65 protein-coding genes and 1 other annotated feature (2 of these 66 only partly in view) are annotated in these 55,612 nt (G+C 50.6%); of the genes, 43 read left to right on the top strand and 22 right to left on the bottom strand.

Annotated elements, in window-relative coordinates; genetic code table 11:
• The 3 genes in view from M0651_RS07115 to M0651_RS07105 are tightly spaced (at most 56 nt apart) and all read left to right on the top strand, a layout consistent with a single transcriptional unit that may run on beyond the window.
• Positions 1–751, top strand: the 3' portion of a protein-coding gene (locus M0651_RS07115) for a carbohydrate ABC transporter permease (protein WP_248551148.1). Its footprint begins 128 nt before the window's first position; only the last 751 of its 879 coding nucleotides appear in the window; its start codon lies off the left edge, out of view; its stop codon occupies positions 749–751.
• A gap of 12 nt (positions 752–763) precedes the next feature.
• Entirely contained in the window at positions 764–1,915 is a 1,152-nt protein-coding gene (locus tag M0651_RS07110; protein WP_248551147.1) for an efflux RND transporter periplasmic adaptor subunit, read from the top strand.
• A gap of 56 nt (positions 1,916–1,971) precedes the next feature.
• Positions 1,972–2,694 carry an N-acetylmuramoyl-L-alanine amidase family protein gene (locus M0651_RS07105; protein ID WP_248551146.1) on the top strand — a complete coding sequence of 241 codons (723 nt, stop codon included), beginning with the start codon at positions 1,972–1,974 and terminating at the stop codon, positions 2,692–2,694.
• Between the two features lie 20 nt (positions 2,695–2,714).
• Here M0651_RS07105 and M0651_RS07100 read toward each other — a convergent pair whose 3' ends face one another.
• Both M0651_RS07100 and M0651_RS07095 read right to left on the bottom strand, forming a co-directional pair.
• A complete protein-coding gene (locus M0651_RS07100) occupies positions 2,715–3,146 on the bottom strand; it encodes a VOC family protein (RefSeq protein WP_248551145.1) in 432 nt (143 codons plus the stop codon).
• A 132-nt stretch (positions 3,147–3,278) separates the two neighbouring features.
• A complete protein-coding gene (locus M0651_RS07095) occupies positions 3,279–4,388 on the bottom strand; it encodes a DNA alkylation repair protein (RefSeq protein WP_248551144.1) in 1,110 nt (369 codons plus the stop codon).
• A 150-nt stretch (positions 4,389–4,538) separates the two neighbouring features.
• Between M0651_RS07095 and M0651_RS07090 the strand changes: the two genes are divergently transcribed.
• The gene (locus M0651_RS07090; RefSeq protein WP_248551143.1) at positions 4,539–5,849 is read left to right on the top strand and encodes an MFS transporter; all 1,311 of its coding nucleotides are present in this window, start codon (positions 4,539–4,541) and stop codon (positions 5,847–5,849) included.
• Between the two features lie 3 nt (positions 5,850–5,852).
• Here M0651_RS07090 and M0651_RS07085 read toward each other — a convergent pair whose 3' ends face one another.
• Positions 5,853–6,521, bottom strand: coding sequence for a LysE family transporter (locus tag M0651_RS07085; protein ID WP_248551142.1), 669 nt, complete (start codon positions 6,519–6,521; stop codon positions 5,853–5,855).
• Positions 6,518–6,958 (bottom strand): Lrp/AsnC family transcriptional regulator, encoded by a 441-nt coding sequence (locus tag M0651_RS07080; protein ID WP_248551141.1) that lies wholly within the window; start codon positions 6,956–6,958, stop codon positions 6,518–6,520. Before M0651_RS07080 ends, M0651_RS07085 begins: the two co-directional genes overlap by 4 nt.
• Positions 6,959–7,207: 249 nt before the next feature.
• Here M0651_RS07080 and ybaK point away from each other — a divergent pair, with 249 nt between their 5' ends.
• Together ybaK and M0651_RS07070 are read left to right on the top strand one after the other, a co-directional pair.
• A complete protein-coding gene (gene ybaK, locus M0651_RS07075) occupies positions 7,208–7,729 on the top strand; it encodes a Cys-tRNA(Pro) deacylase (RefSeq protein ID WP_248551140.1) in 522 nt (173 codons plus the stop codon).
• 62 nt (positions 7,730–7,791) lie between these two features.
• Positions 7,792–8,433, top strand: coding sequence for a YfbR-like 5'-deoxynucleotidase (locus M0651_RS07070; RefSeq protein WP_248551139.1), 642 nt, complete (start codon positions 7,792–7,794; stop codon positions 8,431–8,433).
• Positions 8,434–8,504: 71 nt separating this feature from the next.
• On the opposite strand, the gene M0651_RS07065 is transcribed toward M0651_RS07070, so the two are convergent.
• Both M0651_RS07065 and M0651_RS07060 read right to left on the bottom strand, forming a co-directional pair.
• Positions 8,505–9,488 (bottom strand): zinc-binding dehydrogenase, encoded by a 984-nt coding sequence (locus M0651_RS07065; RefSeq protein WP_248551138.1) that lies wholly within the window; start codon positions 9,486–9,488, stop codon positions 8,505–8,507.
• A 33-nt stretch (positions 9,489–9,521) separates the two neighbouring features.
• Positions 9,522–10,412, bottom strand: a complete 891-nt coding sequence (locus M0651_RS07060) for a LysR family transcriptional regulator (RefSeq protein WP_248551137.1) — start codon at positions 10,410–10,412, stop codon at positions 9,522–9,524.
• 157 nt (positions 10,413–10,569) lie between these two features.
• Between M0651_RS07060 and M0651_RS07055 the strand changes: the two genes are divergently transcribed.
• On the top strand, positions 10,570–11,364 hold the full coding sequence (locus M0651_RS07055; RefSeq protein ID WP_248551136.1) for an SDR family oxidoreductase: 795 nt from the start codon (positions 10,570–10,572) through the stop codon (positions 11,362–11,364).
• 55 nt (positions 11,365–11,419) lie between these two features.
• Here M0651_RS07055 and M0651_RS07050 read toward each other — a convergent pair whose 3' ends face one another.
• Positions 11,420–12,343: a serine hydrolase domain-containing protein gene (locus tag M0651_RS07050; protein ID WP_248551135.1), complete on the bottom strand. Its 924-nt coding sequence runs from the start codon at positions 12,341–12,343 to the stop codon at positions 11,420–11,422.
• Between the two features lie 16 nt (positions 12,344–12,359).
• Entirely contained in the window at positions 12,360–12,686 is a 327-nt protein-coding gene (locus M0651_RS07045) for a YnfA family protein (protein ID WP_248551134.1), read from the bottom strand.
• Between the two features lie 168 nt (positions 12,687–12,854).
• Between M0651_RS07045 and M0651_RS07040 the strand changes: the two genes are divergently transcribed.
• The 3 genes from M0651_RS07040 (at position 12,855) to M0651_RS07030 (ending at position 14,800) form a co-directional block, all read left to right on the top strand.
• Entirely contained in the window at positions 12,855–13,172 is a 318-nt protein-coding gene (locus M0651_RS07040) for a thioredoxin family protein (protein WP_248551133.1), read from the top strand.
• 44 nt (positions 13,173–13,216) lie between these two features.
• On the top strand, positions 13,217–13,888 hold the full coding sequence (locus M0651_RS07035) for a VOC family protein (RefSeq protein WP_248551132.1): 672 nt from the start codon (positions 13,217–13,219) through the stop codon (positions 13,886–13,888).
• Between the two features lie 120 nt (positions 13,889–14,008).
• Entirely contained in the window at positions 14,009–14,800 is a 792-nt protein-coding gene (locus M0651_RS07030) for a TetR/AcrR family transcriptional regulator (RefSeq protein ID WP_248551131.1), read from the top strand.
• A gap of 75 nt (positions 14,801–14,875) precedes the next feature.
• Here M0651_RS07030 and M0651_RS07025 read toward each other — a convergent pair whose 3' ends face one another.
• Both M0651_RS07025 and M0651_RS07020 read right to left on the bottom strand, forming a co-directional pair.
• Positions 14,876–15,661 (bottom strand): ABC transporter permease, encoded by a 786-nt coding sequence (locus M0651_RS07025; RefSeq protein WP_248551130.1) that lies wholly within the window; start codon positions 15,659–15,661, stop codon positions 14,876–14,878.
• A complete protein-coding gene (locus M0651_RS07020; RefSeq protein ID WP_248551129.1) occupies positions 15,661–16,542 on the bottom strand; it encodes an ATP-binding cassette domain-containing protein in 882 nt (293 codons plus the stop codon). Before M0651_RS07020 ends, M0651_RS07025 begins: the two co-directional genes overlap by 1 nt.
• A gap of 341 nt (positions 16,543–16,883) precedes the next feature.
• Between M0651_RS07020 and M0651_RS07015 the strand changes: the two genes are divergently transcribed.
• From M0651_RS07015 to M0651_RS06990, 6 genes are all read left to right on the top strand, one after another.
• On the top strand, positions 16,884–17,264 hold the full coding sequence (locus M0651_RS07015; protein WP_248551128.1) for a TetR/AcrR family transcriptional regulator: 381 nt from the start codon (positions 16,884–16,886) through the stop codon (positions 17,262–17,264).
• Between the two features lie 65 nt (positions 17,265–17,329).
• Positions 17,330–18,106: an SDR family NAD(P)-dependent oxidoreductase gene (locus tag M0651_RS07010; protein WP_248551127.1), complete on the top strand. Its 777-nt coding sequence runs from the start codon at positions 17,330–17,332 to the stop codon at positions 18,104–18,106.
• 209 nt (positions 18,107–18,315) lie between these two features.
• On the top strand, positions 18,316–18,858 hold the full coding sequence (locus tag M0651_RS07005; RefSeq protein ID WP_248551126.1) for a polymer-forming cytoskeletal protein: 543 nt from the start codon (positions 18,316–18,318) through the stop codon (positions 18,856–18,858).
• A 198-nt stretch (positions 18,859–19,056) separates the two neighbouring features.
• Positions 19,057–19,482 (top strand): helix-turn-helix transcriptional regulator, encoded by a 426-nt coding sequence (locus M0651_RS07000; protein ID WP_248551125.1) that lies wholly within the window; start codon positions 19,057–19,059, stop codon positions 19,480–19,482.
• 90 nt (positions 19,483–19,572) lie between these two features.
• Positions 19,573–20,673 (top strand): MFS transporter, encoded by a 1,101-nt coding sequence (locus M0651_RS06995; protein WP_248551124.1) that lies wholly within the window; start codon positions 19,573–19,575, stop codon positions 20,671–20,673.
• Between the two features lie 22 nt (positions 20,674–20,695).
• Positions 20,696–21,298, top strand: coding sequence for an isochorismatase family protein (locus M0651_RS06990; protein WP_248551123.1), 603 nt, complete (start codon positions 20,696–20,698; stop codon positions 21,296–21,298).
• Between the two features lie 191 nt (positions 21,299–21,489).
• Here M0651_RS06990 and M0651_RS06985 read toward each other — a convergent pair whose 3' ends face one another.
• Positions 21,490–23,448: an alpha-amylase family protein gene (locus tag M0651_RS06985; RefSeq protein WP_248551122.1), complete on the bottom strand. Its 1,959-nt coding sequence runs from the start codon at positions 23,446–23,448 to the stop codon at positions 21,490–21,492.
• Between the two features lie 128 nt (positions 23,449–23,576).
• Between M0651_RS06985 and M0651_RS06980 the strand changes: the two genes are divergently transcribed.
• The 3 genes from M0651_RS06980 to M0651_RS06970 all read left to right on the top strand — a co-directional run bounded on the left by M0651_RS06980 (position 23,577) and on the right by M0651_RS06970 (position 26,454).
• Entirely contained in the window at positions 23,577–24,455 is an 879-nt protein-coding gene (locus tag M0651_RS06980; RefSeq protein WP_248551121.1) for an AraC family transcriptional regulator, read from the top strand.
• Positions 24,456–24,530: 75 nt separating this feature from the next.
• Positions 24,531–24,796, top strand: a binding site (T-box leader).
• Positions 24,797–24,877: 81 nt separating this feature from the next.
• On the top strand, positions 24,878–25,963 hold the full coding sequence (gene asd / locus M0651_RS06975; protein WP_248551120.1) for an aspartate-semialdehyde dehydrogenase: 1,086 nt from the start codon (positions 24,878–24,880) through the stop codon (positions 25,961–25,963).
• A 32-nt stretch (positions 25,964–25,995) separates the two neighbouring features.
• Positions 25,996–26,454: a GNAT family N-acetyltransferase gene (locus tag M0651_RS06970; protein ID WP_248551119.1), complete on the top strand. Its 459-nt coding sequence runs from the start codon at positions 25,996–25,998 to the stop codon at positions 26,452–26,454.
• An 84-nt stretch (positions 26,455–26,538) separates the two neighbouring features.
• Here the strand turns inward: M0651_RS06970 and M0651_RS06965 are convergent, their stop codons facing one another.
• Complete coding sequence (locus tag M0651_RS06965) at positions 26,539–26,850, bottom strand: YbjQ family protein (RefSeq protein WP_248551118.1); 312 nt, start codon at positions 26,848–26,850, stop codon at positions 26,539–26,541.
• A gap of 101 nt (positions 26,851–26,951) precedes the next feature.
• Here M0651_RS06965 and M0651_RS06960 point away from each other — a divergent pair, with 101 nt between their 5' ends.
• Both M0651_RS06960 and sstT read left to right on the top strand, forming a co-directional pair.
• On the top strand, positions 26,952–28,079 hold the full coding sequence (locus M0651_RS06960) for an NAD(P)/FAD-dependent oxidoreductase (protein ID WP_248551117.1): 1,128 nt from the start codon (positions 26,952–26,954) through the stop codon (positions 28,077–28,079).
• A gap of 114 nt (positions 28,080–28,193) precedes the next feature.
• Complete coding sequence (gene sstT / locus M0651_RS06955; RefSeq protein WP_248551116.1) at positions 28,194–29,435, top strand: serine/threonine transporter SstT; 1,242 nt, start codon at positions 28,194–28,196, stop codon at positions 29,433–29,435.
• A 17-nt stretch (positions 29,436–29,452) separates the two neighbouring features.
• On the opposite strand, the gene M0651_RS06950 is transcribed toward sstT, so the two are convergent.
• Positions 29,453–30,385, bottom strand: coding sequence for a ketopantoate reductase family protein (locus tag M0651_RS06950; RefSeq protein ID WP_248551115.1), 933 nt, complete (start codon positions 30,383–30,385; stop codon positions 29,453–29,455).
• 182 nt (positions 30,386–30,567) lie between these two features.
• Between M0651_RS06950 and M0651_RS06945 the strand changes: the two genes are divergently transcribed.
• A complete protein-coding gene (locus M0651_RS06945; RefSeq protein WP_248551114.1) occupies positions 30,568–31,134 on the top strand; it encodes a TetR/AcrR family transcriptional regulator in 567 nt (188 codons plus the stop codon).
• Positions 31,135–31,150: 16 nt separating this feature from the next.
• Here M0651_RS06945 and M0651_RS06940 read toward each other — a convergent pair whose 3' ends face one another.
• The 3 genes from M0651_RS06940 to M0651_RS06930 all read right to left on the bottom strand — a co-directional run bounded on the left by M0651_RS06940 (position 31,151) and on the right by M0651_RS06930 (position 32,990).
• On the bottom strand, positions 31,151–31,528 hold the full coding sequence (locus M0651_RS06940; RefSeq protein WP_248551113.1) for a hypothetical protein: 378 nt from the start codon (positions 31,526–31,528) through the stop codon (positions 31,151–31,153).
• 119 nt (positions 31,529–31,647) lie between these two features.
• Positions 31,648–32,376: a type II toxin-antitoxin system prevent-host-death family antitoxin gene (locus M0651_RS06935; RefSeq protein ID WP_248551112.1), complete on the bottom strand. Its 729-nt coding sequence runs from the start codon at positions 32,374–32,376 to the stop codon at positions 31,648–31,650.
• A gap of 119 nt (positions 32,377–32,495) precedes the next feature.
• Entirely contained in the window at positions 32,496–32,990 is a 495-nt protein-coding gene (locus tag M0651_RS06930) for a GNAT family N-acetyltransferase (protein WP_248551111.1), read from the bottom strand.
• A gap of 144 nt (positions 32,991–33,134) precedes the next feature.
• Here M0651_RS06930 and M0651_RS06925 point away from each other — a divergent pair, with 144 nt between their 5' ends.
• The 4 genes from M0651_RS06925 to comI all read left to right on the top strand — a co-directional run bounded on the left by M0651_RS06925 (position 33,135) and on the right by comI (position 36,992).
• Positions 33,135–33,872, top strand: coding sequence for a hypothetical protein (locus tag M0651_RS06925; RefSeq protein ID WP_248551110.1), 738 nt, complete (start codon positions 33,135–33,137; stop codon positions 33,870–33,872).
• 120 nt (positions 33,873–33,992) lie between these two features.
• Positions 33,993–35,648, top strand: coding sequence for a hypothetical protein (locus tag M0651_RS06920; protein ID WP_248551109.1), 1,656 nt, complete (start codon positions 33,993–33,995; stop codon positions 35,646–35,648).
• Positions 35,649–36,034: 386 nt separating this feature from the next.
• The gene (locus M0651_RS06915) at positions 36,035–36,790 is read left to right on the top strand and encodes a sugar phosphate isomerase/epimerase family protein (protein ID WP_248551108.1); all 756 of its coding nucleotides are present in this window, start codon (positions 36,035–36,037) and stop codon (positions 36,788–36,790) included.
• A 106-nt stretch (positions 36,791–36,896) separates the two neighbouring features.
• On the top strand, positions 36,897–36,992 hold the full coding sequence (comI, locus tag M0651_RS06910; RefSeq protein ID WP_248551107.1) for a competence inhibitor ComI: 96 nt from the start codon (positions 36,897–36,899) through the stop codon (positions 36,990–36,992).
• A gap of 176 nt (positions 36,993–37,168) precedes the next feature.
• Here comI and M0651_RS06905 read toward each other — a convergent pair whose 3' ends face one another.
• Entirely contained in the window at positions 37,169–37,498 is a 330-nt protein-coding gene (locus tag M0651_RS06905) for a hypothetical protein (RefSeq protein WP_248551106.1), read from the bottom strand.
• Between the two features lie 46 nt (positions 37,499–37,544).
• Here M0651_RS06905 and M0651_RS06900 point away from each other — a divergent pair, with 46 nt between their 5' ends.
• From M0651_RS06900 to M0651_RS06860, 9 genes are all read left to right on the top strand, one after another.
• A complete protein-coding gene (locus M0651_RS06900) occupies positions 37,545–38,024 on the top strand; it encodes a VOC family protein (protein ID WP_248551105.1) in 480 nt (159 codons plus the stop codon).
• Between the two features lie 34 nt (positions 38,025–38,058).
• Positions 38,059–38,535, top strand: a complete 477-nt coding sequence (locus tag M0651_RS06895; RefSeq protein WP_248551104.1) for a GyrI-like domain-containing protein — start codon at positions 38,059–38,061, stop codon at positions 38,533–38,535.
• Positions 38,536–38,986: 451 nt separating this feature from the next.
• Positions 38,987–39,853: an AraC family transcriptional regulator gene (locus tag M0651_RS06890; protein WP_248551103.1), complete on the top strand. Its 867-nt coding sequence runs from the start codon at positions 38,987–38,989 to the stop codon at positions 39,851–39,853.
• Positions 39,854–40,012: 159 nt separating this feature from the next.
• A complete protein-coding gene (locus M0651_RS06885) occupies positions 40,013–41,086 on the top strand; it encodes a Gfo/Idh/MocA family protein (RefSeq protein WP_248551102.1) in 1,074 nt (357 codons plus the stop codon).
• 18 nt (positions 41,087–41,104) lie between these two features.
• Positions 41,105–41,815: a ThuA domain-containing protein gene (locus M0651_RS06880; protein ID WP_248551101.1), complete on the top strand. Its 711-nt coding sequence runs from the start codon at positions 41,105–41,107 to the stop codon at positions 41,813–41,815.
• Positions 41,816–41,828: 13 nt separating this feature from the next.
• Positions 41,829–42,797: a sugar phosphate isomerase/epimerase family protein gene (locus tag M0651_RS06875; protein WP_248551100.1), complete on the top strand. Its 969-nt coding sequence runs from the start codon at positions 41,829–41,831 to the stop codon at positions 42,795–42,797.
• A 13-nt stretch (positions 42,798–42,810) separates the two neighbouring features.
• Positions 42,811–43,848: a Gfo/Idh/MocA family protein gene (locus M0651_RS06870; protein ID WP_248551099.1), complete on the top strand. Its 1,038-nt coding sequence runs from the start codon at positions 42,811–42,813 to the stop codon at positions 43,846–43,848.
• Positions 43,817–44,611, top strand: coding sequence for an alpha/beta fold hydrolase (locus M0651_RS06865; RefSeq protein WP_248551098.1), 795 nt, complete (start codon positions 43,817–43,819; stop codon positions 44,609–44,611). The genes M0651_RS06870 and M0651_RS06865 overlap by 32 nt, the downstream gene beginning before the upstream one ends.
• Positions 44,612–44,703: 92 nt before the next feature.
• Positions 44,704–45,174, top strand: a complete 471-nt coding sequence (locus tag M0651_RS06860; RefSeq protein ID WP_248551097.1) for a MarR family winged helix-turn-helix transcriptional regulator — start codon at positions 44,704–44,706, stop codon at positions 45,172–45,174.
• A 110-nt stretch (positions 45,175–45,284) separates the two neighbouring features.
• Here M0651_RS06860 and M0651_RS06855 read toward each other — a convergent pair whose 3' ends face one another.
• Positions 45,285–45,578: an alpha/beta fold hydrolase gene (locus M0651_RS06855; protein ID WP_248551096.1), complete on the bottom strand. Its 294-nt coding sequence runs from the start codon at positions 45,576–45,578 to the stop codon at positions 45,285–45,287.
• A gap of 173 nt (positions 45,579–45,751) precedes the next feature.
• Here M0651_RS06855 and M0651_RS06850 point away from each other — a divergent pair, with 173 nt between their 5' ends.
• Together M0651_RS06850 and M0651_RS24075 are read left to right on the top strand one after the other, a co-directional pair.
• The gene (locus M0651_RS06850) at positions 45,752–46,267 is read left to right on the top strand and encodes a helix-turn-helix domain-containing protein (protein WP_248551095.1); all 516 of its coding nucleotides are present in this window, start codon (positions 45,752–45,754) and stop codon (positions 46,265–46,267) included.
• Between the two features lie 30 nt (positions 46,268–46,297).
• On the top strand, positions 46,298–46,423 hold the full coding sequence (locus tag M0651_RS24075) for a hypothetical protein (protein ID WP_282577800.1): 126 nt from the start codon (positions 46,298–46,300) through the stop codon (positions 46,421–46,423).
• Positions 46,424–46,446: 23 nt separating this feature from the next.
• Here the strand turns inward: M0651_RS24075 and M0651_RS06845 are convergent, their stop codons facing one another.
• From M0651_RS06845 to M0651_RS06830, 4 genes are all read right to left on the bottom strand, one after another.
• A complete protein-coding gene (locus M0651_RS06845) occupies positions 46,447–47,016 on the bottom strand; it encodes a YdeI/OmpD-associated family protein (RefSeq protein WP_248551094.1) in 570 nt (189 codons plus the stop codon).
• 4 nt (positions 47,017–47,020) lie between these two features.
• Positions 47,021–47,539 carry a DinB family protein gene (locus M0651_RS06840; RefSeq protein WP_248551093.1) on the bottom strand — a complete coding sequence of 173 codons (519 nt, stop codon included), beginning with the start codon at positions 47,537–47,539 and terminating at the stop codon, positions 47,021–47,023.
• 64 nt (positions 47,540–47,603) lie between these two features.
• Positions 47,604–48,521 (bottom strand): helix-turn-helix transcriptional regulator, encoded by a 918-nt coding sequence (locus M0651_RS06835; protein WP_248551092.1) that lies wholly within the window; start codon positions 48,519–48,521, stop codon positions 47,604–47,606.
• On the bottom strand, positions 48,518–48,850 hold the full coding sequence (locus tag M0651_RS06830) for a winged helix-turn-helix transcriptional regulator (protein ID WP_248551091.1): 333 nt from the start codon (positions 48,848–48,850) through the stop codon (positions 48,518–48,520). Before M0651_RS06830 ends, M0651_RS06835 begins: the two co-directional genes overlap by 4 nt.
• Before the next feature lie 105 nt (positions 48,851–48,955).
• Between M0651_RS06830 and M0651_RS06825 the strand changes: the two genes are divergently transcribed.
• The 6 genes from M0651_RS06825 to M0651_RS06800 all read left to right on the top strand — a co-directional run.
• Positions 48,956–49,339: a RidA family protein gene (locus M0651_RS06825; RefSeq protein ID WP_248551090.1), complete on the top strand. Its 384-nt coding sequence runs from the start codon at positions 48,956–48,958 to the stop codon at positions 49,337–49,339.
• Positions 49,340–49,545: 206 nt separating this feature from the next.
• A complete protein-coding gene (locus M0651_RS06820) occupies positions 49,546–51,198 on the top strand; it encodes an extracellular solute-binding protein (RefSeq protein ID WP_248551089.1) in 1,653 nt (550 codons plus the stop codon).
• A 60-nt stretch (positions 51,199–51,258) separates the two neighbouring features.
• The gene (locus M0651_RS06815; RefSeq protein ID WP_248551088.1) at positions 51,259–52,182 is read left to right on the top strand and encodes an ABC transporter permease; all 924 of its coding nucleotides are present in this window, start codon (positions 51,259–51,261) and stop codon (positions 52,180–52,182) included.
• Between the two features lie 10 nt (positions 52,183–52,192).
• Complete coding sequence (locus tag M0651_RS06810; RefSeq protein WP_248551087.1) at positions 52,193–53,074, top strand: carbohydrate ABC transporter permease; 882 nt, start codon at positions 52,193–52,195, stop codon at positions 53,072–53,074.
• 52 nt (positions 53,075–53,126) lie between these two features.
• The gene (locus tag M0651_RS06805) at positions 53,127–54,257 is read left to right on the top strand and encodes a glycoside hydrolase family 88 protein (protein WP_248551086.1); all 1,131 of its coding nucleotides are present in this window, start codon (positions 53,127–53,129) and stop codon (positions 54,255–54,257) included.
• Positions 54,258–54,458: 201 nt separating this feature from the next.
• A protein-coding gene (locus tag M0651_RS06800) for a helix-turn-helix domain-containing protein (RefSeq protein WP_248551085.1) crosses the window boundary here: on the top strand, positions 54,459–55,612 show its start. Its footprint extends 1,219 nt past the window's final position; the window shows 1,154 of its 2,373 coding nt (coding positions 1–1,154); the start codon lies at positions 54,459–54,461; its stop codon lies off the right edge, out of view.

Raw genomic sequence — 55,612 nt, 5'->3', positions numbered from 1 at the left:
GAATTACGGGCTTATCGGACAGATGACGGATGTTGCGGCGGGAGGCAATACCCGCTTCGTCAATCTGAAGTTGCTTCCGGATTGGCTGAGTTTCGGGCAATATCGGGAGGTCTTGATCCTGAATTCCAAGTTCTTGCGGATGTTCTGGAATTCGGTCGGGATGGTGGTGCCAATTATCGCCGGCCAGACGTTGGTTGCTTCTCTGGCCGCCTATGCTTTCGCGAAGCTGCGTTTTCGCGGAAGGGACAAGCTGTTTCTGGTCTATCTCTTAACCATGCTGATGCCGTTTCAAGTAACGCTGGTGCCGAATTATTTGGTGGCTAGTACGTTGGGGTTGATGAACAAGGAGGCGGCTATTATTTTGCCTGGGGTATTTGGCGCATTTGGGGTGTTTATGCTGCGTCAATTTATGGCGCATATCCCTGGCGCTTACGCGGAAGCAGCCAAAATGGATGGAGCTGGAGAGTGGACGGTGTTCCGGCATATCGCCATCCCGTTAGCCAAGCCTGGATTGGCGGCGCTGGCGGTGCTGCTGTTCGTGGATTATTGGAATATGATCGAACAGCCGCTCCTCTTCCTAGAGGATTCATTTAAGCAGCCATTATCGCTTTATCTGGCACGCATCGCCTCGGAGGAGCGAGGAGTCGGTTTTGCAGCCTCCGTTTTGTACATGACGCCGATGCTGCTGCTGTTCTTCTACGCAGAGTCGTATTTCATCCAAGGGGTGCAAATGTCGGGAATTAAAGGTTAGCAGGACGGAGGAATGGCATTGGAAGCGCAAAGGAATGAGGAGTCGCGGCTGCGAGTTAGGCAGCGGAAAATCAGATGGCTTGCCGGAGGGTTTATCGGCTTACTGCTGGTTTGTACGCTTCTTGGCAACACGCTGCAGAACCTGATGCTGCCTAAAGTGCGGGTAGCCGCTGCGAGTCCCGGCGAGCTGGAACATTCTTATGAAGGTTCAGCGCTATTAAAATACGGAGCCACTCAGGCTTTCATGAACCCGGCCGGCTGGAAAGTTAGTCAGGTGCATGTGAAAGAAGGGGATGTGGTTCACAAGGGGGATCTTCTGATCGAGTATGACGACAGTGAAGCAACTCAAGAGGTGGCCGATATGAAGGCAAACCTTGAGAAGCTCAAGTTGTTACTTGCCGATGGGGAAGAAGCGTACAAGCAGGCGGCACAGGTGGGAGATGAGGCGGCACTTCAAAGCGCCCGTGGTGCCATCCAAAATGCGAAGATCGATATCGCCACGCAGGGTCGGCATCTGGCGACTTTACACACCAAAATAGAGAACAACCGCCAACTGGTCGCCCCGTTCGACGGCACGATCATCGAGATTTCAGCGGTTGAAGGACAAGCTTCCGTCGGAGGGCCGGATATCCGCTTATCCGACAGTTCCAAAGGGTTTCGCCTTGAACTGCCGATCCCAAACGATGTCGCAGAGCTTGTGCGGATCGGTGATGAGCTGGACGTTCTGCTACCGGATCAGGACAATTCGATCGTTCAGGGGCAGGTCTCAAGCTTGGAAGCAAATGTAGGAAGCGATTTGACCGGCAGCGGAACCGATAAGACGGACCTAGCACCAACACCAAGTCAACTCTTGACGATTTCGCTCCAAGGAGATCATTTGCGAAGTGGAATCAAGGCTCGAGTCGTTATGACGAAAACCGGAAGCGCGGGGACGCTTCTAGTGCCTAAAGCGGCGATTCATGAGGATGATGCCGGTACGTTCGTCTACACCGTCGAGCCCAGAGAAGGCCCGCTTGGCAATGCTTACTATGTTGCTCGTGCTAATGTCGAAGTTGCTGGAAGCAATGGTTACAACAGCGCTGTTACCGGAGGGGTGTTTGAGGGGCAGCAGGTGATTGTGGAGAGCACGGATCCCATTTTGGAGGGCAGTCGCGTTCGTTTTTGAGTGGAGATAGACGGGGATGGAGAGGGAGAAGAGGAGAAAATCGGGAGGAGAGCAACATGGGGAGAAGTGGGAAAGTTGCGTATTTCATTACCTTCTTAGGTATCGTTATCGTTTTGTTATCCTTTGGTGGGTTGATCACCTTCGGTGGTGAGGATACCTTAGGTTCCGGTCATCGGTTCTTGTCGTCCGCACCGGCGACTGGGGAGGAAGTGCCCGTACCCAGCAGATCCGATGGGAAATACCGGATCATCATCGACCCCGGTCACGGGGGGAAAGACCCGGGGGCCAGCAGTGTGAGCGGCAGGGAAGAGAAAGAGTTTACGCTTGCCCTCGCCCAGAAAGTGGTTGATCTACTTCGGCAGGATTCGAGGTTCGAACCGTATTTAACTCGAACAAGTGACGAGTTTATCGAATTGGAGGATCGTTCCAAGGTCGCCAGCGATCTGCATGCCGATGCATTAGTATCCCTTCACGGCAACACCTATGAAGGGCCGGAGAACGTGTCCGGTACGGAAACGTATTATTACGCCGAGGGAGACGGCAGTCGTGAACTGGCAGAAGATATTCATCAGCATTTAATCGAAGCCTTGGATTTCCGTGATCGAGGGGTTCGTCAAGAGGACTGGAAGGTGCTGCGAACAAGCGAAGTGCCGGCAGTCCTGGCGGAAATTGGGTTTCTGACGAATGCAGAGAATGAGTCTTTTCTTTATAGCGAAGCAGGGCAGGACAAGGCTGCGCAGGCGATTGTGGAGGCTTTGGAGGAATACTTCAGGAAATAAGGACGGAAGAAACGGCATGCTTACATGCCGTTTCTTCCGTCGTCATAACTAAGCTGCCATTCGATGCCGTACTTGTCCTTCAAATTACCGTAACAAGGACTCCAGAAGGTCGCCTGCAATTCCATTTGAACCGAACCGCCTTCCTTAAGCCGTTCAAATGCGGAGGTGATCTCCTCCCGGTTTGGACTGACCAGTGCCAAACTGATATGGGTTCCAACGGTATAGGGGGAACCAGGGAACACATCGGAGAACATCAGGTTACTGCCACTCACCTTAAGGTTAGCGTGCATGACCCGATCCTTCGCTTCTTCGGGAAGCGTATAATCCGGCTCGGCGGAATGCGCTTCACCGTAGGTGAGGATTTGCGGCCGCTCTACGCCAAACGCCTGGGCATAAAATTCAACCGCCTCGCGGCAGTTTCCGTTGAAATACAAATAAGCGTCAATAGGCATGATCTCTACCTCCTAGTCATATCTTGTCCTACATGGGTGACTCCTTCACCAGCTTAACCAGAATGGGTCGTACCCAATCCAATTCCGAGGAAAAAAAGACCTACCTGGCCAACCCTGTTCAGGTCTTGCTTGTTATTCGCTGACTTGCAGCGTTAATGCGGTTTCAGCCACTTCTGCGCCGTTGACCAGCAACACGATACGGTGTTCGCCGGGGTAATGGCGACGAGTTGTCAGGTCGGCCCAGCTGTGCCGCCGTTTGCCGCTGAGTCGTGAACCGCCGGGGACGGTTTTGTCCGAGAGCAGGAACAGCTTGCGCGAGGTACGGCCGCCGGCTTTGACGAAATCGATACCGTATTCGATGCGTACTTTAGCCGGTTCGCCTTCTCGGACCGTCAGCTCGTAGCGGAGCTCGCTGCTGTCGCCGATCCGAAGTGCGGCCGGCACGATTGCCAGCGTCGCCGTGGTCGTGAGCGGTTCGCCATCCTCACCGGAGGCGTATCCGAACAGCTCCAGCGCCTCGGGACCGCCGCGCCGGATCAAGGTGCGGCAGCCGTGGCGCACAATCCAATCGGTGTGGGCGTGGGTGCCCTTCCAGCGCCGAGCGATGTCCAGAACAAGGTCCGGGTGATCCTTGGCGATATCATTCAGGTTATTGGCCACACTCTTGCGGACGTACAAGCTGGGATCGGCCTTCAACCGCTCAAGAATCGGAAGGATGGGAGAAGGGTCTCGTTTGAACATCGGCAGCGCTTGACCCCAGGGGAGGCGCGGCCTGCAGCCTTCGCTCGCCAAGCGGCGAACATGCTCGTTGTCGTGATCCGCCCAAATCGCCATCTGACGCATCATCCGTTCTGGATCGCGTTCGATGAATGAACGGACGGCAAACTCGGCGGATGACTTCGGCGTAAAGCGCTCGAACGCCTGCATGGCAAGCGCCCAGTCCGCTTCGGCACAGCCAAACACCTCAACGAAGTCGGGGAAGAACAGGTAAGGGAATCCAATACAAGATTCGTCTATTGCGAACAGGACGTCCAGCGCCTCTGCAAAGCTTGGCGGAAGCCATGCACCCAGTTTCAATGTGATTTGCCGCATCCGAGCTTTGAGCTCCAGCTTGTCCCAGGTTTCATCCATCACTGCGGCGACAAATGCATCAGGCTCAAACGCCGGGTAGGCGTCCTTCACTTTGCTGCCGAAGCTGCGTAAGAATGCCTCGTTATACATCGATTTTAACGTATCGGCCATGTCCATTCTCCGTTCTATACCCAACTGTGATCGAGAGATTTTGGGTTCTATTTTACTATGACGGTTTTATTCAGCGCAAACACCAGAGAAACACGGCGTTAATCCTATTCTACTATAATCTAAACATTCATAGGGAAGGGGAACAAAAGAATGAACAAGTCGAAGATACGTGCGTGGATCCTGTATGATTGGGCGAATTCGGCTTACTCCACCACGGTGTTGGCGGCGGTACTTCCTATCTTCTACGCCGGCGTGGCCGCGCAAGGTTTAAGCGAAAACACAGCGGCATCCTATTTAGCTTATACGCATGCTATTGGTATGGCGCTGGTGGCTGTCATCTCGCCCTTGTTGGGATCCATCGCGGACTTATCAGGGCGTAAAACGACGTTCCTAACCTGGTTTGCTCTGCTAGGCATCGCCGGGACTACCGGATTTGCGCTCGTCGGACCGGGAGATTGGTTGTTCGCCTCGGCGCTGCTTGTCATCACGACGGTTGGATTCTCCGGAAGCCTGACGTTTTATGACTCGATGCTCCCTGATCTGGTACCTTCCCAGGATCGGGATAACGTTTCCGCCAAAGGATATGCAGCCGGGTATGTCGGCGGCGGAATTCTGTTGGCCATCAATCTCATGATGATTCAGCAGCCGCAGTGGTTTGGCCTTAGCGATGAGCTGGCGGGAACTCGGCTTTCTTTTCTCAGCGTAGGCTTATGGTGGCTTGTCTTCTCGCTGCCGATCATGCGGAAGGTGCCGAATCTACCCAAGCAAGTGTCCGGGTTAAAAATGGGGGGATATGTACGGGCTGCCGGTCAGCGAATCGGCGGTACGTTTCGGGACATCCGGCGTTATCCGCAGCTATTTCGAATGATCGCGGCATTCTGGTTCTACAACGACGGGATCAACACCATCATCTTGATGGCGACCATTTATGGAACAACGCTTGGAATAGGCACCAGCGACCTGATCCTGGCATTACTCATCACGCAATTCGTCGGGTTCCCCAGTACCATTCTGCTTGGAAAAGCGGCTGCGCGACTAGGCCCTAAACGGGTGCTGATCGCCTCGTTAGGCATCTATGTGCTGATCGTTCTCTTGGGTTTTGGGATGAGCAGTGCCTTGCATTTTTATATCCTGGCCGTGATGGTTGGGTTGGTACAAGGGGGAAGTCAGTCGATTTCCCGTTCGATCCTTAGCGATCTGATGCCGCCGAACCGGACGGGGGAATTTTTTGGTTTCGTCAACATTACGAGTAAATTCTCCTCGATCTTCGGGCCGTTTGCGTTTGGGCTCATCGGACAATGGACTGGCAATCCGCGTCTCGGGATCTTGTCGCTGCTGCTGTTCTTCGCTATAGGCATAGCCGTCGTGGCGAAGCTGAAACTGGACCGAGGCAAGGCGGACGCCTTGCGGGAAGCAGGCGGGGGTCCCGATGCCGGAGCGAAGCCCCCGGTGACGGTCTAAGCATTAAGGTTTGTGCCGCGTGATGGCCATGCGAAGTGCATAAGCAATCAGGACGAGACCCACGATGAGGTTCAAACCTCCCGTTAAGTGGGGGGGAATGTAGGCGTTCGCCAGGCTGCCGATCAGCGCAATCAGGTTCAAAAAGCCGAAGGTAGCCAGCAAAGCGCCCAGCGCAAACCAGCGCAACCGAGAGCGGCTTAGATCTAAACCTGGCTCGGTGATTTTGGAGCCGAACACCCCCGCCCAGAACAGGATCGTCAACGGGTTGGAGGCGGTTAGCAGGAAGGCGTAAACCCCGTAGCTTCCGTCAAAGTCTAATTTCGGCAGGCTAAGGAACGGCAGCGCCTCCGTCTCCATCTCCATCTCCATCTCCATCTCCATCGGAAAAGCGCTTAGCACCGTACTGAACCCGAATAAGCCCACGACGATCACACTGCACCATTTCAATATCGAACGAATGCGCCCCCTGCCAAGCAGGGTGGAGACTCCCAGCATCGCTGCCCCCATAAACATCGCATCGACCAAAGTTACCCCAAGAACGCCGGTTGCTGCCGCACCGTACCCCTGCCGGGAACCGGTTTGAAAAATAAAAAGGCAGACCGGGCCAACGGCCAGCTGCAGAAGCATTCCGAATTTGAACCCGCGCAGGAGCAGGCTTGCGTTTCCTCTCATAGGTTGATATTTTCCTTCAAGGTGGATAAGGAGATCATGGTGTTGCTCTTCACGACGCCGGGAAGCTTCTTCAACGTGTCTGACAAGAAACGCTCTAACTGGGAGGTATCTTCAACCAGCACTTTAAGCAAATAATCGTATTCGCCGGCAAGGTGATGACATTCCAGAACCGGTTCACAGGCTACGATCCTGGTGCGAAAGGTTTCAATATGCTTGCTGTGCTCAATGCCAACAAACACGAAGGCCAGCAGCTTGTGCCCGGTTTTCACCCGGTTGATCTTCACCGTATACGCCTCGATGATCCCGGCTTCCTCCAGCTTGCGAATGCGTTCGGATACGGCGGGGACGGACAACGCAACTCGTTTGCCAATATCAGAGGCGGTCATGCGGCTGTTATTCTTGAGGGATGCAAGAATTTGTTGATCAGTCATGTCCATGGATAACCCTTCTCTCATGGTTGATGTATTACCCCTATATTAGGAGGAGCGTTTAAAGATGTAAATAAGTATTGAAAAATAAGTTAATCATTTAATTAATTTCATACATTACCGTAAATAAATGAAGTCAGCTGACTTGAAAAGCTCGCTTAGAAAAAACAATTTAAACCGATCCGGGCCTGTCCCCCACGCACCGGAAGTGCTAGGATATTTCCATAAGAAACCTGGAATATCAAAGGAGTGGGATCAATGGCAGAGACCAAAACGAATGCCATACGGATGCTGGAGAAATCCAAAACGCCCTACCATACCTTCGCGTACGAGGTCGAGGACGGGCAAATTCACGGAACTGCAGTGGCGGAGAAGATTGGCAAACCGATGGAGAAGGTGTACAAGACGCTGGTGGCTCATCAAGGCCATGCGTTATTCGTGTTTATTATTCCAGTAGCCGAAGAGCTTGACCTGAAGAAGGCGGCCAAAGCAGCCGGGGTCAAAAAAATCGAGATGCTCCCGCTCAAGGATTTGCTGCAGCACACCGGATATATTCGAGGCGGTTGCTCCCCGGTCGGTATGAAGAAGCTGTTCCCGACCTGGATCGACAGTCAAGCCGAAAGCTTGGATACGATTCTCGTATCTGCCGGAAGAATCGGCTTGCAGATGGAGCTAACGCCTCAGCATCTTGCCGCGCAAGTTAAGGGAAAGTTCGCCTCACTTGTCCGTGAAGGCGGGGAGGAAGGGGAGATGGAGGACGAAGGGAATCGTTGGATTTGACGTGCTCCTAACAATCAGCATCTATACTGGAGGTAAAAACCAACAGAAAGATGGATGATCTGATGGGCATTCATGCTTATTTTCGCTCCTTAAATGAACTGGAACGCATCTATCGCTGTCCCGGAAGGTTCAAGTTCGAAGAACATAGCGTGGCGGCGCACTCCTGGAAAGTCGTGCAATACGCGAAAACCTTAGCTGATATCGAAGAACAACATGGGGTTTCCATCGACTGGAAGAAGTTGTACGAAATTACGAGCAGTCATGATTACGGTGAGATCTTTATCGGGGATATCAAAACGCCGGTCAAACACGCTTCGATCGAGCTGCGGAACTTGATTCAGCAGGTTGAAGAGGGCATGGTGCACAATTTCATTGATGAGCACATCCCGGAGGAGTTCAAAACGATCTTCCGCAACCAACTTCGCGAAGGGAAGGACCATACTGTCGAAGGGCTGATCCTCGAGGTCGCCGATAAGATGGATCAGGTCTACGAAGCGTTCGCCGAGCTGCAGCGGGGGAATACTGAGAAGGAATTCGTCAAGATGTACCGCGATGCGCTGGTAAAAATCAAGAATATTCAGCTTCATTGCGTCGACTACTTCCTTCGTGAAATTCTAACGGACATGGTCAACGAAGGGACGAGCTCACCGATTGACATCAAGCGAATTACGCAGGAAGCGCTGGAACACGGAGAAGGCGCCTGAACAAGGAGTTAAAGAAGAAGCCCATTCCTAAGAATTGGAATGGGCTTTACGCTTCACGCATAAGCGAATCGTTACAGCTCGGCGACGATTTTGCCGCGGACATGCCGCTGCGACAGGCGGATCAAGGCATCCGGCACTTTGTCCAGCTTGATGACTTCCTGCACCATCGCGTTCATTTTGTTCTGTTGCAACAGAGCCATAAATTCCCCGGCCATGATAGCGAGCTCTTCCTCGGCCTTCCGGCTCCCGGAGCCATAAGCGCCGGCGATCATCAGCTTGTGCAGCGTAAACGACTTGCTAGATGGCTGGAAGTCGGCCACAGTCTCTGGTGCTCCGGCGATGCAGGCCAGTTGCCCGCCGAAGGCCAGCATACTCAAATCTTGCTGAGCCGTTGCTCGGTTCACTGAGTTGATGATCAGATCCACGCCAACTCCGTTCGTGATGTCCATGACGCGCTCTTGAACGTTCTCCGAATTGTAGTCGATGACTTCATCCGCACCAAGGCTTCGGACATAGTCCGCATTCTGCGGCGAAGCCGTTGCGAGGATGGGGGAGGCACCGTAGATCTTTGCAAGTTGAATGGCATATCCGCCAACTCCGCCCGCTCCGGCATGGACGAGCAGGGATTGCCCTGAACGAATCTGCATTTTGCGCGTCAAAATCTGGTAAGCCGTCAGCCCGGCGCAAGGGAACGCCGCCGCGTCCGTAAAGGATACGCCGTCCGGAATTGCCGCCACCGTATGAGCGACGGTCACGGTATACTCGGCGAACCCGCCAGGCCGGGTGAAATCGGCCATGTAAGCAACCCGGTCCCCAGTTTTCCAGGTGGTGACACCTTCGCCAACGGCATCAACGACACCGGCAACGTCGATGCCAAGCACGAACGGATACACCCAGGCCGGATTCCCGTTTGGCGATACCTTGTAATCGATCGGATTCAAGCCAGCGGCATGAACACGCACCCGGATTTCACCCGGGCCTGGAATCGGCAAAGGCAATTCGGCGATTTCCAGCGTGTCAGGTTTCCCTGGCTTGGGGAGGATAAGTGCTTTCATCTCTGTCACCTTTTCGTTCCTTGGATTTTTTTGTTAGCAGCTTGTTCCATCATAGCACAGACTTTGAACATACTCGATAAACCGCTTGGCCGCAGGGGACACGTACCGGTCCTTTCTCCACTTCAGACCAAGCTCCCATTGCCAGCCTTCTTCCTGAATCGGAATCCATACGAGCCCGTCGAGTTCCAGCCCCATCGTCCTCGGCAGGACGGATACGCCTAAACCGGCATTAATAAATCCTGCGACTGTGATCAAATCCTCCGCATCATACGTGGAGGTCAGCGTAAATCCGGTGCTTTGAAAGCGGGCGAGAATGGTTGCTTTGAGGCCGCAATTATTCTTCAACCCCACAAACGGTTCTCCGGACAATTCCGTCAAGCTTAGCGATGGCCTGTCCGCAAAGGGATGCTGTGCCGAAACAACGATAAAGAGCGGAAGCGTTTGGATCACGATCCATTCATGGAGCTCCATAAACGATTCCCGGGAAGTGATCATGAGATCTGAAAGCCCTTTGTTTAAGTGCTCGTCGATATCTCCGAGACTTCCTTGCGTTAATTCGAATCGGACCTGCGGATGGGTCCGCTGGTAATCGCGGATCAGTGTCGGCACGAGATCAACGCCCAGAATATTCAGGTACGACAAGGCAATAACACCGGTATCCGGATTCGTCCATTCCTGTAATTCCCGAGTTCCTTTGGTCAAATCCTGCATCGCTTGTTCGACCCAGATCATGAACATCTGTCCATACCGGTTAAGCTCCAGATTACGGCCGCTTCGCTCGAAGAGCGGAACGCCGAGCTCAAGTTCGAGCTTGGAAATGGCGTGGCTTAAGGCTGGTTGGGTTAAATTTAACGCCTTGGAGGCTTGGGTCATATGCTGCAAACGGGCAACCGTCAGGAAATACTCGAGTTGCGTGAGTTCCATAAGCGTCACCTCTATACATAAATTTAATTTATCATTTACATGAATATTATAAATTAGACGATATAAGGGGTCAATCGTAAAATAGATTTGGGCCCGGTTCCACCAAATAGGGTGATCAAGGGTGGAGCCGCAAATTGATAATTACGGAGGGGTAAGAATGAAATTCGATTTAAATCAGATTCATACGGAGTTTACCGATAAAAAAGTGCTCGTGACCGGGGGAACCAAAGGGATGGGACAGGCTATTACGGCGAGACTTAAGGCTGCGGGGGCCGTAGTGATGACGACGGCCAGATCAATGCCGGAATCGCCGGGCGATCCGAAGCTGTTCGTAGCCGCAGACCTGGCTACCCCTGAAGGGGCGGAGAAGGTGATCCGTGCGGTACTGGACCGTATGGGCGGCGTGGATATCCTCATTCACTGCGTGGGCGGATCCATCACACCTCCGGGCGGAGCCTTAGCACTTTGCGAAGAGGATTGGGTCTACGCCCTGAACTGGAACCTGCTTAGCGCCGTTCGCTTGGACCGGGGACTGCTGCCATCGATGCTGGAGAAGGGGGAAGGGGCGATCGTGCACATTTCTTCGATCCAACGAAAGCTACCGCTGTTCGAAACGACTTTGGCCTATGCATCGGCGAAAGCGGCGTTAACGAACTACAGCAAAGGATTGTCCAAAGAATTTGCACCGCAGGGCATCCGCGTTAACACGGTTTCTCCCGGGTTCATTCAGACGGAAGCGGCCGATGCTTTGATCGACCGGATGGCGACGGAAACCGGAAGCCGGGAGAGCGCTCTGGAGCAGTTGATGCAGTCGCTGGGCGGCATCCCGCTAGGACATCCGGGACGGCCGGAGGATGTGGCCGAACTCGTGGCCTTCCTTGTTTCCGACCGGGCAGCCGCCATTACCGGCAGCGAATATGTCATCGATGGAGGGACGATTCCAACGCTGTGATGCTTTCCTATTGTTAATACCCGAAGAGCCTTCCCGACAAGGGAAGGCTCTTCGCTTAAAGATGGGGAGCGATGTACAAACGAAATACTTCGGCCGGTGGGCGGTCTCTTTTGCGCTTATCATCGGTCAGAACGACGACGGTCTCCAGGCTTGGGATCACGTAGATGAACTGTCCTCCATAGCCGCGGGCATAGAAAAATTCAAAAGACGTATCACGCTCCCCCGTGTACACGTCCGTCCACCAATGCCAGGCATAGCAGCCGCGATTGGGGGCTTCGACGTCGATCGCGGGATGGACGGACTCCTTCAGGCGTTCCTGGCTGATCAGTTGTCGTCCGTTCCAGGCCCCTTGCTGCAAATACAATAAACCGAACTTCATCATATCTGTTGGCCGGAGCCACAATCCGAATCCGCCGGTATGAATGCCCTGCGGGTCTAGCTCCCAGCGGTAGGTTTCGATGCCGAGCGGGCCGAACAGGTTCTCCTCGGCAAACCGGGCAGTCGGCATGCCGGCAGCTTGGAACAAAATTGCCGATAACAACTGAGAGCCGCCGGAGTTGTATTCCATCCGGTCACCGGGGCGATCAACCATCGGCTGCTCAAGGGCGAACCGAACCCAATCGCGCGAGCGGGTCATCCGTGGAAATGAGTTATGCTCGCCGAATTCCGTCCAATTCCACCCGCCCGACATCGTAAGGAGATGCCGCAAGGTGATCTCCCGCTTCCGTTCGTCGGAGTCCGCATCCAAGTGTGGGAAGAAGGTGCGGATTCTCGTATCGGGTGGCGGCAGCATACCGAGGTCGAAGGCGATGCAGATTAGAGCCGATAGGAAGCTTTTTGTGCAGGAATTGGTTTTGGCGATTTGGTCGGCCACCTGCGTGTTACGATAATGCTCGAGGACAAGATGGCCCTCACGGTTGATGAGACAGCTTCGTAATTGAAGCGGCTGAATGGCCGCAGAAATAGAAGAGAGATTCATTGCTAAGATGTCCTTTCTAGTGTCGTGGGGCCCATAGGATAATCGAAACGCCGATCAAACAGATTGCGGCGCCAAGCCAATCGTAAAGGTCGGGCGTCTTCTTGTCCACCCACCAGCCCCATAGCACAGCCAAGGCGATGAACACGCCGCCGTATGCCGCATATACGCGCCCGAAAGAAGGGAATTTCTGCAGTGTCGGAACGATGCCGTAGACGATGAGAATCAACCCGCCAGTGATGCCGTACCAGAGCGGCCGAGATTCCCGGAGCCAGAGCCAGATCAAATAGCCGCCGCCGATTTCGGCGAGTCCGGCAACAAGAAACAAGAGAATCGCGAGGAGCATGATGAAGCCAACCCTTTCGATCTATTTTTACCCATGATTGTATCATGGATCCGTAAAGATGAAACCTTGATGAAGACTATGGCGTGTTCGCGCGAATGCGTTATAATCGATCTAAGGTATATCTTCAAATTTAAACTATCAAATCTACAATTAAAGGAGTGGATCCGGATGGAAAGAGTCCAATCGGAAACGCAATTCGAACAATTGATTCAAAGAGACCAATATACCGTCATTAAATTCGATACAACCTGGTGCCCGGACTGCAAGAACCTCGACCGGTTCATTGGAGATATCATTGCCGAGCATAAGGACAAGGAGTTCTACGCGATGGATGCCGAGGAATTCCAACCGTTGGCCGAAGCTAACGAGGTGCGGGGCATTCCGAGTCTGCTCGTTTATAAAAACGGGGAGAAGCTGGCCCATCTGCACAGTAAATTCGCCAAAACTCCAGGGCAAATTCGCGAGTACCTGGATAGCTTGGCTTAATCCGGCAAAAGGGCGCTCATCGTCCATCTTGGGGAGAGAGGAACATGAAGTTTACGGAAATAACTTTATGGTCGGGGCAGTTGCAGGAGACGGAAGCCTTCTATACCGAAACCCTGGGATTTGCCTTGATTGAACAAGGACTGGAGCACTTCACGATTCAAGCCGGAACCACGCTGCTCACATTTCGTTTGGCCCAGGAGAACGTCTCGCCGTTTTACCATTTTGCGTTAAACATCCCGGAGAATAAGTTTGCGGAAGCCAAGCAGTGGTTGGCGTTGAGAGTTCCTCTGATCCGCGAACAGGGAGAGGATGAAGTGTTTTTCACCTCTTGGAACGCGCATGCGGTTTATTTTGAAGATCCGTCCGGCAACATTGTCGAATGGATTGCTCGGCATCATTTACCCAGCGGGATCAGCCATGATTTTACCGTCGATGACATCATGGGGGTTAGTGAGATAGGTATCGTTACATCCGAGGTCCTCCCCTTGGTTCATCGTTTGAACGAGGCAGGGATACCGAATTGGAGAGAGGACAACGAGGGGCTGACCCCAGTTGGTGATGAATATGGGCTGCTGATTGTCGTCAGGGATAAACGGGAATGGTATTTCTCCAACCGGAAAACAGCCCAATTCTACCCGGTAGAATTGACTGCAGCCGGTATCGGACGATTGAAGTTCCGCGTGCAGGACGAGTTATCGGGTACACCGTTCGGATGAAATGAAACGGATTTTTGACGCACACGTTCATGGATGTTGTCCTCTGTTTTGTGGTATATTGCTTATATAATAAGCAGTTTGAACCATGCAACTTTTGCTGTTTGGACAGGAGACAGACGCATGAACGAGAATGGAAATAAGACGGATGATCGTAACTATACGAAGGGGCTTCCTCACGGGATCGCATTAACCTGGGGATTGATTCCGGAGCCGAAACGGGGGCCCAAACGGGAGCTGAGTATTCCGGAAATTGTTAGTACTGCGGTAGCTCTTGCGGACAAGGACGGGTTGGCTGCCGTATCGATGAGCCGAGTCGCCGGAGCTTTGGGTTATACGGCGATGTCACTGTATCGATATATTCCAAGCAAGGATGATCTGCTGCTTCTGATGCAGGAGGCAATTGGTGACATCCCGCTCCCTGAGGACCAAGATCCGGATGATTGGCGTGGCATGATGCGCACCTTCGTTTGGAGCACGATCCAAATTTATAAGAAGCATCCGTGGTTTGCCGATCTTCCGATTTATGGCGCGCCAATCACACCCCACAGTTTAAGGTTTGTCGATTGGGCACTGAAGGGAATGCGAGACTTTCCAATCAGTGGGTATGTGAAGATGTCCATCATTTTGCTCCTAAGCAGCTATGCACGCGCATGCGGAATCCTCCAGCGTGACATGGACCGGGCTTTCAGTTCGGGAACTAGCCCGGGCGAATTTAGCGGTTTAAGCTACAGTGCTGCTTTGAAGGAGCTCGTCACCCCGGAACAGTTTCCGTATTTGCATCCATTAATTCTGTCGGGAGAATACACCGGAGAAGATGAAGCCGACAATGACGTGGGGAATGACATTGAATTCGGTCTGGAGCGGATTCTTGACGGGGTAGAGCATTATCTAGTGAGCGCTGCGAAAAGATAAACGTAAAGCAGGGAATACGAAGCGATTCGTGATTCCCTGCTTTTTAATTGTGTGATTATCGGATGAGCGTTGCCGTTATCGTTGACCTGACCGCCCATGAAATACGACGCGACACCAAATGAAAGCACCGGCGATGAGGAGCAGACACCATCCGACTGCCCACCCGGCATTGTCGCCGATCGGTACGTTGGTGAGCAAACCGCGGATCGTTTCAATCGATGGGGTGATCGGCTGATTAGCCGCGAAGCCCTGAAGCCATCGCGGCATCGATTGCGTGGGCACGAAGGCGCTGGAAAGATAGGGGAGGAACAGCAGAATGAACCCGTAACCGCTAGCGGCAGAAGCGCTCCCGGCGACGAGGCCGATGGCTGCGAATAACCAGGTGATGGCCAGGATAAACAGGATGATCATGCCCATAGCCCCTAGCCATTCTCCGAAACTGGCGGCAGGACTGAAGCCGACTAGCAAGGCAACGCTAATCACGATCACCGTGGCGATAAGATTGCGGAACAAGCTGGCTACGACATGACCAGTTATTACGCCCAGGCTTTGAATCGGCATGGTGCGGAATCGCTCGATCACGCCGTTGGAAAGGTCCTCGGCGACTCTCACTGCCGTCCCTGAGGCACCAAATCCGGCACACAGCAGGATGATCCCGGGAACTACATACTCAACGTAATTGCCGGAGGGGTCAAGGGCTCCGCCGAACACATAGGTGAACAACAGCATCAGCATCACCGGAAGTACGATCGCCATGACCATCGCATCCACATCTCTCAGACTATGGCGGATGCCGCGGCCAATGAATACCCAATTGGTCATCCAGGACGAAGGCACTTTGGTTGAAAATGGGGCTTCCATTAAGCGGATACCTCCTTATCGCCGGAAGTCAGAGAAATGAACACCTCATCCATCGTCGGACGCTGGATGCTGACACGTACATCCGCGGCTACCCGGGATTGAAGGTCATTTAAGATTCCCAGCAAATCACGGATGGTGCCGTCTGTCGTCACTCGGGAAACCAGCTGATCTTCGGCGTCCCGGAGTTCGACCCGATCGGTGCGGACTTGAGCCTTCAATTGCTCCGCCGTACCGGTCGCAACGATTTGTCCGTCCTTGAGAACGGCGATCGTATCGGCCAATTGATCCGCTTCCTCCAAATATTGCGTCGTTAGAAAAATCGTATGGCCCTGCCGTGCTAATTCCTTAATACCTTCCCAAAGTACACGGCGGCTGAGCGTGTCCAGACCGGTTGTCGGTTCGTCCAAGAACAGTACCGGGCGGCTGACGATTAAACTGATTGCAAGATCGAGACGTCGACGCATACCGCCGGAATAGGTCTTAACCCGTTTACGGGCGGCCTCGGTTAAGTCAAATCGTTCCAACAACTCCGCAGCGCGTGTACGTGCCGTTTTGGAGGCTAGGCCCGAGAGACGGCCCATCATCACTAAATTTTCCTCCCCAGTCAGCACCTCATCGACCGCGGTAAATTGTCCGGTCAGGCTGATCGAGCGTTTGACTTCGTTTTTTTGACTGACCACCTCGTACCCAGCAACCCGAACCGTTCCCGCATCTGGCGTAGTAAGGGTCGACAGGATGCGAAGAAGAGTTGTTTTACCGGCGCCATTGGGTCCCAGCAAGGCGTAGACCGTGCCTCTTGGTACGACCAGATCAACCCCGTTAAGTACGGTATGGCCGCCAAAGCTTTTATACAACCCGCTGACTTCGATGGCATGATTCATATCAAGGACTCCTTTCTATCTTGAACTGTATATAATGTAAACAGTATATTGCGTAAGCATATATTAAGTCAATACGGAAAATTCAAAATGATGGCTGAGTTGTCCATTGTGCGACTAGCGAAGTACTTTCCGAATCGTACGTAGTGCTATTTCGCTATTTTTTGAAACGAAGGGAATACACTCAAGATCAGATAGTTGAATGAATGCAGCTCCCGGACGGAATTTTCTGATGCAGGGAGCTGTTTATGTCATAAAAATAATATGAGAATGGAAATTCTAAAATAATTATTTACCGAACATTCTCAATATGATAAACTCAAGATGAAAGGAGGGACCGCCCATTGGCCAGAGCCAAACAATTTGACGAGGATACAGTGTTGCTGAAAGCGAAGAAGCTATTTTGGGAACAAGGCTATGAGAGAACGTCGATGCAGGATTTGGTCGAGCAAATGGGCGTTCATAAGCGCAGCATGTATGACACATTCGGCGATAAGCATTCTCTGTATGTCCGAGCGTTGAACCGGTATCAGGAAGTGATTGCGAAACGGATGGCGGAGGCGATGAACGGAGCCCTTTCCACAAAGGATGCGATCCGTGCCTTATTCGAAATGGTGATCTATCCGGAAAAGGGATTCCGGGCGGGCTGCCTGATGGTGAACACCGTTGAAGATAAAGAGAAGCTCGTCCGGATCGTCGATACGACGTTGTCTTTGTTGAGGTAGTCCTTTTTTTGCATAAAAGAGAATGATCGTTCTCAAAAAAACACTTATCTAAAGGAGCGAGTACGATGGGAAAACTAGCAGGTAAAGTAGCGTTGATTACTGGAGGGAGCAGCGGGATTGGATTCTCCACGGCTCAATTGTTTCTAGATGAAGGGGCAAAAGTTGTCATTACGGGTCGGAACCCGGACAATTTGAAGAAAGCGGTGGAAGCGCTGGATCCAGCTAATAGTATCGGCGTGGTGTCGGATGCATCTGATCCGGGGAGCGCGGAGAAAGCCGCCGCAGCAGCAGTGGAAGCCTTCGGCGGGTTAGACATCGTGTTCGCCAATGCCGGGATCAGCGGAAGTACGCCACTCGGCAGCACGGACCCGTCTCTGTTTAAGCGCATTCTCGATATCAACGTCGCCGGTGTATTCTTCACGATTCAAGCGGCTTCGCCCCATTTGAGAGAGGGGGGATCCGTGATCCTGAACGGTTCCGTTCTAGCCAAAGCCGGCAGTCCGGGGTATGCCGCTTATGCTGCAAGCAAAGGGGCGGTCACAAGCATGGCGCGGGTTCTGGTATCGGAGTTGGCACCACGCGGCATTCGCGTCAACACAGTCGTTCCAGGCGCTACGAGAACACCAATTTGGGGAGATACCGCTGCGCCGGCTTTTAATCAGCTGGAAGATTATTTGAAGAGAAGCATCCCGCTGAACCGTATGGGCGAACCAATTGAACTGGCAAATACCGTCTTATTCTTGGCTTCCGATGATTCATCCTTTGTGAACGGGGCAGAGATTAGCGTAGATGGGGGTTCGGGCTCTTCACCGATGGGAACGCCGCTTCATGTCCAACGTTAACAACTCCTCCCGTTAGGGGGTTCATATATATCAAAGCCGGTCGGTTTCCGAACGGCTTGTTTGCTCGAACAGGAGGAAGGTGGAAAAATGATGAACAAGCTGTGACTTGGCATGTGAAAAAAAGCACATCAAAAGTGAAATAAATCACATTATATGATTCCACTTTTTTTTATAATTCAAACTGAAGATAAAAACAGGAGGGAAATCAAATGAAAATGGTCAAAGGTTTGGTAGTAGCAGGGATTGCAGCGGCTTTGTTGGCAGGTTGCGGTTCGAATAACGGGGATACGACGGCAAATACAGATAAACCCGCTGAACAAACCGACGTAACAACGACGGCATCGATCGTAAACCAAGCGGATGCGTTCACGAATGCAGTCAGCGAAAAAGGAACTTGGATCGTCGCGATTCTGAACGACTTGACAGTTGATAAGGATGTTGTTGTTGCTGGTGAATTCCATGACAAGAACGATGCTGCAAAAGACATCTATCGTAAAATCGCGTTGTACACCCAAGACGAAGATCACAACATCACCGCTTCGTTTACATTGACGGTTCCTAAACTGACGGTACAAAGTGAAAACCTGAGAATTCAAGGCGGTACCGTGAAAGGCGACGTCTATGTAGAAGCAAACGGGTTCAACTTGGATAAAACCGCTACAATCGACGGCAATCTGTACTTCGCCAACGCGGACGTGCAAGCCAGCGCGAAAATCGACGGTAAAGTAACGGGCGCAACAGAAGTGAAGTAAGTTTAGTCCAAATCATAACGAAGGCCAACCGATCAGGTTGGCCTTGTTTTTATATCAAAAAAGATTTTTACGAATACATATATCCGTTTATCCTCCCACGTTCAGATCATAGTTCTACGTCTTCAGAGGGCGGGAGGTTGCGGTTTGTCCGGCCGTATGTTCTAATCGCAGTAGCTGCGTTCCGCAGCGGAAGACCCGGTGGAGACGATTGAAGTTGATGAAGAGGAGCCGATTTGTTTCTATTCTGTCCACTTCAGCTATACGAGCATCGGATATGACGAAGGCGCGTGGTCTATCGGAAAGATCCAGCATATGCGTGAGCATCTTACTGAGCGGCTCACTTTGGCGGAGTTGTCTGATTTGGTGCAACTGTCAACGTATTATCTGACGCGAGTGTTCAAGCAGGCTACCGGCTATACGGTTATCGAGTACTTCAACAAACTTAAAATGGATAAAGCCAAAGAACTCATCTTGGACAGTGACAAAAAAATCAAGGACGTTGCATTAGAGCTTGGTTTCGCCGACGAATTTTACTTCAGCCGAATTTTCAAGCGTACGGAAGGGATCAGTCCATGTTTTACAGCAAAATCGTCCATGGAGTTTAGGATAATGCATGGTTCATAGCTGTTATTCGCGTTAAGATCATTCTGCAAGAATGTTCAATTGTCGCGCAGTGGACAGGGTGCTCTTACAGAAGGAAGAAGGCTTTGGGTTATGCCGATTTGGAAAAGAAATTTGATCGTCTGCTGGTTTGGCATGTTCGTGACAGGAGTAGGCATGAGCCAGATCGCCCCGATTTTGCCGCTCTACATCAAGCAGCTGGGGGTCGATCAGGCCGATGCGGTGGCCCGTTATTCCGGACTCGCATTTGGCATTACGTTTATCGTCTCGGCGATTTTCTCTCCGATTTGGGGGCTCGCGGCCGATAAATATGGGCGGAAACCGATGCTCCTCCGGGCTAGCCTCGGAATGGCGATCATTATCGGATGTATGGGGTTCGCTACCCATGTGTATGTGTTGATCGCCCTTCGTCTGTTGCAAGGCATCATTACTGGCTACAGCACAGTATGCACAACGCTGATCGCGACGCAAACGGACAAGGCTCATGCGGGTGGGGCGTTAGGTCTGTTATCCACGTCCAATATCGCGGGATCGCTGTTAGGACCGTCGATCGGCGGGTTCATTGCCGAAAACGCCGGGATTCCAAACACCTTTTTCCTGACCGGTGTGTTGATGCTGATCGCTTTCATAACGACATGGTTATTCGTTAAGGAAACGTTCGTACGGACGGATGAGAAAGTGGCGGGAATGAAAGAGGTATGGGAGGCAGTTCCTGAAAAAAGCTTAACCTTGACGCTGTTCGCCACCTTTTTTATGCTGAGTGTCGCCATGTATTCGGTGGAACCGGTGCTAACGGTGTATGTAAATGAAATTTCTCGGAACAGCGGCCATGTGGCGCTGTTGGCCGGGATCTTGTTTATCCCGCAGGCACTCGCACAGAATCCTTGGGAGCTGATGGGGCTGCGTTTTTTGCTGGGATTGGCAGCGGGAGGACTCAGTCCCTCGGTCAACACACTCATCAAGAAGATTACTCCGGAGCATCTGACAGGGCGGGTGTATGGGTTTAGCATGGCAGCCGGGTATCTGGGGGTATTTGCCGGTTCCGTGCTAGGTGGTCAAGTCGCGGCTTGGCTCGGCGTTCCATACGTATTCTTGACGACCAGCGTTTTGCTGTTAATCAATGCGGTCTGGGTTTATACGAAGGTGTATAAGAAGATGAAGGAACCTGGCCAATCGGCGCTTATCCAAAGATAACCAAGAATGGAGTGAAGGAGAGATGATGATGGAAATGGGTCCATCTGACATGAAGAAGAGGATCATAGCGGAAAAGACAGCCTTGGTTGTGATCGATTTACAGCAAGGAATTGCGCATCCCTCCCGCAAAGGGGCTCCTTACGAGAGCTCTGTAGTGGTAGGAAACGCAAGCCGGCTGGCACAGGCGTTTGCCGAAGAAGGCGGGTTCGTGGTGCTTGTCCGGGTATCCTCTTTTGATGGAAAGGACATGTTGAATCCAGAAACGGACATGCATCCGAGCCCAACGGCGTACCCTGCAGGTTGGGATGAAATCGTGCCTGAATTGGCGGAGGTTAAAGGGGCACATGTTGTGACGAAACGCCAGTGGGGAGCTTTCTTCGGCACGGATCTCGATCTGCAACTGCGGCGGCGCGGCATCGATACGATCGTGCTCTGCGGCATCTCAACCTCCATCGGGGTTGACATGACTGCGCGTGAAGCGTTCCAGCATGGGTACCAGCAGATATTCGTCGAGGATGCCATGTCTGCTTCGACGACGGAGGAGCACGAGTACGTATGCCGATTCATCTTCCCGCGCATCGGCAAGATACGACCGACGGAAGAGATTTTGGCGGCGCTGCGGTAAACGGTCGTTTTGATGTGAAAGAGCCTTGGACATTTGGGTTCAAGGCTCTTTGGGTATACGCCCAGCATGGGCGACATCGATAGGGTGAAAATCCCGAGCGGGGGTTGCGAGCGCCTCCCGACCGGCCATGGAACGGGAAGCAGCTTGGCCGGGCAATCCGGGGTATCCTCTTCCACCCGATTGATCGTGTACTAAAACTGTAGCACAACCATCTGGTGGCAGGTCCAAAGGGGCAGAGTGTATGTGATGCACCCATGCTCTTGGCGGAATGGAAGCGCCGTCCGCTGAGGCACCAGATAAACTTCCCGGACCGGCGCCGGCACAGCGATCGTGGATTCGATGCCACTAAGGATCGGGAGGTCTTCGATGACCTCAACGTTTTGGCCCCGGCGTACCGGAGAGGCATACAACAGATGGTGAATCCAGCGGTTGTTGGCCTGTTGTGCCTGAAGCGTTGTTACCCCTTGTGCAGGGAGATTTGTGCTCATCGTCTTACGTTTTAGCAAGCGGTCCAAGGCGTAGTGCAGAATCTCCTTGACGGGCAAGCTGCCCTTCAAGGCGTAGTCCTCGAACAGATACCAGGCTGCGTAGATACCGGAAGGGCCCTCCACCATGCCGGGGCCGGCATCCTGCAAATTGGATGGGGTGTGCTGATGCGAGCAAAAGGTGAACAGATCGCGGTTGAAGTAGGAATTTTCTCGGCTGCCCAGCTTGTGACCGTTTGTATCCAGCTTGATGTCCTGACCATCGGCGTAAATGACAAATGAAGCGTTGCTTAAGGAAGGCAGCTCGAAGTCCGGTCGAAAATAAGACGGCTTGAACGCGGAGGCCTTAAGCGGTTTCGCACCGAAATCAAGTTCGAACCGCGTACCGTCCGATGACAGTGCAGAGCGTCCGGTGGCCAGGATTTTGCCGCCTTTGGTGACAAATGCTTCAAGCTTCGTCTTGAGCGGTTCATCGAGGGTAATGACGTCCGGCAGAATGACGACTTGATAAGAAGTTAGGTCGGTTTCCGTATCCACGACATCAAACAGGTAATTCCCTTCCAGCAGAATTCGTACGGCCCCCGAATCGGCGTCCTGCACCGAAGCGCCCGGATACCCCGATGCCTCGGCAGACAGCAACGCTACGTCGGCGACGGAGGTTACGTCCCGGCACCATTCCTCCTTCGCTTCAACTTCGCTATAAGCATCTCCGATCAGCGCATAAGTTGCTGGGTCCATCAACCCGGTCGGATGCAACTGGTCGCCGATCGAGATCCGTGCCCCGTTCGCCAAGCTAAGCGCCGTCTCGTATTTCAGCGCGTTCGGATGCTTGTAACCGCCAAATTCGCCCCATGAGGTGTGAAATTTTCCCGTCATCCCCAGGAAGTTCATCCCCAGTCCTTGAGCGTATCGCGCGGAGAGCGGAAAGTGGTCATACCCCCAACCGCCCGTCGGCAGGGACTCCAGCTCCAGATGGGAGTTCAGCTTCGCGAGGTCACGCCGTCCGCGCTTGACATGACCGCCGTTATGAAAGATCGGCAGGCCAGGCTTCACGGTATGTACGGCATTATCCATAGCATCGGCGTAGCGGAAATAGGTCTCCTCCCAAAGGAGTCTCATCTCCTCCAGGTTGCGTGGATCCGAGCCGCGTTTACGGATTTCAGCAACGCAAGATTGGCAATAACATTCGCGGACTCCAACGATATCGAGGAAGATTCCGTCCGCGTCGTAATGGGTTACGACCTCACGGACTTGAGCAGCCAGGATGTCCAGGTAAGGGGTGTTCATGCAAAACTGATGATATCCCGGCGTCATGAAATCGGGCGACCAGCTGAGCTTCTCGTGCGGATCGCGGATGAGCCATTCCGGATGGCGACGCGCGAGCTTCTCATCCAGTCCAGCGGAGAGATAAACCGGCGTTTTGACGCTGATTTCGTGCGCCGCATCGATTTGCGCGCCAAGCAGGTCGAAGGATAGCTGTGGATGCATTTCGTTGGCGGTTGTTGGATGGTAGGCCCAGCCATGATGGCATTTGGCGAACACGGTAATCGAATCGACATGCCCCAGCTTGAGCATCTCCTGAAATTGCGGCTTGGAGAAGCGGCTGCCAATACCTTCGATCGCTTCGGAAGTATGGAAATCGAGATGAACCTGACGGAATCGCATGGGTATTCCTCCCGTAATGGATTGTTTATCGTACGATACCTACCATTGTAGATTGATTCACCACTTGATACAGCTGCTAAATGCGACTAAATATAGTACAATTTCTACATAACATGGGGGGCGATAACATGCTCATGCTGAAGTTTGAGGCACCGCCATTTCCGCTGCTGGCAACGGTAGGCTACGCGTTATGGAAGCCGGGAGTTACGCATGCCGAACGGGTCTTCGACGCGTACGATCTGATTCTCTGCGCGAAAGGGGCTTTATTCATGGAAGAAGAGGGGACCCCTTACGAGATAGGGCCTGGGAAGCTCCTGGTGTTGGAACCGGGATTACGTCATCGCGGTTACCGCCCGACCGAGGAGGAAACCGAGGTGTACTGGATCCATTTCCAGCACCCTTCCGCGTCTCTGCATAAGCTGGCGGAGAAGCAAGGGTGGCAGCAGCCGCCGCTCGCAAGAACCGACCAGGACACGGAGCCGCGTCCGGCGATGATCGACGTTCCGAAGTTTGCTGACGTGGATCTCCGGACGCTACGGCCTTTGCTGGACGAGATGATCGCGCTGCATCGGTCGCTTACGCCGTATCGCTCCTTCGAGCTGCAGCTACGGTTCAGTCAGTTGCTCTTGCAGCTGCAGCACGGGATGTGGCAAGGCGGTCCGCAGTCGCGGTCGTATGAGCTCAGCGAGCGAGTCGCCTCTTATCTGGAATTGCGATTGGATAACCCGTTTGATGCGGGGCAAATGGAACGCGATCTGCATTATCATTTCGATTATTTGGCGCGGTGCTTGAAGCAACATACGGGAATGAGCCCGCTGCAATACCGCCATCATCAGCAAATCGAGAGGGCTAAGCGATTGCTTGCGCATACTAACGAGCCGCTGAAGCAGATTGGGGAGCAATGCGGGTTTCCGGACCCGAATTATTTCGTCAGGCTGTTCAAACGGGAGACCACCTTCACACCGGGAGCGTACCGGAGAAGATACCGCATCATTCGGATGGACTAAGGGAACATTTGGGCTCTGAAAATTTCTTCAAACCGGTTTACGATCCGGCGCGAATCTGGTAATATTATCGCAACATGAAATGCGATGACGAGATGAGTAGGTAAATGGAACCTTTCCCAGAGAGCTCCGGTAAGCTGCAAAGGAGCAATGCGTTTCTTTATCGAATAAAGCCTCTGAGCAGCACACCGGAACGTTCAACTGACGGGATGGTGTGACAGGAGCTCCTGTTATAGAGCTAGGGTATACGCTTGGCTAGGCCAGGCTGTACTTGAAGAGGTTAATATGGCGACATATTAACGAAACTGGGGTGGTACCGCGGGCATACCAATCTCGCCCCCAAGACGGAAGACTCGTCTTGGAGGTGGGATTTTTTATTTTGGCGATAGGTAGAATACTTACATGGAAAGGATAGGATCAAACAAATGGGTGAGAGATTGAAAGTAGGCATCGTTGGTGGGACAGGAATGGTGGGTCAGCGCTTCGTACAGCTGCTGGATCAGCACCCTTGGTTCGAGGTAACAGGCATAGCGGCCAGCGCGAATTCCGCTGGCAAAACGTATGAGGAGTCCGTGCAGGGACGTTGGAAAATGGCCACGCCGATCCCGGAAGCCGTTAAATCTATCGTTGTTCAGGACGCGGCCAAGGTTGAACAAGTGACGGCAGACGTGGACTTCGTCTTCTGTGCGGTCGATATGAAGAAGGCGGAAATTCAAGCGTTGGAGGAAGCGTACGCGAAAACCGGTACCCCGGTCATCTCCAACAACTCGGCTCACCGCTGGACGCCGGACGTTCCGATGGTGATTCCGGAAGTCAACCCGCAGCATATCGAAGTGATTGCCGCACAGCGCAAACGCCTCGGAACGAGCACAGGGTTCATTGCCGTGAAGCCGAACTGCTCGATTCAGAGTTACGTACCTGCATTAAACGCGCTGCTGGATTTTGAACCCACCACCGTGGTTGCTTCGACGTATCAGGCGATTTCCGGTGCCGGGAAGAACTTTACCGATTGGCCGGATATGCTGGATAACGTGATCCCTTATATCGGCGGCGAGGAAGAGAAGAGTGAGCAGGAACCGCTGCGCATCTGGGGCCATGTGGATGGCGGGCAGATCGTCAAAGCCAACTCCCCCATTATAACAACGCAGTGTATACGCGTTCCCGTTACGGACGGCCACTTGGCTACCGTGTTCGTATCGTTTAAGAACAAGCCGTCGAAGGAAGAAATCCTTGGACGCTGGCGCGGGTTCCAGGGCAGACCCCAAGAGTTGGGATTGCCAAGCGCGCCGAAGCAGTTTATCACTTATTTTGAGGAAGAAAACCGTCCGCAGACGAAACTCGACCGTGATCTTGAACATGGGATGGGGGTTTCGGTGGGTCGATTGCGCGAGGATTCGCTTTACGACTATAAATTCGTTGGACTTTCCCATAATACCTTGCGCGGAGCTGCAGGCGGTGCGGTTCTCATTGCCGAACTGCTGAAAGCGGAAGGATATATTCAAGCAAAGTAAATGAGATTACGTAAGGATAGGGAGAGAGCCGGTTGTTAACGATTAAATTGGATGATTTAAGCGGACCTGAGATCGCAGCTTTAATTGGTGAACATTTGGCGAATATGGCCGAGAACTCCCCACCTGAGAGTATTCATGCGCTGAATCTGGACGGTTTGAAGCGGCCGGACGTTACGTTCTGGAGTGCCTGGATCAACGTCGAGCTCGCGGGATGCGGTGCCCTTAAGGAGCTGGATGACCAGCATGGCGAGGTGAAATCGATGCGCACCGCCATTCCTTATCGGGGAAAGGGCGTCGCGAAGCAAGTGCTGGCGCATCTCCTCGAGGAGGCGGCGCGGAGAGGGTACCGTCAAGTCAGCCTAGAGACAGGTTCTATGGAGGCGTTCATCCCGGCTCGCCGGTTGTATGAAAGCTTCGGGTTTACGTATTGCGAGCCCTTTGCGGATTATGTTGAGGACCCTAACAGTGTGTTTATGACCAAGAGGATCTAATCGGGATGAATCATTCCAGAGAACCCCAAAAAAAACCCGCGAAATCCGCGGGTTTTTGGTTTTTCTTCGGGGTGAAACTAGAGATTAGACGATGACGGCCGTTCCGCTGACCGAAACCATCAGCATCCCTTCGCGAATCACCTCATAATCAATGTCGACGCCAATGATGGCGTTGGCACCGAGACGCGAAGCTTTCTCGTTCATTTCTGCGAACGCAGTGTCCCGGGCCTCTTGGAGCTTGTTCTCATAAGCGCCCGAACGTCCGCCAACGATATCGGTAATCGAAGCCAGAAAATCGCGCACAACGTTGGCGCCCATGATGACTTCGCCAGTGACGATGCCGATGTACTGTCTTACCGGTGAGCCTTCAATCGTTGTGGTTGTTGTCATTATCATTCGAGAATCCTCCTCATTTTTTGAAGCATTACTGGGTGTTACGCAGGTTTGCCCTGCGGGTTTCAACTTAAACTATGATGTGTGAAAAGGGGGCGCTTCATTTGCAAAAGTTTATCGTGATCGGCTCCGGAATTCTTGGCGCATCGACGGCTTATCATTTAGCCAAGCTTGGGGCGGACGTGACGGTTGTCGATCGCGGCGTTCCGGGACAAGCTACCGACGCCGCGGCGGGAATCATCTGCCCGTGGATCTCACAACGGCGTAATCAAGTCTGGTACCGGCTGGCTATAGCGGGGGCACGGTACTACGGCCCGTTGATCAAGGAGCTGGAGAAGGAAGGAGAGCGTGATACTGGCTATGCTCGTGTAGGAGCGATTCGTCTTCACCGGGAACGCGAGAAGCTCGTCGCTTTGGAGAAGCTGGCCCTTGAGCGAAAACGAGAAGCCCCGGAAATGGGGGAGATCCTCTTGCTCGAACCGGATGAAGTCAAGAGACGGTTCCCTCCGCTGGATGAGGGGTACTATGGGATCTATGTGAGCGGTGCCGCCCGCGTTGACGGGCGCGCGCTTCGTGAGTCTCTCCTGAGGGCGGCAGTCCGGCACGGCGCGACCTTGGTGCGCGGCGAAGCTGTGCTCTTACACGACGGCTTGGCTGTGACCGGGGTGCGCGTTGGTGCGGAGGAGATGTACGCCGATGCGCTTGTCGTATGCGCCGGAGCTTGGGCCCCTCAGCTGTTCACCCCGCTAGGATTGGAATTTGATATGACTTTCCAGAAAGCGCAGATCGTTCACTTGGCGCTGCCAGACGTCCCGACCGAACGCTGGCCTGTCGTCATCCCGCCGGGGGATCAGTACATCCTGGCGTTTGACGATCGTCGCATCGTGATCGGCGCTACCCACGAAAACAACCCTTCCGGTTATGATACTCGTGTAACGGCCGGCGGTCTGCAAGAGGTGACTCAGAAGGCGCTGACCGTTGCGCCTGGACTGGCGGAAGCCAGCTTCTTGGAAGCGAGAGTTGGCTTTCGTCCGTTTACACCGGGATTCCTTCCGGTTTTTGGGGCGGTTCCCGGATGGAGCGGGATTTTTGCAGCTAATGGCTTAGGGGCTTCGGGACTCACGATGGGTCCGTTTATCGGAGCGCAATTAGCTCAATGGATGTTAGGAAGAAAGACCGAAGTACGTTGGGAGGATTACGACCTAGAGTCGGCGTTAGCCCCTAAAAACTGAGTGCATATGTGAACAGTAATGCACAAATGTTTCCAATTGGAGGACAGATGTCCATGTACCGTGGTATACTGTCGCTATGCTTCTAGGCGACATTTATACAAACGGGGGAGAAACATGAAGGCAATTCTACTCAAATGGAATGAAATCAGTCTAGTGAAACGGATTTTAGCGGGGTTGGCCGTCGGAATTCTCTTGGCAATCCTCGTCCCGAAGGCCAGCGGAATCGCATTGCTGGGTACGCTGTTCGTATCAGCTCTTAAGGCTGTTGCCCCGATCCTGGTGCTGCTGCTGGTGATGGCCGCGATCGCCAATCATCAAAAAGGGCGCCAAACCAATATGAAGTCGATTCTGATTTTATATGGGATCAGTACGTTCCTGGCTGGGGCAAGCGCCGTGGCATTCAGTTATCTGTTCCCCGTCCGCTTATCGTTGGCAGGGGCAACCGAGGGTTTGACACCGCCCGGAGGCATCGTCGAGGTCCTCAAAGGACTGCTTCTTAATGTAGTGGACAATCCGGTTAGTGCGCTAATGAATGCTAATTATATTGGGATCTTAGCTTGGGCGATCCTGCTTGGGTTCGCTTTGAAAGGGGCAGGCGATCACACGAAAAACCTGCTCACGCAAGCGTCAGACGCGGTATCCCTAATCGTCAAGTGGGTGATTCAGTTGGCGCCGTTTGGGATTCTGGGACTCGTGTACGAATCCATTACCGTGAGCGGCCTAGCCTCCTTACTGGATTACGGTAAGCTGCTGCTTGTCCTGGTCGGATGTATGTTGTTCATTGGGTTGGTTGTGAATCCGTTGATCGTTTACGTCAACCTTCGCCGGAATCCGTATCCGCTGGTGTTCACTTGTTTGCGAGAGAGTGGGATTACGGCGTTCTTCACCCGAAGCTCGGCGGCGAATATCCCGGTGAATATGCGTTTGTGCGAAAAATTAGAGTTGAACAAGGATACTTACTCGGTCTCCATTCCATTAGGTGCGACGATTAATATGGCGGGGGCAGCTGTAACGATTTCGGTCCTCACGCTGGCAGCCGTGAATACACTAGGGATTCAAGTGGACTTCGGTACGGCGCTGATGCTTAGCGTATTGTCGGCGATTTCTGCGGCAGGTGCTTCCGGGGTGGCCGGCGGCTCGCTCTTGCTCATCCCATTAGCCTGCAGCTTGTTCGGAATTTCTAATGATATCGCCATGCAAGTCGTGGGAGTCGGCTTCATTATCGGAGTTGTACAGGATTCGTGCGAAACGGCGCTGAACTCGTCTTCCGATGTGTTGTTTACAGCCACCGCGGACTACGCCAAGAAACGCAGGGGAGAAGAGCTCCCTCTCGTGGACACGGCAAGTTTGGATTAAAAGTGAAGGGCTGGCGATTATTCGCCAGCCTTTTTTATGCGGAGCTGTCTCTCTAATTCATCCCAATGGGGCGTCTTCACCTTGGCCTGCTTCAACCAGTCTTGAAACTTGTGGGCCAAAGCTTCGATTTCGGCAAAGTTGCCGTCGATCATCCGGCTGACCGGAAGCAGGTGATAGAGTTTCAAGATTTCTTGAACGAGCCATCTGTGTTTGCGAATCACCGAAGCTTGGCCGGCCGGTGTCAGAGGGTAGCCAAGCGTCTCCAACACGTGGAAGCCTTCACCCATGGCAGCCACCGCATGGTGAATGAGCTTGCCGTCACGGGCAATCTTGTTCATTTGGCCGTCGTGGATTTGCGGTAGATAGCAAAGCATCAAAATCGGGATGACATGATTTTTTAACCAGGCGTCCATGTCCTCGTGGGTCGTAAGTTTGTAATTGGTATTGGCGAAGGCTTGCTTAAGTTCAGTTTGAAAAGAAACCGGTCCGTCCAACCCGCCAAGCACCATCTGGCCCCGATTGCGGATAATCACGGTTCGGCCCGGTTCCCGGCGACCGCCGGATAATTGGAAGCCGAAAGCGATGTTTTTCTCTATCTCGCTTTGTTCCAACAGCTCCGATTGCATTTCCTCTGCTTCTGCATTATTACCAACCAATACGAGGTTGCGGCTTAGGTTGCCGGCCAGGATGGGCAACACCGCTCGAAAATCCGTATATTTCATCACGACAAAGATCAGGTCATAGAGTTCATCCTTCTCCAACGTCCGAATGACGCGAACCGGATCTACCGTTGTTTTTCGTTGAAAATAATGGCGCAAAACGATTCCATTCCGCTCCAATTCATCTGCCCGAGCGCCCCGGGCCAGCACAGAGACGTCATTCCCTCCTCGAATCAAGACATGTGCCAGATAGCTGCCTAAGACTCCTGCTCCATAGACTAATACCTTCATGTTGTGATCTCATCCTCTCTTGTTAATCAACAAATGTTGAATAATCAACGATGATTTAATAGAATAACCTTAGCATTGTCATTTGTTGGGCATCAATCGTTAATTTGCTTCGGATTTGTTGATAAATCAACAGATGGGTGAGGTTTTGTTCATTTGGGGGAACGAGGAGGTAAGAAAATTACATGGACCGCAGAATTATGAAGTCACGTCAGGCCGTTATGGAAGCATTCGTCGCATTGCTCGGCGAGAAGGGTTTTGACAAAGTGACGATTAACGATATCGCCGAACGTGCGAATGTGAATCGGGGTACGGTGTATTTGCATTTTACGGATAAATTCGACCTGCAGGAGCAATGCATTGAGACTTATTTACAGCAACTGATTGAGAGCTGTCAGCCGGCAGGGGAGATGACACCGGGATCAGCCAGAGAACTGCTGCTTCAAACGTTCGAATTTTTGGGGGCCCATGCGCCGATTTATTCCATTTTAATCACCGGCAAGGGGAACCCTGTGTTCCGCGAACGGATGATGGTCTTCATGCGGCAAGGAATCACGGATTATCTGAGCACTAATGGCATCCCTTCTGGTGTAAGCCGAGAGGTTGAGGTACAGTTTCTAACCTCCGGCGCTGTAAGTTTGATGGAATGGTGGGTCGAGGAGGGGATGCCGTATTCTCCGGCTGAGATGGTAGATCAGCTCTTTGCGTTGCTCCTTCGACATTTTCAGATGCCGGCGGGGGAGAAGGAGTAAGGACCGAAGGGGAAGGTCAGTGAGGAATTCGCCCGAGGGTAAGATGGAACCCAAACGGAGGGTCCTTGGGCAAGCCAAGTTCGGTCCGTAATCGCTCCATTTCGCGCGAGTAGACCGGAAGCCAATAATGCTCGGCATTATGGCCCATTTCGTTGGAGTAAGCAAAGGTGAGGGGTTGATGTGCGTATTTGCCCCAGAACCTTATTTTGCGTTCGGGATCCACGTCTTCGCCGCGAATAATCGAAATGTGGCTGCCAAACTTGGGCTTGTTCAACTTCACATGATGGGTCCGATACACCCAATGCCCATAGTAGTTCATAATGTCTTTCGGGCATTCGGCGATGGCCCAAGTCTCAAAGTAGGTAATAGTTCCCTTCGTTTCAAACCATGTCATGGTGCGTCGATCTCCCGTTTACCGCCATCCGGCGTAGTCGTCGTGGTTATAGCTTATGCAAATCGCGTGGATCGCAAACGGGAGGGGATTTCGGTGGAGAACTATCGACTTGGGTTGTCCTATTTAGCGAATAAGTCTTGGATCGATACTTGTAAACCCGGGTATAGCTGGGAGGTTACATATGTATCCGCGGTGTTTGAAAATACAGTCATGTCCGCAATATTGCTGTCCTCCAGTGAGTAGACGAATACGTGTGCTTTCATCGGATCCACAATCCAATATTCCTTCACGCCACATACGCTGTACAAGTCGAGTTTCTTAACCAGGTCTTTGCTCCGCGTGGAGGGGGACAATACTTCTACGACCAATTGAGGCGTTCCCATGTATTTACCTTTGGCGTCGATTCGATCTTTGTCGCAAATGACTACGAGATCGGGTTGTACGACGCAAGTGTTGTTTTCCTCCTTTTCTAGTGTGATATCCAATGGAGAAGTTAGAGGTATGCATGGCTTTCCCTTAAACCAAGCGTAAAAAGTACCCAGCAGTTCTTGAACGGCAAGTTGGTGGTTGAAGGAAGGAGAAGCGAGATTATACACGACACCATCGATCAACTCGTAACGTTGTTCCGACGTCTCCGTCAACTCGAGGAAATCTTGGTACGATACCCACTCGCCCCCGGCATGATAACTCGCTGCTCTCTCTCTTAACACGGACTCACCGGCTGCAGCGAGTGCGTTGAGCTTAGCAACGTCCTTCCCATTTCGCGTAACGATGATTTCCTCCCCAGCTTCTGCAAACTTTAAATATTTCCCGAAGTTATTTTGCATATCCGTCGAAGATACTTGCATGATCTCCACCTCCGATTAGCTAATTATAGTTATATTTTAGCTAAATATTTTGTTGGAATCAATATGAAATTAGCTAATTTGTATCGTCGTTGATGCGGGGATCGCTTCCGTAAATTGCCTCATGAATCAAGTGAAAGGATATCGATGGTCATGGTCCAGGAAGTACCTGAGATGCCGTAATAGGAAAATCCTAAATGCTGATATAGCTTCACGGCGGAAGTATTCTCGGGATCGACGCTCAGGGAAAGGGATCGGTATCCGTCGCTCGCTGCCTGGTTGATGATTTCATTCATTAAGGTTCGCCCGATCCCCATTCCCCGAAAATCCGGATGGATCGCAATGCCTAACTCCGGCGTTTCGCTATCGACGTAACCATAACCAGGATTCGTCTCTTCGAACAATCTGTACCATGCCGCCCCCGCAAGATGATTCTCTTTCAGTGCGACTAACGCTCGATCTCCTTTTCGCCCCCAATCTTCATGATACTTCCTAAGATGCGGCGCGTTCAAAAGCTCATGTTTAGGTGGCTTTCCCTGCGGGATGTGGATAGACTCATAGTGCATATCCGTGAAAAAGTCGAACTCATGGGGTTCGAGCGGTCTGATTGTAAACATTTCAACACCTCGGGTTTATTAATATACTATTTATTTCAAATAGCACAACATACTAAAAAAATAAAATATTGACAATATATAACTTTATATGGGATGTTAAGGTAGAAAGTGGTAAAACCAATAAAAATATGGAGGTAATTTCAAATGAAATCTCAGAAAAGATTCGTATCTCTACTAGTTATTCTATCATTAGTCTTAGCTTTCCCACTTGTTTCGAATGCACAGGATGTTGAAAATGAGGATGCTCACTTTAAAATTCAAGCAAATCTTAATCAAATTAACGAAACTATTAGATCTCTTGATGAGAAAATAGAAGCAGCCAATTATGAAGACAAGAAGCAGGTGCTGAAAGAAATGAAACAATCTCTTGTGAGAACAAGAGAACACTTAGTGATTGCGCCTAATGATACTATAGGAACTTTCGATGTTAACAAGTCGGTCTGGTTTGCGCATGAAGGTGACGAAATCTTTCATATGAACGAGAGTTCTCACGAGACAGGACATATTGCAAATTTAACTGTTGAACTTGCAAATGTCACATTCGGGAGCGGTTTTGATTGGAGTGGGGAGTCGGGATCTTATTGGACAGCAAGCACCCCATATTCGGTTAATAATCTTAAAAACAGTTTAACCTTTACCGCAACAGGGATAGCAATCAGTGGGAATCTAAAAGGGGCATCTTTTTCAGGTGCTGCTAGTGGCTCTGCTTCCATTAGTACTGAGGGTAGTGACACTTGGATTACAACACAAACCTGGGATGCTAATTCAAGTGGAAGTACCATCAGAGCCGCTTTTTCATCTTCTAGCACGATGAAAAAATACAGTTACTCCTCACCTGATACCACTCTTGCGACTATTACTTTCTATGATCCTTCATTCTGAATAGGGAAATGCTAATTAAGTAAATATAAAAGGTGCAAGTCAAGTGGAACACGGTAAACTTAATCCACTAAACTTGCACCTTTTTATGACCTGGGAGATTGATCGGAGGAGTGAATGGTTTTGATCAAATGCAAACTAACGGTAATTATTATGCTTATCCTAGTGTTAGTAGGTTGTAGTACTGTAAAAACAGCTAGAATTAATGACAATGAATGGAAACAAAAGACTCTAGATCTAGTCAGCATGGGACATCGAGATGGCGAAGTTTATGTGGATTTTTCAGATACATATTTTAGCACTGCTGATATTTACGAAACAACCTATTTGTTAGAAATCTCGAATATGTACAACTTAAAAATAGTGAACAGAAATACAGAAAAATTTATTCAGAGCGAAATAGAAAAAACCAATGATATTTGGGGATTAATAAACCTATACAAGGCAGCAAAAGTAGTTCATGCTAATACAGAAAGTATATCGGATAAAATACAGAAAGAACTTGATATGTTAGATCTAAGTATCGAGAGTATGGTTTCAACAACAGAAGAAAAATATGAAGATGGATTATTTCTTTACAAAGAATTATCTAAAATCGAAACAATAAATATTGAACCTACACTGAGAAATTATATTGGATCTAATATAGAGGAAAGATTTAAGGCGGTAAGGATCGATAGAATTCATGTTGGCAATCCTATTCTTTACTTGAATAACTATACTTATCAAGTCTCTGTCGAATTTCTAGAAATAATACGAAAGAAAATTATTAGTATTTTAAACGAAAAAGGCGATTTATGGGAAATGTATCAACTGATAGAAATATTTTGTGAGTATAGTAATGATAGTAATGTGAATATAGCTCTGGCTGAGTTATTAGGTAATATAGATAATCTATCTAATATGCAATTATATTATTTACTCAAAGCTAACTTTCTAGTGGGTAATGATATTGAACCTTATCGAGAGACAGTTATAAAAAGGCTCAAAAATTGTGAAACAGTATCGGGAGGGTACTCAGCTTACCGAATTTATTCCGAAATCCCTAGTGTTTTTTCGTACTTTTCCATATATATCATGAACTATTTGGGTGAAGAAGTTACAGATGAGACTTTTAAAGAGTTATACACTAAGATTACTAATAACTTAAAGAGCAATACCCTTAATGAAGTTGATTGGAGGGAGGTTTATAGTTTTTTGATGTTAAATACAACAAAAAGCTATAATGATTCAATTATAAATAACTTAGAAAAGAATCTTAGCAAAAATGAAATTGTAGAATTATCACTGAACCAGGGATATTATTTTTATAAGGTATTTAAGCTCAAGGATATGGTGCCCGATCAATGGCTTGAACAGTATACGGCCATGCTTGGAAATAAGTTAGTCACAACTGATTTGGAACAATCACATTTGTTGTATATTTATTACAGTGAATTAGTTCGGAATCAGGATATGCCGGCAAATAATAGATTAAATGAGAAAATAAAAAAAACGATAATAGAATCAAATAGTAAGAGAGGCAACGGTTTATTTTATGAAAAAGATGGAGTTAAAAATACCTTGTCAACGTTATCGTATCGAATTATCAATGACAATTTGAATCTAAATCTTATACATTGGAATACTGAGGAATTTCTTTCTGAATTAAATAAATATAAATATAGAAATGGTGGATATTCTTTAGTTATTGGTGAAAAACCTGATTTATTAAATACTTTAGTAGGTATAATGTTGGAAGAAGCAATAGAAGGAACCCAATCACCGATCATTTTTTAATTAGATAATGTATTTCTTATTATGAGCAGACGGAGGCTTTTATGGAAATCATAATTATAGTTATAGTTGTTTTTATTGTTGCCCTACTAATAAGTATCGATCGAAGCATGCATAGGCAAAATCTTTATAGTAAAGAAATTATTAAAAAGTTGGAATTGATATTAAAGAAAGATAAGAATCAGTAATATTTTACTGCACGTAGCTTTCCTTAAGGCGTCATGTTTCCAATCTCTTTACCATATTTCAAGTTAGAGGCTGGTTGCTTTGTTTGTTTAGTATGCTTCTGACACCATGTGAAAGCGCATGATTCAGGAGCTTTCGGGAGAAAAGCGGGAAGATTGTGGGATCTGATTTCGCTATAATAATCTCGAGAAAGGAGGAGTTTAATGAAACCCCAAATTGCCTTGCAACTATGGAGCATTCAGGATACATGCAAAGACAACTTCTATGAGGCGTTAAAAGAAGTGAAACGGAGCGGCTATGATGGCGTCGAATTTGCCGGCTATCATGGGAGAAGTGCTGCGGAAGTGAAAAGTTACCTGGAGGAATTGGGACTGCAGGTTGCAGCTTCTCATCTATCTTTCGAGGTTCTGCAAAATGATTTCGAGAAAACGCTGGCTTTCGAAAAGGAGATTGGAACTTCTCGGATTGTCATTCCGTATGCGACCTTCCAAACCATTGAGGCTTGGCAAGCCTTCATTGCCGAGATGGAGGAGATTGCGAAGAAGGCGGCTGAGGAAGGCTTTGAGTTTTTCTACCATAATCACGCCAATGAACTTACGGAGATCCCCGGTTGTGACATCCTGCATGAGATGGTGCAACGTACGAAACATATCAACCTGGAAGTGGATCTGTATTGGCTGGCTGACTCCGGCGTTGACGCATTTCCTTGGTTAGAGGCACATAAGGATCGGATTGGTCTTTTCCACATGAAAGATATGCAGGATACTCCCCGAGAAAGCACGGAGATTGGCTCCGGCATTCTGCCGATGATAGAGTATGTCCAAATGGCGAAACGATTGGATATCCCATGGTTAATTGTGGAACAAGAGGAGTTTCAGAACTATCCGCCACTGGAAGCAACAGCGATCGATTGCCAGCAACTTCGAGCGATGGTTGACGAGGTTTATTCGAAGTCATAGTTTATCAGAGGAACAAGAACGCTTGTACGCATTCCTATAATAGGATAAAATGGAAATACAATTGAATCTTGGGTGGGCATGGTTTCCCTTCGAAAGGAGGTGAGCCATGGAAGTGAAAGATGCACTAACGATCATGCTCATGTTCGGGACGTTCATCATAGCACTTTTAACATACATTAATAATAACAACAGGAGAAAGTAAAAACCCACCCCAAGGTTAGAGCCGAAGGTGGGTTTTTCCACATGATAGACTTAGAAGGGAGCCCATCCAAGCCAATTGTCGAGGCCAAGTGTTAGCCGCACTTGGTCTTGTTACACAAATAATAACATACAAGGAACTGATCGACAAGAATACGTAGAATCAGAATTCAGTCGTTATTACACTCCACAAATCGTAAAGCATTCCTGATCCTTAAAGCACTCTACAGCCCACAAATCTATCTCACCAACCAACTCCTGCAGACTCTTTGAGTCGTAGACACTCGCATGTTGTTTGATGATCTCCCACATTTCTTTGGTAACCTCAGTAGGTCCGTAGTAATTAAACTCCGGTAATGTTACCGTCAATACCTCCAACAGCTTACTCTCAGCCAGTGTTTCTTCCGTCATATAAATGGAGTCCTCAAGCCAATGAGTATGTTCCAATGGCCCTCGCATCCATTCAAACACATCGTGTCTTGTAAGGTCTTGCTTCATTAGGATTGGCATGGGCGAACCACCTTCTCCCGTCATTATACACCGAGTGAAAAATGATATGGTAGATGCTGGAACGATGGGCTACGATCAGGAGAAGCAAGATGAGCTATCGATGAGTCAGTCCCAAAGCACTTGCTCAAGCAGAGGAGGGCTTATTCTGAAAATCAGTTCACAGGTCTATGTTAAAGGCAGCTTGGATGCGGTCGATCGGTATTGTCGGGCATTTGGGTTAGAGAAAGTTCTTGAAATCAAGAATGAAGCGGGAAATGAGTACATGCACTGCGAATTGGTGAGAAACGGTCAACTGTTCATGGCCGTCAGCGAAGCGCCGAAGGATTGCGATACCAGCCCCAAAACGTCCTGGCAGACCATGGCTTTCAATGTCTATGACATGGGGAGCGAGGAAGCGGTCCGGCAGGCGTTTGATATTCTACAAGAAGGTGGTACGGTCATTGACCCACCGGGGCCGTGCGATTGGAACGCCTATTGCTCGAATGTGATCGATCGGTTTGGCGTATTTTGGTGGATTGCAATATGAGCAGAGCATCTATTTAAGTTAAGGAGGGCGAACGATGCCATTTCGAATCATTTCGATCCCACCGTTCAAGGCAGTATCTTCTGGTGTGGATAAGAGTGCTGACTTTTCGGAAAATGGAGTCCTTGGAAAGTTCGATACCTACTTCTCCAAGCTGGAACCAGGGCCAGGCGACCGCTTCATGCCCCGGGACTTCTTGTATTATGACGCGGAGATGGAAGGCCTCGTGTGGATGTACGCTTTGACCGATGAGATGGACGCCGAAGGTTTTGAGGTGAGGGATTTTGAAGGCGGTAACTACCTCACTTATCATTACAGAGACGGTGACCATGAAGCAAATAACCGGTTGTATCACGAGGCTTTGGCTTGGATCGAGCAATCCGAATTCTTCGAGCTGGACCAGAGGACGGATCACTATGCCATGGGACATATCATTACTCCACCTGAATTGATTAAGGCAACGGGTTATGCTCAAATGGAAACCTTCATCCCGGTCAGGCTCAAGACCAACTAAGAACAAGCCGATTCCTCTGAGATCAGAGCGAGTCGGCCTTTTTGTTTTAACGATAGTCGTAATCCGTACATGACTTGGTGCTAACGCTGGTGAGCGATGCTATTTTAGCAAAATTCGTTCTCCCGAATATCTTACGACGTTGAAACACGCTATTTGAGCAAAAACCGAGGGAAATGGCAGCAAAGCAGGGGGATAAGCCTTGTAGTAAGCGTTAGAATCGTAAAACGGTAGTTTTAGGCGATATAAGAACTGTGGCAAGCGTTAGCCGTTTGGTGGAAGCAAATGACGATAGCCTCCGTAAAGAACCAGGCGTATCCGCAAATCCAGGTCTTCTTGCCTGTTGACGCCGCAGCACGTCAGATATTCAAGGAACTAGGTTGTCCCGTGGAGGGCTCTCCCTTATAATCAATCTGAATATGTAAAATACAACGCATAGGGAGTCAACGGGTGTATGAGCGACTATTTGGAAATCCCGGAATTCGAGGATTCCATTCCGTTTCGAACGTTTTTGAATGACGGGATGACGATTGTCTATCCGCATTGGCATAAAGAAATCGAAATCATTTATTCGCGCAAAGGCAAGGTGAACATCGGCGTTGATGAAGATATCGTTCAGTTAGAGGAAGGGGAGATCTTCTTCTTTCCCAGCGGAAAAGCCCACTATTTCTTGGCTTCGCCGGATAGCGAACGATATGTTTATCAGTTTAACCTGATGCTGTTCGATGAGAGAATCTTACGGGTTTCCGAAGATTCCTTGTTGAGTCTCTTTGAATCGGGAGAGCCGCTGAGCCGTAACTGGCCCCAGTCGCTTGCTCAGAAAGCTACGGAGCTGCTGGTTCATCTGTATGAGGTCGAAGAGAGTAAACCCGTGGGGATGAATTACTTGACACTCGGGTATCTGTATCAATTGATAGGGGAATTCTATTTGCATCTGCCAAGGCGGTCGACCCCTGCAGTGTCTACGAAACGATCCGCCATTCAACACAAAGACACGTTGGATATGCTAAATCAGGTTTTTGAATATGTGGAGAATCGTTATCGGGAAATCATTACGCTGGAAGACGTTGCGAAATTCGTGGGCTTCAGCCCGTATTATTTCACGCGTTTCTTCAAAACTAATACGGGACAAACGTTCATGCAGTTCCTGACGGAGTATCGGGTAAATCAAGCAAAGTTCATTTTGGCCAATGAAAATATTCCGATGATCGAGGTCGCCGAGAAAGCTGGGTTTGCCAGCGTGAAAACTTTTCATCATGTATTTAAGGATGAGGTGGGGCAATCGCCGCTGCAGTATCGCAAAAATCTGAATAAGCCTTGAAAACAAGGGTTTGAACGAGTGGATCTCGTTTAAGCCCTTTGTTTTTTGGGCGAAGGAAGCGCAATATTCAGGAGTTTTTTGCGAGAAAAGCGGGAAGAAAGCGGCTTCCGATTTGGCTATAATGAATTCAACAATAGAAACGCTTTCAGGAGGTAAATGATGAAATTAAAAGTCGGAATTATCGGATGTGGCGGGATCGCAGGCGGCAAGCATATGCCAGCTCTTTCTAAGGTTGAAGAAGTGGAAATGGTGGCGTTTTGCGATATCATCGTTGAACGCGCCGAAGAAGCGAAGGGGAAATTCGGTACTCCGGATGCCAAGGTGTTTGATGATTACAAGACCATGTTAGCCAATACGGATTTGGATGTTGTACACGTATGTACGCCAAACTCTTCGCATGCCGTCCTTTCGATTGCTGCGATGGAAGCTGGTTGTCATGTGATGTGCGAGAAGCCGATGGCAAAGACGTCCGAAGAAGCTAGAAGCATGATTGAAGCGTCCAAGCGTACCGGCAAGAAGCTAACGATTGGTTATCAGAACCGGTTCCGGACCGATTCGAGATATTTGCATCAAGTTTGCGAAGAGGGCGGATTGGGAGAAATATATTTTGGAAAAGCCCATGCGATTCGTCGCCGTGCCGTTCCAACCTGGGGCGTGTTCCTGGATGAGGAAGCTCAAGGCGGGGGACCCTTGATCGATATCGGCACGCACGCATTGGACCTGACGCTCTGGATGATGAACAACTACAAGCCGAAATACGTGGTTGGGAAAACGTATCATGCTTTATCTCAAACGCCTAATGCGGCGAATGCTTGGGGACCTTGGGATCCTGAGAAATTCACCGTAGAAGACTCCGCGTTTGGATTCGTGGTGATGGAGAACGGAGCAACGATCTTCCTAGAGTCCAGCTGGGCCCTGAACAGCCTGGATGTGAAAGAAGCAAAAACGACGTTGTGCGGAACCAAAGCAGGCGCTGACATGAACAACGGCTTGACTATCAACGGTGAAGATCACAGCTTGTTGTATGAGAAGAAGATTGAACTGCAAACCGGGGGCGTCGCTTTCTACGATGGTGCAGGGGAGAGACCGGAGGTGCTTGAAGCTCATTCTTGGATTCAGGCCATCCTAAATGATACGGAACCTGTCGTGAAGCCGGAGGAGGCTTTAGTGGTTACGGAAATCCTAGAAGCGATATATAAATCCTCGAAGACCGGCGAACCCGTGTACTTATAAGATCAAGGAGAGATATCCATGATTCAAGTAACCGTATGGAACGAATTTCGGCATGAGAAAACCGACCAAGCCGTTCAGGACATGTATCCGGAGGGCATTCATGGGCAATTGGCGAAGTTCTTGAGCGAAGATCAGTTCAAGGTGAAGACAGCGACTTTGGATGAACCGGAGCATGGCTTGACGGAAGAAGTATTGGAAGATACCGATGTCCTCATCTGGTGGGGACATATGGCGCATGATGAAGTACAAGATGAAATCGTCGAACGTGTGCATAAACGGGTTCTTGAAGGTATGGGCCTTGTCGTGCTGCACTCGGGACATTTCTCGAAAATTTTCAAGAAACTCATGGGTACTTCCTGTGACCTCAAATGGCGGGAAGACGGTAAACACTGCCGCATTTGGAACGTGAACCCAAGCCACCCGATCGCGGAGGGAATTGGCGATTTCATTGAATTGGACAAAGAAGAGATGTACGGCGAGCATTTCGATATTCCAGCACCGGATGAATTGGTCTTTATCAGTTGGTTTCCTGGGGGCGAAGTCTTCCGCAGCGGTTGTACTTACCGCCGTGGAAACGGGAAGATCTTCTATTTCCAACCTGGACATGAAACCTATCCAAGTTATTATCACGAGAAAGTGCAGAAAGTCATCAAGAACGGAATTCGTTGGTGCGCTCCAACCCAAAATGGGTATCCTGTTTATGGCCACTATGAAGCACGCGAAAAATAAGGAGTGATTGTCGATGAAACTGGGTGTATTTACGCCATTGTTTAACGCATTAAGCTTTGATGAGATGATCGAGGAGGTTGCCAAGAAGGGATTGCAGACGGTGGAAATTGGCACCGGCGGCTATCCGGGCAACGCGCACTTGGATATCGATAAGTTATTGGCAAGCAGTGAAGCTAGAACAGAATATCTCGCCAAATTAGCCGATAAGGGCTTGGAGATCTCCGCGCTCAGCTGCCATAACAACCCGATCTCTCCGGTCAAAGAAGTGGCTGCAGAAGCGGACGAATTACTGCGCAAGACCATCAAGCTGGCAAGCTTGCTGAACGTTCCGGTTGTTAATGGCTTCTCCGGCGTATCGGGTGGGAATGCAGCGGATACTCAAGTGAACTGGCCGGTATTGCCTTGGCCAACCGAATATGATGACAGCTACACATACCAATGGGAACATAAATTGATTCCATATTGGAAAGGGATCAACACCGAAGCCGAAGCGGCAGGCGTGAAGATCGGGATTGAGCTCCATGGCGGCTTCCTGGCGCATACACCTTATACGATGTTGAAGTTGCGGGAAACGACCGGCAAAGCCATCGGCTGCAACCTGGATCCAAGTCATTTGTGGTGGCAAGGGATTGACCCGGTTGCTGCTGTCAAAATTCTTGGGGAGGCCGGAGCGATCCACCATTTCCACGCGAAGGATACTTACTTGGATCAGGACAACATCAATATGTACGGCTTAACCGACATGCAGCCATACGGTAATGTGAAGACCCGGGCCTGGACCTTCCGTTCGGTAGGTTGCGGCCATGACCTGAAGGTATGGTCGGATATCATTTCCGCCTTGCGCGTATATGGTTACGATTATGTGTTAAGCATTGAGCACGAGGATCCGATTATGTCGGTTGACGAAGGTTTAACTCGTGCCATTACCAACTTGAAATCGATCATGATTCATGAACAACCCTCAGCTATGTGGTGGGCGTAAAGGAGCTAGCACGATGTCAATCATCAATTTCGCCGTAATCGGCTATGGCGGTATGGGTTCTTACCATGCCCACAACTTGATCCCTGCGGAGAGCACTCGTTTTCATGTGGTGGGGACCTATGATATCTCCGGAGAAAGACAGCAGATCTCCAAAGGGAAAGGCCTTCACATTTATGAAAGCCTGGATGAAGTCTTAAAGGATGGCAACATCGAAGCGATTCTGATTGCGACACCTAATGATTCGCATAAAGAAATCGCGATCAGAGCTCTGCGGGCGGGTAAGCATGTGGTCTGCGAAAAGCCTGTAGCGATGAATACCGATGAGCTCGACGAGATTCTGGCGGTTGTGAAAGAGACAGGAAACGTCTTTATGGTTCACCAGAATCGTCGGTGGGACCCGGATTTCCTGATCATACGTCAGTTGTATCAGAACAAGACGATCGGGGATATTTTCCAAATTGAAACCCGTGTTCAAGGAGCTAATGGCATTCCAGGCGATTGGCGTCACTTGGAGAAGCACGGGGGCGGCATGCTGCTTGATTGGGGGGTCCATTTGCTGGATCAACTGCTTTGGCTGGTCGATAGCCCTGTTCAAAGCGTGCACTCCGACTTGAGTTATATTTTGGGTGATGAAGTGGATGACGGATTTATGAGCTACATCACCTTCGAAAATGGCGTGAGAGCACTAGTCGAGGTAGGGACCACCAACTATACCAAGCTTCCTCGTTGGTATGTGAAGGGTCTTGAAGGAACCGCGAAAATTAACGATTGGGATTTATCCGGCGAGATCATCGCGGCGACCGGTCGCAAGGATGTAGCGGCTCCGACCCCAATCCAAGCGGGTGTGGGACTTACCAAGACCATGGCGCCTCCTTCGGAAGAAGCTACCGAAAAATTGGCTTTCCCGGAACCCAAAGCGGATTTCGTCCCGTTCTATCAAAACTTCTATGAGGTCGTACGCGAAGGCGCAGAGCCCATCGTAAAGAATGAGGAAGTTCGCAAGGTCCTGAAGCTGATTGATGATATTTTTGAATCTTGCCACAAGGGTTGAACATAGAAAGCACCCCACAGGAGGGCTAACCAAGCGGTTAGCCTTTTTTGTGTTGCTCTTCAAAGTTGAAAAACCACTTGACATAGACAATTCCAGCCATGACGAGGGGGATTATGACAGTGCGACTTCTGCTGAGGATTTACATCAACTCATCGGGCTGCTCGGCATAGGTCCGGTGCACCTCACGGGGCAAGATATTAGCGGAGCAACGGTCTTCCGACTCGCTGCCATGCACCCGGAAGATGTTCGCAGCTTTACCGCTATCGAGATGGGGCTTGCCGGATTCGGCCTTGAAAGCTTGGGCGATATCACGCATGGCGGCTCATGGCATATTGGCGTTTTGGCAGCACCCGGTATCGCCGAAATGCTCCTTGCCAACCACGAACGGGAGTTCCTGGGGGAATGGGCTTTCCCTTCCATGATCGCAGTTCAGGGAGCGATCACGGATACCGACATTGATGAGTTCGTCCGTACATACTCTCGTCCGGGCGGCTGGCGTGGAGCGATCGGTCTCTACCAGTCCATGCTCACGGAAGGTGACAACAACATTAAGGAAATCGCCCAAACCAATCCATTGACCATGCCAGTTCTTGCTATAGGTGCTGGCGGTGGAACGTTTACCGAGAGAACCTTGAGGCAGATCACGTCCGGTAGGATTCAATCTGTGCAACTTGAGGGCGTCGGTCATTACGTTGCTATGGAAGCACCGGAGGCTCTTTCGACGGCGATCCTCGACTTCCTTGAGAGTGTCGACAGGGCTTGAGCTTTAGTTAATGAACAAGCAAAAAAGGCTGGAAAACGAGGGTACGATGGGGTAAAGTAAATAGAAACACGCTTACAAAAGAAGGAACCCTAATGTCTCGATCTGGAGCTGATCTTGCCCTCCTCCTCCTGGGAGGCTACCGTACGCTCGTTGATGCTGCTATGGTTGAAATGGCCGCTCGCGGGTATGACGATTTTCGTCCTGTTCATGACTTTGCGATGCGAGCGATTGTAGCAGGTGCCGATAGCGCCTCGGATTTGGGTCGTCGGATGTCTGTCTCGAAGCAGGCGGCATCGAAGACCATCGCCGTTCTCCTCGACCGAGGTTACATCTCGCGTGAATCGGACCCTCATGATGCACGTCGCAAACGGCTGCAAGTGACGTCTCTCGGTTTTGAAGTGATGCGGCAGGGGGAAGCGATCTTCGATGACCTGCGTAAGAATTGGGAAGAGCAAATTGGCGTCGCTGAACTCGCAACGCTAGAGGCAAGGTTGAAGACGCTCATTGGAGACGGGGCCATTCGCATAGATGAGCCCGGATGGGCCGCGCAAGATCTGGGGTGAACCCTAATGTTCGGAAGAAGACCGGTTGGTGGTATGCAAAAAGGGTTAAACATAGGAAGTTCCACACCAAAGAGGCTAACCAAGCGGTTAGCCTCTTTGAATTTGGGTTATCAATGGAATTGGGCAGGACGTATTGTTCGGAACGGCCTGAAGAACTCTCGGATATCCTCGGCCATCAGCTCCGGTTCTTCCATGGCGGTAAAGTGACCGCCTCGGGGCATGGAAGTCCAACGGGTTACATTCAAATGACGCGTAGCCCATTCTCTGGGCGGGGGTAAGATATCCGCCTTGAACAAGGCAAGTGCGGTCGGAACCGCGATGTAGCCGAGAGGCGGCAGCGCATGGGTATTTTCATAATAGATCTGGGCTGCCGATCCAACCGTATTCGTGACCCAATAAATCATGACATGTGTGAGAAGTTCGTCCTCTGTGAATCGCTGCCGGAGATCTCCGTTGCAATCGCTCCAGGCCCGAAGCTTCTCAAGGATCCAGCTGGCTAATCCGACGGGGGAGTCGGACAGGCCATAAGCTAACGTCGGCCCCCAGCATCCAAACCGGGCTTTCGCTGTTTCACAGAGTGGATCCTTATCCAGGCATCCCCCGACTCACCGCAAGCGCCTATCCGCATATTTTTGAATGGTTTTTTGTGCTTGGCATGGAAGTGATGGCGCAAAGCGATGAGCGGTGGGCATGTCGCATTAAGAAATATCTCATTCAGATTCTAGGCTTGCTGGAGGAGTTGAATCAATATCGCGAACCGTCCCCAGTGGACCAAGTGTTAGAGTATATCCACACGAATTATTCCAGGAAGATAACGCTGGAGGACTTGTCGGAGACCGCACATTTGAACCGAGTAACGTTAAATAAGCAGTTTCAGGAGCGATGCGGTTCGACCGCGATGGGCTACTTGCTCTCTTATCGATTGAAAGTGGCCAGTGAACTTTTAACCCACACCGATATGAACCTCAACGATATTGCGCGAGCAACCGGGTTTGAATATGACACCTATTTCATCAAACAGTTTACGTCCAAGAAGGGGATATCTCCAACGACGTATCGGAACAACTCTCGCAAGTTTTCTAATGTTCAGTAGTAACCGATCAAGTCGTTTAGGGAGGTTAGGATGAGGAAATGGTCATTGACGTGGGACTTCGGTAGTCGCAGCATGCATGACCGTATTGTTGTCCAAGCCTTAGGCAGCGATGGGACATCCCAAGCTAAAGAAGTGATTTTGGTTACCGCTGAGTGAAATTCTAGGGTTTGGCGACTTAGCTACTCCTCCAGCAATCGTCCATGGTCATTCCACTGTCCATACATTTGATTATTCCTTGTGTAAGTGATGAATTTATCCAACCTGCTCCGAAAAAGCTCAGGTTGATTCATGACGCTTTGGATCGTATCGATCCGAACTCTTTGATAGAGCGCCGGGAAAGCCAAGAAGTTTTCGTATAATTGCGGATCTTCCTGCAACCTTTGTTCGATGACACTGTCGATCTGAAAGGAATCGGGATCCATCTCAGGAAGAACCCTGCGTCCTTCATCCGTCATGAACCCCAGCTTCTCCTGGCGACGAACCCGCGCTTTATTTAATTCCGTCCATGAGCTCTTTAACCTGCGAGGAGACAGCCGTTGGGCTGTCTCTGTTGAAGAGATTTTCTTCTTGGTACTGTCGATCCAGCCGAAGCACAACGCTTCTTCGACCACATCCAAATATAACAGGGTATTCGGAGCCGGTTTCATACTCACCGCGACCCAACATGACTTCGCGGTCCGACTATACTCCTTCAGCCATGCTCTTAGTTCTTCTCTTGATTTCATCGGAAGCAAATGATGGATGTCCATCGTTTTAACCCAGGGTTGCTGCTGGTTCTTGATACCAATACAGCGCATAGTCGTTCATGGTGGAAGCGTGGCCGAGCTGACGCAGCATGGTCGATACGTTGCCCCTGTGATACGACCCGTGATTGACAAGATGCAGCAGCATTTCCGACAGACGAGTTTGGCGGGGACCCGCAAACGGATTATTTAACAACATGCTTTGCTCCAAATCGGGTTGGCCTTGGAACCAGGTGCTGAACTGTTCGGCTAACTCGTTATAAGCATGGGCGTAATCATCCAGGGACTCCAGGATACGTTCATTTAACGGACGAGTGGCTTGAAAGGCTTCCGGCATCTCCATCCCGGTTAGCACCAGATACCACATTTGATCTACGGCATAAATATGACTCAGGGCATGGGCCAAAGTGGGGAACGAGGTATTAACTTCTTGGCTTAATACGGAAGCGGGGAGCTCCCGGATTCTTCCGAGGATCGTTTGATTCGCCCAAGTGTGATATTTGTACATTTCTTCTGGAATAGCTGTCATATTCGAATCTCTCCTTTAGTGGTTTATATCTTGATTATAAAAAAAGAAGTATGACAACAGACTGTCATACTTCTTCATAAAGTTTAAGCGCCTTTTGAAGTTGTTCTTTGAGGATGTCACGAAGCTCCACGGGTTCCAGGACTTCAGCGCCGCTGCCGAAGCTAAGCAGAATGGACCAAAGCCAGCGCGCGCGAACAGGCTGGTACACCGGAATTCGTACCGTCATACTCCCATCGTCGTGAAATTGCTTCTCCGCCAATTGAAACTGATCCATCACATCCGCCAACGCCTCAGGAAGGACCCGAATCACAACCTCTTCCATTTTCTCGTCCCCAGCTTTTTGACCGGAATCGTTCGATTCCAAGGCTTCAGGATGAGGCTCAAACGTCTCCTGCGTCAACCATACATTCAACATTCGAGATAAACGAAACTCCCGATAATCTTGACGGGAACGGCAATATCCGTAAACGTACCAATTGCCAAATTTGAAATGAAGACGCAACGGTTCCAGTTCCCGAGTCCGACGTTCATTCTGAGCATTGATGTATTCGAAACGAACGAGATTTCGCTGCGTGATCGCGGAGCGTAGGAGAGGGAGAACACCAAGCGCCGTCCGTCGTGTCTCCAAATCCACCGCCAAACTTGGTGTCCGATATTCCGGTTCAATCGTTTGCAGACGCTCGATGGTTCCTTGTGCGCGTTCGTCTTCAAATACGGTGGAGAGACTATTCAGCACGGTAATGAGAGAGGTGACGTCATAGGAACCAAGCAGGCTTTTGTCCATTTTGTAACCGTCCATGATGCCGTATCCGCCTTTGGTTCCCTGATACGCAACAACCGGGAAACCAGCCGCGCAGAGCACATCGATATCCCGATAGATGGTTCTTTGGGAAACCTGAAACTCTTCGGCCAGTATCGCGGCCGACAAAACATCGTGATTCAGCAGCTTATAAATGATGGAGATCAATCGCTCCAATTTCATGAGTTGCTCCTTCCCCAATCACATAATTGTTCCATCACGGGGATTAGCGTTTCCGCTTTAGGAGTAAGCCGGTACTCGACTTTAGGAGGGACTTGCGGATATTCCTTCCGATCCACCAGACCATCCGCCTCCAGTTCTTTGAGCTGGGAGCTCAGCATCTTATAAGTAATTGGGCCGATCCGTCTTTTCAACTCATTGAAGCGAATCGGCTGATTTTCCGCCAGGAGGTATAAAATTAACATTTTCCACTTCCCGCCGATCACGGACAGGGTGTACCCAAACGGCGTTTCGTGAATGTTACCTTCGCCCTGGTAATCCGCCATTCCCATCATTACACTATCCTTTCGGGTAGTACCTATCCAAATAGTGCGTACTACTTATTATTTTCTGCCCAGTTTATACTATCCTTACTTTGATGTAAAGGAGAGAAAACAATGGCTCATATTCAAACGTACAACCATGATCTATGGGATCATGGCATTTCTCAGGGTTATGCGGTGAACGGTACGCTCTACATGTCCGGACAATTCTCCCACGATGCGCAAGGCGCATTTGTGGGTGCGGGGGATATCGAGGCCCAAACCCGACAGACGTTGGACAATCTCGACAACGTGCTGGAGCGTTTTGGGGCAAAAAGATCGAACCTTGCTTACGTAGAGGTTTACTTGACGAACCCCCAAGCGCATTTTGAATCCGTCCTGGGCTTGTTTAAGGACTATGTCGGAGAACATCGGCCGGCCGGCAGCTTGCTAGGTGTGACCTACCTAGCATCACCGGAGCAAATGATCGAAATCAGCGCCGTTGCTCATCTGGATTAATCCCGATCTGGTACCCCATATGCTCACTGAACCTAAGCGTTCGGTGGGCATTTTTTATATATTATCAACCGCATTACATTAATGATCAATTGGCCCCGAACGAAATCAATATTGCTTTGGAGGTTTTGCCCATAGGCTCGCCCTGATCACCACCCTTATGCTGAGGATGAGTTATGACTATCACTCATTATGGAAGGGGAAGGTTCATGAACACAAGATTGATCACCCGATGGATATCAACCGGTATGGTCATCGGCTTGCTTGGAACCACGCTGCTGGCTTGCGCAAATGGAGGACAGGTGAATCGGGGAACTCAGAACGAAGAAGGAGCCAATTCAGGAGGAAATACGTCTGTGACGGAGGCGACGACCTATCCCATCCAAACCGATAAGTCGCTAACGTATTGGGGGGATTTGACAGGGAACCTGATCGGAGTTGTGAACTCGCTGAACGACGTGTCTTTCTTTCAGAAGTGGCAGGAGAAAACGGGGGTTCAACTCGAATTTACGTCTCCACCGGCTGGTCAGGCTCGCGAGGCGTTAAATGTGATGCTGGCATCCGGAGATTTGCCGGATATGATCGAATACAATTTCATGAGTTTTCCCGGCGGACCCGAGAAAGCGATCAGTGACGGTTATATCCTTCGCCTGAATGATCTCATCGATCAGCACGCGCCAAATCTGAAGAAGTATCTGGAGGAGAATCCGGATATCGATAAAATGGTAAAAACCGATAGCGGCAGCTATTACGTGTTCCCGTTCATCCGGGGGGATGAATATCTTCAGGTATTCCAAGGACCCATCATCCGTAAGGACTGGCTGGATGACTTAGGACTTCCGGTGCCGGAAACGATCGACGAGTGGACCGCGACGTTAAGAGCGTTTAAAGAGAAGAAGGGAGCCGCCGCTCCGCTTTCGATGGTCAGCAAGCCGCGATTCTTTAATGAATCCTACAACGGGGCGTTCCTTGGCGCTTATGGAGTGACGCTTGGTTTCTACCAAGAAGACGGCGTAATCAAGTTCGGACCCGCGGAATCCGGCTTCAAGGAATATTTAAGACTGTTCCAAGGTTGGTACAAGGAAGGGTTACTTGATAAAAATATCGCTACGGTCGATGGTAAAGCGATGGATAGCAACCTTGCTGCCGGCGCCACGGGTGCGACGATCGGCAACGCCGGCGGCGGGATCGGGAAGTGGCAGCCGCTGGTGGAAGCGAACGATCCGAAGGCGGTGCTGGTGGCGGCCCCTTATCCGGTGCTGAACAAAGGCGACAAGCCGAAATTCGGACAGCGGAACCAGGCGTATTCGTCCGAAGGAACGGTCGCGATAACGACGGCGTCCAAGGATCCGGAGCTCGCGGTACGGCTGCTGGATTATGGTTACAGCGAGGAAGGGCATATGTTCTTCAACTTTGGGGAAGAAGGCGTAAGCTACGAGATGGTGGACGGGTACCCGAAATACACGGATCTGCTCCTGAAAAACCCCGATAAACTCGCGCCAGCGCAAGCGATCTCGTTACACGCCCGTGGCAGCTACAACGGGCCGTTCGTGCAAGACAAACGTTATGCGGAGCAATTCTTTGCTCTGCAAACGCAACGGGATGCCATTGAAATCTGGAAAAATACTGACGCCGCGAAGTACCAGCTGCCGCCGATCACGCCAACGCCTGAAGAAAGCTCGGAGTATGCGGCGATTATGAACGATATCAACACGCTGGTGGATGAGATGACGATCAAGATCATTCTAGGTGAAGAGTCCGTCGACCAATTCGAAAGTTATGTGGAGAAGATGAAGTCGCTTCGCCTGGACCGGGCGATCGAGATCCAGACGGCGGCACTGGAGCGTTACAACAGCCGGTAATCGCAATGCGGGAGGGTTCGATCGCCCTCCCGAATAGAAATGAGGTGAATCCGAACACGCATGAGCAAACCAACCACCTTCAAACGTCGGTTCGTCCGCGACTTCCGGATGAACAAATACCTGTATCTCATGATGATTCCTGTCATCGCCTATTATGTTATTTTTCATTACGGCCCGATGTACGGCGCAATCATAGCCTTTAAGGACTTCACCCCGATCAAGGGGATTCTCGGGAGCGACTGGGTTGGACTGAAGCATTTCGAAGATTTCTTCGGAAGCTACTATTTCTTGCGGGTGCTCAAAAACACGATTCTCATCAGCTTATATACGCTGATCTTTGAGTTTCCGGCACCGATCATCCTGGCCCTGCTGATCAACGAAGTGCGCCGCCGCTACTTTAAACGAGTCGTACAAACCGTTACGTACATGCCGTATTTTATCTCGCTGGTGGTGATTTGCGGCATCATTACGGATTTTACGAATGCAGACGGCTTGATAAACCGTTTGTTCATGTTATTGGGGTACGACGGGCAAGCGATGCTGCAGAAGCCGGAGCTGTTCCGGCCGATTTATGTGTTGTCTGAGATCTGGCAGCGCATCGGTTGGGAGTCGATTATTTATATCGCAGCTTTGATGAGCATCGATCTGGAACAATACGAGGCGGCGCGAATGGACGGAGCCAGTCGGCTGAAGCAGATGATCTATATAACATTGCCGGGTTTGTTGCCTGTGATCACCATCATGTTCATTCTGCGGATGGGGAATCTGCTTAACGTTGGTTTCGAAAAGATCATCTTGCTCTACAACCCGGTCACGTACGAGACGGCAGACGTCATATCGTCGTTCGTGTACCGCAAGGGTCTGCTGGAATTCGGCTGGAGCTACAGCTCCGCCGTTGGGTTATTTAATTCGGTGATCAATCTCGCGCTGCTCGTCTCCGCGAACTACATCAGCCGCAAAGTGAATGAAAACAGCTTATGGTGAGGTGAAAGCGATGAAGACGGAAAGCAGTTGGTTGGATCGGTTATTTAATCTCATGAATTATACGCTATTACTGTTGCTTGTCATGGCTACCTTATATCCGCTGTTGTATGTCTTGTTTGCATCCTTCAGCGACCCGGCGCGTCTGTTAGCCTATAAAGGCCTGTTATGGAAGCCGGTTGGCTTCAGTCTGGAAGCTTATCGGAGCGTGCTGGCCAACCCGGGGATTGGGGTCGGGTTTCGCAATACGTTATTTATCGTCGTGTTTGGGGTAACCGTCAATATCTTTATGACCGCCTTAGGGGCTTATGTGTTATCCCGCAAGAACGTGATGTGGAACAAAGTCTTTATGTTCCTCATTGTGTTCACGATGTTCTTCGGCGGCGGCCTGATCCCCATGTACTTGGTCGTCAAAGGCGTTGGCCTCCTAGACTCGTTATGGTCGACGATTATCCCGTTTGCAATTGGCACGTTTAATCTGATTATCATGCGGACCTCGTTTATGGGGATTCCGGACAGTTTGGAGGAATCGGCGAAGATTGACGGGGCGAACCATTTTACAATCCTGTTTCGGATCATTTTACCGCTCTCGATGCCTGTGATCGCGGTGATGATTTTGTATTATGCGGTGGACAAATGGAATGGTTGGTTTTATGCCTCGGTGTTCATCAAGAGCCGGGAGCTGTTCCCGCTGCAGCTCGTGCTTCGCGAAATTCTGATCTCCAACTCAACGGATAGCATGTCCATCGGTGCCTCGGCCGGCGATCGGTTCCAGATTGGGGAGACGATCAAATACGCGACGATTATTGTGGCTACCTTCCCGATCATGTGCGTGTATCCCTTTTTACAGCGTTATTTTGTGAAAGGCGTTATGGTGGGATCGTTGAAGGGGTAAGGTGGAATGGATGGAAAGACAAATCCAATAAGAAACGTGTAGGAGGAGAAGCATGACAACGACCACGGAAATGATCAGTCAAGAGGTTTGGTCGCGGTTGGAAGCGAAGGTGACCCGCATGCTGGCATCTCTGGGGAACAAGTGCCCCCATGTTGCGGGATCGGACGGAATCTATGACAATACAAGGCTGGACTGGTGGACCTCCGGATTCTGGCCGGGCATCCTGTGGCTGATGTACGACATGACGGGGGAAGAATCCCTGAAGGACGCGGCTTGGTCTTGGGATGATCGCTTGTTCAAGTTGTTCCAGGAGGAGAACGCCTTTGATCATGACGTAGGGTTCCACTACTTGCCAACGGCGGTCTTCAAATATAAGCTGACGGGCGACAAAGACGCTCTTCGCAGGGGCTTATTTGCGGCGAATTACTTGGCCGGGCGCTTCAACCCGCGGGGCGGTTATATTCGGGCCTGGAACGGCGTGGATAAGGCTGGCTGGTCCATTATCGACACGATGATGAACGTATCGCTGTTGTTCTGGGCTTCCGGGGAAAGCGGGGATCCGCGGTTCGCCCATATCGCCAGAGCACATGCGGATATGGTCATGAGGGAGTTCGTGCGAGCGGACGGTTCCACTCATCACATCGTTGCTTTCGACCCGGAAACGGGGGAACGCATTGAAGCGCTTGGCGGGCAAGGCGCGGGTCCCGACTCCGCCTGGAGCCGGGGAAACGCTTGGGCGCTTTACGGACTGGCGAATACGTACCGCTTCACCGGCGACGCTGCTTACTTAAGCGCGGCCCAGCGCGTAGCGAACTTCTTTATCGCCGGATTGCCGGAGGACAGTGTTCCGCCGTGGGATTTTCGGGCTTCACTGGAGGACGGCGATGAGGGAATCCCTCGCGACACCTCCGCTGGAGCAATCGCCGCATCCGGCTTGCTGGAGCTGGCGGGCTTGCTGGATGAGCCGGTTGGCCGACCTTACAGGTCAGCGGCCGAGCGCATCCTTGGCTCTCTGACAGCAAAGTATGCCACCTGGGATGAGCTGCAGCATGAGGCGATCCTACTGCAGGGGACCGGCCACAAGCCGGCCAATCAGAATGTGAACGTTTCGCTGATTTACGGCGATTATTTCTTTGTTGAGGCCTTTGCCAAGCTTAGAGGCTGGAATCGGCGTATTTTCTAAAGAGCAGCTTTAATAGATTGGCCCGAAGAACCATATGGTTTCTTCGGGCTATTGGCGTTGGTAAGGGAGAAGTCCTACTCGCGTGCCGTAATTGTCAATCGAATTGAACTTTTTATCTATAGGCTTATGCCGGGGAATCACGTTATAATTAGGACTTGATCCGATGCACCGACAAACCGGAAAGATACGGGGGAGAAACGGATGCTGAACATTCAATCCTTGTGGCGGAAGCGGGAAAGTGTGATTGTAACCTGGCTCGTTTCGTATAGTGCAGTGTTGTTCGTGCCAATTCTGATCAGTCTCGTCATTTATGCTCAAGCCAATGCGGCCCTTAAGAGCGAAATTCACCGCGCGAACGATTCGCTGCTGAAGCAAATGCGCTATACGATCGATACGCAGATCGATCTGATGAAACGGCTGAATATGGAGATGACCTGGAGCCCGAACCTTCAGACGCTCATGTACTCCAGCCAATCGAAGGCCGAAGCTCCTTATACCGCTTATCAGCTGGTCAAAGAGTTTCGCTTGTTCAAGACGTCGTATGCAACGATTGATGAGTTTTATGTGGTTTGGAAGAAAGGCGATGCGGTCCTTCGGGCGGGAAATATCCGGGATTTGCCAACCGCTTTTCATACGATCCACCAGACGGGTGCGATGAGCATGGAGGCCTGGCAACGCATTGTTATGGAAGCGGATACAAACCGATTTGTGGTGCTTCCTCATCTGAATGCGGGGCCGGCGGAATCCTCCATCGCTTATGTTACGCAGTTGCCGCCGAATCTAAATGGTCAAGAGACGGGGGCCGTCGTGGTTATGACGGACACAAGCCGATTCCAGCAAGCGATCGAGGGGATCTCGGGTTTCAGTGATGGTCTGCTGCTGATTCTGAATCAGAATAACGAAGTGCTGATGACCAACCGGAATAATGCCGACGTGTTGCTCCCATTTATGGATGGGAACCGTGTTAGGCTGGAGCAAGCACGGACGGGGGATTCCGAGTTGTTTTACATGGATTCCGCGATATCTGATCTTAAATATGCTTTGATTATCCCAAGCGGATTGTATTGGGAGAAGGCTGTCAACGTTCGTAATTTCACGTATGTCAGCATCTTGGTTAGCCTGGTTGGTGCCGGCGTGCTGACATGGTTCTTCATGCGGCGTAATTACTCGCCAATTCAGCAACTGGTGGAATCACTGACAGATAAATCTACCCCAACCTTACCAGGCGAGCCTAACGAGCTGCGGTTCATCCAAAACATGATCCAACGTGCGCGGACGGAGAAGAACGAGATCGCCCAGCAGCTCCAGAAGCACCAGCAGGTGCTTCGGTCCAACCTGATTTACCGGCTGCTCAA

The sequence above is a fragment of the Paenibacillus mellifer genome (assembly GCF_023195895.1).
GTDB classification, from domain to species: domain Bacteria; phylum Bacillota; class Bacilli; order Paenibacillales; family Paenibacillaceae; genus Fontibacillus; species Fontibacillus mellifer.
This window is presented reverse-complemented; position numbering and strand designations above follow the sequence as displayed.

Coding starts and splice junctions, on each gene's coding strand:
- M0651_RS07110 (WP_248551147.1), top strand. CDS start 764: ATGGCATTGGAAGCGCAAAGGAATGAGGAGTCGCGGCTGCGAGTTAGG.
- M0651_RS07105 (WP_248551146.1), top strand. CDS start 1,972: ATGGGGAGAAGTGGGAAAGTTGCGTATTTCATTACCTTCTTAGGTATC.
- M0651_RS07100 (WP_248551145.1), bottom strand. CDS start 3,146: ATGCCTATTGACGCTTATTTGTATTTCAACGGAAACTGCCGCGAGGCG.
- M0651_RS07095 (WP_248551144.1), bottom strand. CDS start 4,388: ATGGCCGATACGTTAAAATCGATGTATAACGAGGCATTCTTACGCAGC.
- M0651_RS07090 (WP_248551143.1), top strand. CDS start 4,539: ATGAACAAGTCGAAGATACGTGCGTGGATCCTGTATGATTGGGCGAAT.
- M0651_RS07085 (WP_248551142.1), bottom strand. CDS start 6,521: ATGAGAGGAAACGCAAGCCTGCTCCTGCGCGGGTTCAAATTCGGAATG.
- M0651_RS07080 (WP_248551141.1), bottom strand. CDS start 6,958: ATGGACATGACTGATCAACAAATTCTTGCATCCCTCAAGAATAACAGC.
- ybaK (WP_248551140.1), top strand. CDS start 7,208: ATGGCAGAGACCAAAACGAATGCCATACGGATGCTGGAGAAATCCAAA.
- M0651_RS07070 (WP_248551139.1), top strand. CDS start 7,792: ATGGGCATTCATGCTTATTTTCGCTCCTTAAATGAACTGGAACGCATC.
- M0651_RS07065 (WP_248551138.1), bottom strand. CDS start 9,488: ATGAAAGCACTTATCCTCCCCAAGCCAGGGAAACCTGACACGCTGGAA.
- M0651_RS07060 (WP_248551137.1), bottom strand. CDS start 10,412: ATGGAACTCACGCAACTCGAGTATTTCCTGACGGTTGCCCGTTTGCAG.
- M0651_RS07055 (WP_248551136.1), top strand. CDS start 10,570: ATGAAATTCGATTTAAATCAGATTCATACGGAGTTTACCGATAAAAAA.
- M0651_RS07050 (WP_248551135.1), bottom strand. CDS start 12,343: ATGAATCTCTCTTCTATTTCTGCGGCCATTCAGCCGCTTCAATTACGA.
- M0651_RS07045 (WP_248551134.1), bottom strand. CDS start 12,686: ATGCTCCTCGCGATTCTCTTGTTTCTTGTTGCCGGACTCGCCGAAATC.
- M0651_RS07040 (WP_248551133.1), top strand. CDS start 12,855: ATGGAAAGAGTCCAATCGGAAACGCAATTCGAACAATTGATTCAAAGA.
- M0651_RS07035 (WP_248551132.1), top strand. CDS start 13,217: ATGAAGTTTACGGAAATAACTTTATGGTCGGGGCAGTTGCAGGAGACG.
- M0651_RS07030 (WP_248551131.1), top strand. CDS start 14,009: ATGAACGAGAATGGAAATAAGACGGATGATCGTAACTATACGAAGGGG.
- M0651_RS07025 (WP_248551130.1), bottom strand. CDS start 15,661: ATGGAAGCCCCATTTTCAACCAAAGTGCCTTCGTCCTGGATGACCAAT.
- M0651_RS07020 (WP_248551129.1), bottom strand. CDS start 16,542: ATGAATCATGCCATCGAAGTCAGCGGGTTGTATAAAAGCTTTGGCGGC.
- M0651_RS07010 (WP_248551127.1), top strand. CDS start 17,330: ATGGGAAAACTAGCAGGTAAAGTAGCGTTGATTACTGGAGGGAGCAGC.
- M0651_RS07005 (WP_248551126.1), top strand. CDS start 18,316: ATGAAAATGGTCAAAGGTTTGGTAGTAGCAGGGATTGCAGCGGCTTTG.
- M0651_RS06995 (WP_248551124.1), top strand. CDS start 19,573: ATGCCGATTTGGAAAAGAAATTTGATCGTCTGCTGGTTTGGCATGTTC.
- M0651_RS06990 (WP_248551123.1), top strand. CDS start 20,696: ATGATGATGGAAATGGGTCCATCTGACATGAAGAAGAGGATCATAGCG.
- M0651_RS06985 (WP_248551122.1), bottom strand. CDS start 23,448: ATGCGATTCCGTCAGGTTCATCTCGATTTCCATACTTCCGAAGCGATC.
- M0651_RS06980 (WP_248551121.1), top strand. CDS start 23,577: ATGCTCATGCTGAAGTTTGAGGCACCGCCATTTCCGCTGCTGGCAACG.
- asd (WP_248551120.1), top strand. CDS start 24,878: ATGGGTGAGAGATTGAAAGTAGGCATCGTTGGTGGGACAGGAATGGTG.
- M0651_RS06965 (WP_248551118.1), bottom strand. CDS start 26,850: ATGATAATGACAACAACCACAACGATTGAAGGCTCACCGGTAAGACAG.
- sstT (WP_248551116.1), top strand. CDS start 28,194: ATGAAGGCAATTCTACTCAAATGGAATGAAATCAGTCTAGTGAAACGG.
- M0651_RS06950 (WP_248551115.1), bottom strand. CDS start 30,385: ATGAAGGTATTAGTCTATGGAGCAGGAGTCTTAGGCAGCTATCTGGCA.
- M0651_RS06945 (WP_248551114.1), top strand. CDS start 30,568: ATGGACCGCAGAATTATGAAGTCACGTCAGGCCGTTATGGAAGCATTC.
- M0651_RS06940 (WP_248551113.1), bottom strand. CDS start 31,528: ATGACATGGTTTGAAACGAAGGGAACTATTACCTACTTTGAGACTTGG.
- M0651_RS06935 (WP_248551112.1), bottom strand. CDS start 32,376: ATGCAAGTATCTTCGACGGATATGCAAAATAACTTCGGGAAATATTTA.
- M0651_RS06930 (WP_248551111.1), bottom strand. CDS start 32,990: ATGTTTACAATCAGACCGCTCGAACCCCATGAGTTCGACTTTTTCACG.
- M0651_RS06925 (WP_248551110.1), top strand. CDS start 33,135: ATGAAATCTCAGAAAAGATTCGTATCTCTACTAGTTATTCTATCATTA.
- M0651_RS06915 (WP_248551108.1), top strand. CDS start 36,035: ATGAAACCCCAAATTGCCTTGCAACTATGGAGCATTCAGGATACATGC.
- comI (WP_248551107.1), top strand. CDS start 36,897: ATGGAAGTGAAAGATGCACTAACGATCATGCTCATGTTCGGGACGTTC.
- M0651_RS06905 (WP_248551106.1), bottom strand. CDS start 37,498: ATGCCAATCCTAATGAAGCAAGACCTTACAAGACACGATGTGTTTGAA.
- M0651_RS06900 (WP_248551105.1), top strand. CDS start 37,545: ATGGTAGATGCTGGAACGATGGGCTACGATCAGGAGAAGCAAGATGAG.
- M0651_RS06895 (WP_248551104.1), top strand. CDS start 38,059: ATGCCATTTCGAATCATTTCGATCCCACCGTTCAAGGCAGTATCTTCT.
- M0651_RS06890 (WP_248551103.1), top strand. CDS start 38,987: ATGAGCGACTATTTGGAAATCCCGGAATTCGAGGATTCCATTCCGTTT.
- M0651_RS06885 (WP_248551102.1), top strand. CDS start 40,013: ATGAAATTAAAAGTCGGAATTATCGGATGTGGCGGGATCGCAGGCGGC.
- M0651_RS06880 (WP_248551101.1), top strand. CDS start 41,105: ATGATTCAAGTAACCGTATGGAACGAATTTCGGCATGAGAAAACCGAC.
- M0651_RS06875 (WP_248551100.1), top strand. CDS start 41,829: ATGAAACTGGGTGTATTTACGCCATTGTTTAACGCATTAAGCTTTGAT.
- M0651_RS06870 (WP_248551099.1), top strand. CDS start 42,811: ATGTCAATCATCAATTTCGCCGTAATCGGCTATGGCGGTATGGGTTCT.
- M0651_RS06865 (WP_248551098.1), top strand. CDS start 43,817: ATGATATTTTTGAATCTTGCCACAAGGGTTGAACATAGAAAGCACCCC.
- M0651_RS06860 (WP_248551097.1), top strand. CDS start 44,704: ATGTCTCGATCTGGAGCTGATCTTGCCCTCCTCCTCCTGGGAGGCTAC.
- M0651_RS06855 (WP_248551096.1), bottom strand. CDS start 45,578: ATGATTTATTGGGTCACGAATACGGTTGGATCGGCAGCCCAGATCTAT.
- M0651_RS24075 (WP_282577800.1), top strand. CDS start 46,298: ATGAGGAAATGGTCATTGACGTGGGACTTCGGTAGTCGCAGCATGCAT.
- M0651_RS06845 (WP_248551094.1), bottom strand. CDS start 47,016: ATGGACATCCATCATTTGCTTCCGATGAAATCAAGAGAAGAACTAAGA.
- M0651_RS06840 (WP_248551093.1), bottom strand. CDS start 47,539: ATGACAGCTATTCCAGAAGAAATGTACAAATATCACACTTGGGCGAAT.
- M0651_RS06835 (WP_248551092.1), bottom strand. CDS start 48,521: ATGAAATTGGAGCGATTGATCTCCATCATTTATAAGCTGCTGAATCAC.
- M0651_RS06830 (WP_248551091.1), bottom strand. CDS start 48,850: ATGGGAATGGCGGATTACCAGGGCGAAGGTAACATTCACGAAACGCCG.
- M0651_RS06825 (WP_248551090.1), top strand. CDS start 48,956: ATGGCTCATATTCAAACGTACAACCATGATCTATGGGATCATGGCATT.
- M0651_RS06820 (WP_248551089.1), top strand. CDS start 49,546: ATGAACACAAGATTGATCACCCGATGGATATCAACCGGTATGGTCATC.
- M0651_RS06815 (WP_248551088.1), top strand. CDS start 51,259: ATGAGCAAACCAACCACCTTCAAACGTCGGTTCGTCCGCGACTTCCGG.
- M0651_RS06810 (WP_248551087.1), top strand. CDS start 52,193: ATGAAGACGGAAAGCAGTTGGTTGGATCGGTTATTTAATCTCATGAAT.
- M0651_RS06805 (WP_248551086.1), top strand. CDS start 53,127: ATGACAACGACCACGGAAATGATCAGTCAAGAGGTTTGGTCGCGGTTG.